The following is a 57671-nucleotide window of genomic DNA, read 5'->3' on the forward strand; positions in this document are numbered from 1 at the left end:
CAATATAATAATGACCTAATTAAATATAAAGATATAAAAGAAATTCCAAAGTTTATAGGAAAGGTAAAATATTCACAAAGCATTCCACAAGAAAAATACTACGAAATAGAAGAGATATTAAATAGCGATGAATTTGTTACCATTAAATTAAAAAATGACAAAATTTTAAAAATACCAATAACATACGATGGAAAAGAAATTGATAAATTAAATCTTTATTTTATAGGAAACATAAAAAGAAAAGGAGAACTTATTTTTCCAATAGGTAAAAATAGAAGTTTAATTCATGTAACAAAATTAGAAAAAGGAGATAGAATTAAACTTATGATTTAAAATTATTCTCTACTATATGGCTTACCAACTGATGCTGGAAATTCAATTTGTTTTTTGAATATCATCATAACAAGTAAAACAGAAATAAATGGGAGCATTAAGAAGAATTGATATGGAATTCTTTGAGAAATAACTTGTAATCTAAATGCAATAACCTCTATTGCTGCAAATAAAAATCCTCCGAGAATTGCTCTTTGAGGCTTCCAACTAGCAAATATTGCAATTCCAACAGCCATAAAACCTCTACCTGCTGAAATATCAGGAGTATAAGTTCCTGTAATAACAATTGGTAAATATGCACCTGAGATTCCAATTAAAATTGAACCAATAATTGTTGATAAAATTCTTCTTCTTGTAACATTTACTCCAACAACATCAGCTGCTTTTGGATTTTCACCAATTGCTCTTGTTTCAAGACCTATTTTTGTTTTGTAATAAAACCACCAAAAAATAATAATAATAAAATATAGAAAATAAACAACTACATCTTGATTTAAGAATGCTGAAACAATTGGTATTTTATTTAAAATTGGGATATTAATCCCGGGAGTTTTAGGTGCTCTTGGTGCAGTAAGTCTAACTCCAATTATTAATTTATAGAAAAGATCAGAAAGTCCTGTTCCTAAAATAACAAGTGATATACCAAGAACAAATTGGTTAACTTTAAATTTTTCATGAATTGTAGATAAAATTAGACCAAACAAACCTCCTAATATAGCACCAACTATAAATCCAAAAATAGCATTTTGCGATAAGTAACTTACAATAAAACCTAATGAAGCAGATGCAAGCATTATGCCTTCACCAGAAACATTAAAAATTCCAGCTCTTCCTGCAATTACTATTCCAAGACTTGTTAAAGTATAAACAACTGCATAAGTGATTGTTTGAGAAATAAATGAATTTATTGCATTTAACATTTATTTTTTCCTCCTTTCAAAAGCCTCTCTGAAAATTACAATAAAAAGAACAATTAATGCTTGAGCAACAAAAACCATTTCAACTGGAATCTGCATTGTTCTTTGAAGTGCATCAGCACCAACAAGTAAAACTGACATTAAAAAAGCAGCAATTGGAACACCAAGAGGATTTCCTGAAACAATTAGACTTGTTAAAATTCCAAAGATTCCATATTGTGCACCACTTGTTTGAGCAAAACCCTCAATTAATTTTTTATGTATATTAATAATTTCAAGAGTTCCGCCAAGACCAGCAAGAGCTCCTGAAATAAAGAATGTTATTAAAATAGTTTTGTGAAAATTTATACCAAAGGTTTGTGCTGAATCTAAATTATATCCAATTGCTTTTATTTCAAAACCAAGTCTAGTTTTTAAAATTAAAATATACACAAAAATTATTATAATAAATGCAAAAATTATTGAGTATGGAATTCCATAAAAAAATCCAAGTGTTCCAGATTTCGGAAGAGGAAGAGTTATAGGATGACCTTCATAAGGATCTCTATAAAGAGGATTAGTTGCAATAAAATTTAAAAATTGCATAGCTACAAAATTTAACATTATAGTTGAAATTATTGGATTTATATCAAATTTCGCTGTAAGATATCCTGCAATTAAAGCAAAAAAACCACCTGCTAGAATGCCTGACAAAACTAAAATTGGAATCATAATAAAAGAAGGCAAATTTAATCCAAATTGATTTGATAAAGTTAAACCAATAACCGAGGCAATAGTTCCACCAAAAAGCATTTGACCAAATGCACCAATATTGAAAAACTTTATCATAAAAGGGATCGTAAATGCATATGTAGTAAAAATTAAAGGTATTGTTTTTTTAATTGTTTCTTGAAAGCCAAACCAAGATCTAAATGATGTTGTTAAAAGAGTTCTCAAAACTCTTAAAACATTATATCTAAAAAGTAAAGCAATTAATGAAATAACTACAAATGCTAAAAAAATTGAAAGTAAATATATTATAAAAGTTCTTATAAATTTCTTTTTATCCCTCATACTTCTCCTCCTATCATAAGGAGTCCCATTTTGAATTTATCAAAATCTTTTCTTTCAAAAATTCCTTTAATTTCACCTTTATGCAAAACAAGTATTCTATCACAAAGAATAAGGAGTTCATCTAAATCTTCTCCAATCCAAAGGACTCCACTTCCATTTTCTCTTGTTTCTATAAGTTTTCTAAAAATAAATTCAACAGTTGAAAAATCGAGACCAGATGTTGGATTATGTGTTACAAGAACTTTAATTGGATTAACAAATGATCTTCCTATAATTACTTTTTGTATATTACCACCTGATAATCTTCTAATTTGTAATTCTTCTGTTGGAGTGTAAACATTAAATTTTGTAATTATATCTTTTGTAACTTTTCTTACTTCATCCCATTTAATTAAAAAATTTTTTTCAAGAAATCTTTCTTCAAAATGATGTCCTAACAAAATATTTTCAACTATTGTTCCATCTGGTAATATACCTTCTTTTATTCTATCTTCAGGAGTATAAAATAGACCTTTAGAAAAAACATCAATAGTTGTTAAATTTTTGATTGACTCACCATCAAGAATAATATCTCCACTTTTCATAAGTTTAGGATTAACAATAACCTGAGCAAGTTCTTTTTCTCCATTGCCAGAAACTGAAGCAACACCCAAAATTTCTCCCCTAAATAGTTCGAAAGAAATATTCTTTAGACCAACTGACTTTTCAGAAGGTTCAACAAAAAGATTTTTTACAATTAAAACTGGTTGTTCACTTCTTTTTTGTGGAGGTAATTCAACCTTTGGAAGTGCACTTTCAGTTACTTTAAGGTCTTTTTCCTGAAACATCAATTTTACTATAGCTTCAGTGGTCATCTCATTTCTATTTAATGTCCCTTGTACTTTACCTTTTCTTAAAATTGTTACCCTATCACATGCAAGCAAAACTTCTCTCATTTTGTGTGTTATGAAAATTATTGTTACACCTTTTTCAACAAGAGTTTTTAAAGTTTTTAAAAGTTGTTGGAATTCACTTTCAACAAGAGAAGTTGTTGGTTCATCTAAAATTAAAAGTTTTGCTCCTCTAAAAAGTGCTCTAACTATTTCTATTTTTTGTTTAATACCTGCTGAAAGATCTCTTACTTTTACATCGAGTGGAAATTCAAATCCGAGTTCTTTTGAAATTTTAATTATTTTTTCTTTTTCCTTTTCATAATCAAGTTTATATTTATCATATTCAGTTCCAAGTATAATATTTTCAAGGGATGTGAATTGAGGCACAAGTGTGGAAACTTGATGAACCATACCAATGCCAAGTTTTATTGAATCAAAAGGGGAAGAAATTTTAACTCTTTTACCTTCAATATAAATTTCTCCTTCATCTGGAGTATATAAACCATATAGAATATTCATTAAAGTTGATTTACCAGCACCATTTTCACCTAACAAACCATGAATTTCACCTTTATAAACAGAAAAATTAACATTATCTAAAGCAACAACTTCACCAAATACTTTTCTAATTTTTTTTAATTCAACAAAAATTTCCTTCATCTTATTAAAATAAAAATAGGGGAGGATAATTACCTCCCCCTTTTAAAAATTTATTAATTTTTATGGATTAATTGCATCAAGTTTTTCAATTACTTGTATTTTTCCTGATGCAACATCATCTGCAATCTGTTTAACCTTAGCATTAATTTCATCACTTACATTTTTGATTGGAAATTGAGTGTATCTTGCTTTACCAGGCCCATATTCAAGTTTTAAAAATCCTCCCTTTTCACCTTTTAAAACTCTACCGACAACTTCTCTTAAAGGAACTCTAAAATCAAAAAGATCTGCTGTTAGATAATTTTGAGGAGCTTGAGATGCTTTGTCTGTATATTTCACTGTAATATAAACTGGTCTTTTTGCTTCTGCAAGAGCGTTATAAATACCGTAATTTCCTAAGTTAACTGAACTTAAAATTACATCTACTCCTTTTGCAATTAAACTTTCAGCTGCTTGTCTTGCTTTTAGTGGGTCATTAAAATCACCAGCGTAAACATAATCAAGTGTTGCTTTTGAACCTAAATCTTTAATGGCTTGTTTTACTGCATTTATTTCTCCATATGTAAATGGCATTTCAAGACCACCAATATATCCAATCTTTCCTGTTTCAGTTTTAAGTGCTGCAAGTGCACCTAAAACATAAAAACCTGTATGAAAGTTTCTATGGAAGTACCAAACATTTGGTTTTTTATCTTTTGGTTCGGTATCTACTTCAACAATAAATGTTACATTTGTATTTTCATCAGCAAGCTTTAATGCTGCTGAATTGAATTGTCCTCCATGTACCCATATAATATTAAAACCATCTGCAATGTACTCTTTCATTACTCTTTCAACATCAGGAACTGCAACTTTTTCAGAATAAGCAATTTCAATATCATATTCTTTTCCAACTTCTTGAGTTGCAATATAACCTAATGTGTTATAATCAGCATCTTGAATTGAACCTGGCATAACAGTTGCAAGTTTAAAAACTGGCTTTTGTTCTTCTGCTTTTTTGCAAGCAGTCATAGGAAAAATAATTAATAAAGAGATTAATAATAATACTAATAAATAAAGTTTTTTCATAAATTAACCTCCTGTAGAAAATAAATTACAATTTTATTATAACATTTTATAATATTGACAAAAATTTCTAATAATATAAAATTTATATTAACCTGTTTCCTTTGGAGGTGAAAAGGTTGGTAAAGATAAAGTTAAGAAGGATGGGCAAAAAGAAAGAGCCATACTATAGGCTTATTGTAATTGATAGCAGAAAACAGCCCAAAAGTTCTTATATAGAAAGTTTGGGCAGTTATAATCCACGCTCCGAAGGAGAAGAATTAAATGTAAACTTGGAGCGGTTGGAGTATTGGTTGAGCAAAGGAGCTCAACCTACAGATTCAGTTAAAAACCTTATTAAAAAGTTGAAGGAGGTTAAACAATGAAGGATTTACTTGAGGAGATTGTAAAAGCATTGGTAGATCATCCAGAGGATGTTAAGGTACAAGCAGTAGAGGGTGAACAGGCTGTTGTTTATGAAGTAAAGGTTAGTGCAGAAGATATTGGTAAGGTTATTGGGAAACAGGGAAGAACAGCAAATGCTTTAAGAACATTAGTTAGAGCAGCAGCCAGCAAATCAGGTAAGAATGCTATGGTAAACATTCTCTCTTAATAAGAGAGATATTCTTTTTCAAAACCCCGGAGATAAATACTCCGGGGTCTTCAAATTATCAAAACAAATTTTAAAATGGAGGTAGACTATGGCAAATGCATCAAACGCTTCAAATCTTTTAGAGAAACTTGTAAAAATTATTGTTGATTATCCTGAAAAAGTTCAAGTTAAAAAAATTGAGGGTTCATCAACAGTTATTTATGAAGTAAAGGTTGGGCAAGAGGACATTGGAAAAGTTATTGGGAAACAGGGTAAAACTGCAGAAGCACTAAGAACTATTGTTCAAGCAATTTCAAGAAAATCTGGCAAAAGTACAATAGTTTCGATTCTTTCATAAGAATAAGGTAATCTAAAGTGTTAATTAAAAGACAGGTCCTTGTTAAATCCTTTGTAACAGAGGATTTAAAAAAGGATTTAATTGAAAGATTTAACAAATTAATTGAATTATCTGAAAAAAGAATTTCAGAAATCGTCTCTGAAGAAAAAAAATTATTACTTACAGCACCCACTCTTGAACCTACATATCTACAGGCAGTTAAAAATAAAATAAAAGAACAAAAAGAGGAAGAAGAGAGGATAAAAGAGAATCTTATTAGAGAAAGAGAAAATATTAAACTTCTTAAAGATGGAGAATTTTATCTTCATGGAATTGTAGAAGGTTTTGTTGATGTAAAAGAGGGAGACGATTTCTGGAAAAAAATTCAGGAAACTGAGATCATTTTAAGGGACGGGAAGGTTGTAGAAATAAAGAATGAGTAAATATATAACAATAGGGGAGATTGTTTCTTTATGGGGGGTCTCCCCATCTTTTGTTATAAAAAAAGAAACAAATAATATCGAGAGATTTAAAAATTTAGATAAAATTTTAGTTCAAATTGAAAACGAAGAACCAGAAATAATTCCTGTTTTAGAAGTGATTGATTATATAGATAGAGTAATAGTTAAACTTAAAAACCAACCAAAAGATCCTTTGGAAAATTACATTGGAAGATATATTGTAATAAATATCGAAGAACTTAAAAAATTAAAAGAGGATGAATATTACATTTTCCAACTTATGAATCTAGAGGTTTATGATTTAGAAGATAAATATATAGGAAAAGTTACAAATTTTATCTCGAATCCATCTGCTAATGATGCTATAGTTATAAAAAATGAAGAAGAAATAATTATTCCATTTATGAAAATTTTTATAAAAGAGGTTAATTTAGAAAAAAATTATATAAAATTAAATAAAAAATTTGATGAATTATAATGGAGTTCATTATAATATCGATTTTTCCTCAAATATTTGAATGTTATTTCTCTTTGAGTCTTCCAAAAAAAGCAATTGAAAAAGGAATAATTAAGATATTTTTAATAAATCCAAGAAATTTTTCTGATGATAGACATAAAAAGGTTGATGATTATACATATGGAGGCGGACCAGGTATGGTTCTTATGTTCCCTCCACTTAAAAAAAGTATTGATAAAGCAAAAGAAATTTCAAAAGATACTCATATTATTCTTCTTTCACCATCAGGAATAAAATTTACTCAAAAATTAGCAAAAACCCTAACTCAATATAACTCTATTACTTTTCTTTGTGGACACTATGAAGGAGTAGATGAAAGAATAAAAAATTATATAAATGAAGAAATATCAATTGGTGATATTATAACATCTGGAGGTGAAATACCAACTCTTATAATAATAGACACAATTTTAAGAATAATTCCTGGATTTTTAAAAAAAGAGGAAACAAAAATGATTGAAAGTTTTGAAGAAGGCATTCTTGAATATCCTCAGTATACAAGACCAAAAATTTATGAAAATTTTGAAGTACCCGAAGTTCTTTTGTCTGGGAATCATAAAGAAATAGAAAAATACAGAAAAAAAGAAGCATTAAAAAGAACTCTTCTTTTAAGACCAGATTTATTATTAAACAAATCTCTTACAGAGGAGGAAAAAAAGATTTTAAAGGAAATTTTTAATGAATTTTTTTCTATTGATAATAAACTAAATATAGAATGAGAATTTATATAGCATTAATACATTATCCAGTTTATGATATAAATAAGAAAATAATAGTATCATCAATAGTTCCTTATGATATTGTTGATATAAGTAGAGCTGGAAGAACTTTTGGTGTTAAAAAATATTTTATAGTCCATCCTTTCAAAGCACAAAGAGAAACTATTAAAAGAATTATTAATTTTTGGACAAAAGAAAGGGGTAGTTTTTATAATGAAGATAGAAAAGAAGCTCTTAAAATTGTAAGCATTAAAAGAAATTTAAATGAGGTAATAAAATATATTGAGAACGAAGAAAAAGAAAAACCAAAAATTATTTTAACAAGTGCAAGAAAATTTGATAATAATATTTCATATAGATTTTTAAAAGAAATCATAGTTCAATATCCTGTTCTTCTTGTTTTTGGAACAGGATGGGGTATTGTTGTTGATAAAGTTAAATATGATTATATTTTAGAACCGATATTTGGTTTTCCTAAAGAAAATAATTATAATCACTTGACAGTAAGATCTGCTTGTTCAATTATTCTTGATAGAATAACTCAATTATTTTCTTCTCAAAGCATAAATAAAAATTGGAGCTCCGATTAAAGAAGTTAAAATACCAATAGGAATTTCAGATGGAGTTAAAGTTCTTGCTATATTATCAATTAATAAAAGGTAAAATGAACCAAAAAAAATTGAAAAAGTAGTTAGTTTCCTAAAATCAGAACCTATTAAAAATCTCCCAATATGAGGTACAGCAAGACCAACCCAACCTATTATTCCTGAAATTGAAACCGAAGTTGCTGTTAAAATTGTTGTTAAAATAATAATTAAACCCTTTAATAATTTAGGATTTTCCCCAAGAGATATTGCTTCTTCATCTCCAAGAGAAACAATGTTTAATTTCCATCTTAATAAAAAAAGGAAAATTATACAAAACAAAAAAATTGGGAAAGTTGAATATAGTTCAATTTTTGAAATTGAATTAAATGAACCCATCAGCCAGAAAACAATAGTTGGTAGTTTCTGCATTGGATCAAGATAATATTTAATCAATGATAAAAGTGAAGAAAATATATTTCCAACAATAAATCCTGATAAAACTAAATTTATGTTTGAAGTAGTTCTAAAACTTCCACTTATATAATAAGTTAACAATACAGATAAGATTCCAAATATAAAGGATAAAATTTCAATATAGAAAAAATTTTTGCCAATTAAAACACCTAATGCAGCTCCAAATCCAGCACCACCAGATATTCCAAGAATATAAGGAGATACAAGTGGATTATTAAAGATCCCCTGCAGTGATAAACCACTAATTGAAAGAGATGAACCAACTAGCATTGATATAAGAATTCTTGGTAACCTAATATCAAAAACAATTAACTTTATATTAGGATCCAATTGATAGTCTTTTAGATTAAAAAAAGATAAAAAAAGTTTAATAATATCACTTATTTTAATTGAGTACCTTCCTATTGAAATTGAAAATAAAAATAAAATTAAATTTAATAAGATTAAAATAATAATTATAATTATAAAGGTATCTCTATAACTTTTCTTTTGGTATAATGAATTTTTTTCCATTAATATAAATTAAATCAACATCTATTGAATAAACTTTTTTTATATTTTCTTTTGTTAAAACAAAATCTGGTTTACCAAAAGAAACTATTTCTCTTTTGTTCATCAATAAAATCCTATCTGAAAAATTTATGGCTTCATTTGGGTCATGCATTGTAATTATTACTGTCAAATTTCTTTTTTCTCTAAGTTCTTTTATTTTTTCAAGAACAAAAAATCTATTTTTGAAATCAAGAAATGCAGTTGGTTCATCTAATAAAAGAACATCTGTCTCTTGTGCTATTGCTCTAGCTATTAACACAAGACGAAGTTCTCCACCACTTAAATTTATATACGGTCTATCTTTTAAATGAAATATGCCTAAATCTTTTAAAGATTTTTCAACAACTTCTTTATCTATTTCTCTTGGAACTGAGTAATTTCCAATATATGGGTTTCTTCCCATTAGCACAAAATCAAAAACAGTATAAGGAAATGCTGGAGTGTGAATTTGAGGTACATATGAAATTTCTTTACTTAAATCTTTATAACTTAATTCATTTATATCTTTACCTGAGATTATAATATTTCCTCCTTTTGGTAAAAGAATTTTTTGAATAAGTTTTAAAAGAGTTGTTTTTCCTGAACCATTAGGTCCTAAAATTGTTAAAATCTCACCGTTCTCAATTTCAAAAGAAAATTTATCAAAAATTTCAGAATCAAAAAAACCAAAGTTTAAATCTTTAATAATGATTTTTTTCATAGTTTAATCTTTTAAAATCTCCTCAATCTCTTTTTGATTTAAATTATAATCAAATATATTTTTATAAAAATCTCTAATCTCTTTTTCAATATCTAATTTTAATATTTCACCATTTATTTTTTCTGCAATCCAAATTATTCCTAATATTGATTCAACTGATGGAAGGTCATAAGAAAGAATAAATGATGGAAATTTATAAACTCTTTTCTCTTTTATTGCTTTAATTTCTTGAAGTTCTTTTTTATTTAAAATCTCCTCTTTTGTTCCAAGAAAGTATGGAGGTATAAATATATATTCTGGATTAAATCTTAATAAGTCCTCAAGTGAAATTTCTATTTTTCCACCTTTAATATTCTTTGTAACACTTTCTCCACCAGCAATATCAACCATAAAAGTTTGATAAAAATCGCTTCCAAAAGATTTCAATATTGTTTCTCCTGCAATATATACCTTTTTTTTCTCCAAACCTTTTAATTTCTTTTCAATATCTTCTTTTTTTATTTTGTAATATTCAATTAATTTATTTGCTTCATTTTTTTTATCCAGTGCATCTCCAAGAATTTCAATTGATTTTAAAAGATTATCTGGTGTTTCATGGTTTAATAGAATACATGGCAAATTAACTTCTTCAATTTTTTTTATGTTTGTATAGTGAGGAGAAATTACTATATCAGGTCTTAAAGAAATTAAAATTTCAACATTATAATCTTTAAAACTTCCTATTTCAGGTAATTTAATATAGTTAGGATAAATTTTTTTAATATTCTCATAATTTACAACTTTTTCTCCAGTAACTCTGCCAATTAGTTTATCTTGTTCTTTGAGTGAAAAAATAATAATAGTTGACATTGGATAAAGCGAGGCAATTCTATAAATTTTTTTTGGAATGATAACTTTTCTTCCATTTGAATCAATTACCTCTTTTATATCTCTATCTATAGTAATTTTAATTGTACTATCGTGAGAATTATAATCTACTTTTCCACCTAGATTTTCAATTATAAATCTTAGAGGAATATATGTTCTTGAATATAAAATAAATGGTTTAATATTGTCATCTATATCAATTTTTTTTACTTTTCCATTAATAAAAGCACTGTTTTTATCTACTGTTAAAATTATTAATTTGTCTTTAAATCTTATTTCAATCTCTTTTGTTTTATTTTTCCACAGAACTTCTCCTCCAATACTTTCAACAATTGATCTTAATGGAACAAATGTTCTTCCATGCTTTACAACAGGTTTTACATTTTTGTTTATATCAAAATAAATTTTATAATCATTAATATAAAAATAGTTTTTGTTTATTTCAAATATTATTTCTGCTGGAAATCTAAAATCTTCAGTCTTAACATTTTTTATTGAAAAAGTTGTAAATAAAATAAAAATAATTAGAGATAAAATCAAAACTTTTTTCATAAGTCCCTCCTCTTAATAGTTACAAAATCAATAACTTCTTTTAGGTTATTTATACTACCACCTTGTGAAATGATATTAAATAATTTCAAATCATTTTTAGAAACTACCCCGCCTATCATATCAACTCCATAATCGAATAAAACTTCTGAAAGAGGTGTAGTTGGGCCAAAAACAATTACATATTTTCCTTTAGCAAGTTCTAAAATTCTTTTAATTGACTTATTAATAAATGTTGAACCAGTTATTGCAATTATGTCTCCTTCAGGAATTAAATATTCTTGAAAAGTATCTAAATAGTCATTTTCTCTTGGTTTTCTTTCTATTATAATTATCTCTTTAGCAATTTTTTCAAGTTTTTTTATATCTTCAAAATGTCCAATAAAAACTATCTTTTTATCTTTTCCTTTATTTATCAAATAATCGAAAATATTAATAGTTTCATATTTTTCAGGAATTTTAATTAAAGAATTTAGAGTTGCTAAACCTAAAGAAATTTTTAATGTATCAAATGTTTTCAAATAATTCAAAAGTTCAATTACTGTTTTGCCTTCTAAATTTCCAGCATCTTCAATTCCAGATTTATGATCGTTATTATTATAAGTCATTGAAATTCCTACTCTATTAGAATATACAGCAGTCCATCTAACACCAACACATAGTTTGTTTATCTTTGTATTAAATTTATCTTTAACTGAAAAAATTAAATCATCATAAATATCCATAAAAAGCCTCCAAAATTATTTCTTGAATAATATTTTCTCTATTTTCTTTATTAATTTTAAAAATTTTTCCATATCTTATAATTTCTTCTAAAAATGGGGTTTTTCTTTCTTTTATAACAATAAAAGTTTTTTTATCAGATTTTAAAATTTCTATAACTTTACTCTTAAATTTATAAGATTCATCTTCTAAAAAGCCAAGCTCATCCATAATTATTAAATCTGAATTTTTATAACCGTTCTCAAGAGATCTAACTCCTAAATCATCAAAAACTTCTGGATAAATTATTAAATTTTTATCAATGTTATGTATCGCAATAACACCTTCATCATTTGTTATTAAATCTTTAATTTTGAAACCAATTCTCAAACCATTTTCAAAATATGGAAAAGTTATAAAACCACCATAATTTAAATTTAGCCCTTTTAATATGGTATTTAGAACAAAACTTTTACCTGATTTAATTTCTCCTTCAATAATAATATTCTTATGCATGGCAAAAATCTTACTATAATTATGAACATTTTTTTGCCAAATGTCAAGACAATTTATATTATTAATTAAATTTATTCTAAATAGTTATATAAATTTTCGTTACTCTTCTACTATAATTGTTACCTTCTTAATTGATCCGTCCCAATCAACTTTTGCTCCAAATGTTTCAGCAATAAATCTTATTGGAACAAAAGTTCTGCCTTTATTTATTTCTGCTTCAGCCTCTATAGTTATTTTTTGATTATCTATAATCGCTTCTTTTTTACCTATAAAAAGTGTAATTTTTTTGTTTTTAAAATAAATATAAACCTCTAAAACTTTTCCAACTTTTGGAAAATAATCTACAGTTGCTCCTAAACTTTCTGATACAAATCTTAATGGAACCATTGTTCTACCAGGAAATTTTATATATGGTTCAGCATCAAGTATATATAAATTTCCATTAATATAAGCCTCAACTTTTCCTATAAAAAGTTCTATGATATTTCTTTTAACTTTTGGTATAACATTTACTTTCACTTTAATCTCTTTTTCACCAAAATTTCCATTAATTTTTATTTTTCCTTCATTGATTCCACCTTTAAGACCTTCTGTATTTATATTTATTTCAATAAAACCAGCATTTCCCTCAAATGTTTTTGGTTCAACCGAAATCCAGTGATTAAGAGAAGTTGATGAAAAAGAAAGACTTCCTCTTCCAGAATTCCAAAATGAAATTTTTAGACTTTTAATCTCTCCTTCAATTAAAGAATCAAAATTAATTAAATCTTTTTCTAAAGATAACTCAGGTAAAATTAATTCATCAACCATTTTAAATGTATGTTCCTTAATATAAGGATTATCATTTAAAACTGAGGTCCAGAGTTCATCTTCAGTTATAATTAAAGGTTTTTCATTTGAACCTTTAAGATAAATTCTTAATATTTCATTACCATTTGGAACCAAAAAGATATAAAATAATTCTTTGTTTTTTGCTTCTCTTTCATAAGAAAAATTAACTGTTCCATCAAATGAGAGGACTTCAACTACAAGAATTTCTTCTTTTATTTCATTACCTTTTGCATCTAATAAATTAACTAATATACTTGCTTGAGGAATAAGTGGTTGATTTGGTCTTTCTTCAATTTTATTCCTTTTCTCATGTTTCCATCCCCCATCATACCACCAATAGTCAAGTTCGCATCTATATGTAACTCCTATCTTTTCATTAGTATCAAAAACCCCGTTAAAATTTTTATCTTGAAAAAATCCATGGTCTATAAATATTTTATCTATTTTATCTCTTGTGGAAGGATCTGTAAATTTTTCTCTAAGAGCCTCATAAAGTTCTTTTATATTTTTTATTTTTTTATCTTTCATTAAGCAAAACAGATCTTGCCAATTTGGTAAAGAAAAATTATCATCATCTTTTGAAGTAATTATCACATTATTTCGAATTTCTTCATACCATTTATAATCATCGAGTAAATCCAATAATAATCCAGCAACTCCAAATTCCTCCCTTGATAAAGAAGTAATTACAGGATATGTTTTGCCTCCTTGTTTATAAACTAATTTTCCACTTTCACAAGTAATATCTTCTCTCTTCAAATTTTTAAGTTTTCCATGATCATCAAAATATTCATAAACAGCTGTATCAGATCTTAATTTTTCATTTTCAAAATCATTTTCTCCATTACCCCATCTATATGTTCCATTCCATTGATTTGAAAAATCTGCACAACAAGTACCTTGTAATTTTAAAATCCTTAAAATCATCATAGATGTCATTTCAGCAAAACCCTCTATTAGTGAGTCACCTGTCGTATCATTCATAATACCTTCATGATTTTTTCTTCTATCTTTTCTTGTATCTTCATAAGTTGTAGTACCGACAAGTGAATGATGAAGAAAATGTCCAAACTCATGCCACTCTCTATTCATAGGTCTATCATTCGAAGTTAAATTGCTATCTGCTTTCTCTATATTAATTTTTCTTTCACTATATCTATAAAAAGTGCCGTTTTCATTACTATAAACACAAACATTTATTGGAAGCATTGATTTATCAATCATATCATTACCGTTACATTTTTCATTTCTAAAAACACAAAAAGTTTCATCCATATGACAGAAAATTTGAGCAACTGCCCTTGGATCAAAACCATTATCAATAAAATCTTTCGGAAAATTTATATCAGTATCTTTGCCAATAATTATTTCTCTTGAAAATATTATTTCAGGACATGGCTTTTTATCACTTTTTATATTAACTTTAAGGAAAAAGATTTTTTTACAATCGCTATAAGTTATTTTAAATTCTTTTGTTTCAAAAAGAACTGCAATTATATAATCATATTTGCAATCATTATCAAAAAATAGAAATCTGAATTTACCATCAGAATCAGTATAGGTTTCAATATAATATTTTTTATCTGGAAGATTTGTATTGAAAGAATCATCGAGAAGATAACCTGGTTGTTCTGATGATATTTGATCACTAAAATTTCCTTCTTTAAACTTAAAATCTTTGTGAACACTACATTTAGGTTCATAGTTTAAAAAAAGTAAAACTCTTGAACCTTTTAAAATACATTCTTTATTTTCAGCATTAAGAAATTTTAAAGTTCCATAAATATATCTTATATTATGGCATACTGAAATTTTTAATTTTTTAACAATTTCTTTAACACATGGAGGTGAAGGTGAAATTTCAAATTTTACATCATACCATAAATAAAAATCTAATTTTTTAGGATTCTCTTTTATTTCAAATGAAATATTAATTTCTCTTTCTTCATTTTTGGGTATGTCAAAAGATTCAGGGTAAATTTTAATTTCATATTTTTGCTCATCACCTGCAATTTTATTTGTTAATTCTAAAATCCCTTTAACAGTTAACTTTACATTACCAGTGTTTTTAATAAGAATTTTAATGCTCTTTGTGTTTTCTTTTTCAATATATTCTCCTCCGTATTTAATATCAGTACAGGTTGAACAAAAAATTATTTCATCTGGATCTTGTATATATATACCGCATTCAGGTTTTATTATCTCTATTGGGTAAATCCATTCATCGTCATAATATCCTTTTAAATTTATATACTCTCCTACTTTGTACTTTCCTAAATCTTCATCTCTAAGTATCACTTTATATCTTTTATTATCTTCTCCATAAATTTTCATATTCTTTTCTTTTTCATTTATTTCCTCAATAATACCTGAAATAGATATTTTTTCTGAAGCTTTAACTATTATTCTTATACTTCTACTTCCAATTGCTCCATAATAATGTGAATATCTAGTGTTGAAATTTATTTCTATAGTTTCTTCTCCAGTCGTAAAATTTTGAGTTTTAATTTTTATAGAAATAAGTCTTATCTCGTTAGGATTAAGTGTGATATTTTTTGAAAATATGGCACCAATAATTTTTTCTTCACTGTATTCTTTTGTTGAAAATAGAGTAAGAAAATTTTCGCATATTCCGTTTCTTATTTGAAAATCTAAAGTTTTTTCACTAAAAGGTAAAATTTTTATTGTTTTTTCTTTTGGTAAAACATCAAATTCAGGAAAAAGAACTTTTAATTTTATTGTTAAAACCTTTTCTGATGGTTGAATAGGTGGGTATGTTACCCAATCAAATCTTGCTTTTATATAACCTATATAATCCAATGGAATCATGTTTTTTGATGATATAATCACTTCTATTGTTTTGCTTTGGTTTGGTCCCAGAGGATATGGACCTGGTGATTTTATAATAATCCAAGTTTCTTGTGTTGAAAATGTAACATTTGCGCTTAAGTTTTGGGAAAGATTTTTTGCTGTTACTGTAATAGTTGTCTCTTTTTCAGGGCATAAGGTAATTTCAATTTGATCTCCATTTTCAAATTTAAAATTTTTATTATCTGAAATAGAATAAATGATTGGAGTATATGTTAAATATAAACATATTAAAATTATAAAAATAATTAATTTTTTCATCCCACTCCTCCTAAAAATATGTTAGAAATTAACTCACAATTAAAATAGATATGTGATATTATTTTAATTATGAGTCTTCAATTTAATTATAAATTAAAATTTATAAATTTTGGAGGTAATTATGAAAAAATTATTTAAATTTTTATGTATTTTTTTTATTGTTATATCATTTTCAATAACAAATGTATTTGCATGGTCAACTCATGGAAAAGTTACATATCAAATTATTTATGATATTGACTGGTTAAACAAATTGTCAAACATAACAATAACAGAATATACTTATAAAGATATCGAAACTGAACCATATAACCCTGAATTCGAAATAGAGTATAGAGATGGACCTATTGGAGGAACAACATCTGCTTTAAAAATTTTATCAATTTACACAGATGAGCCAGACTGGGAAATGGATCAAAATTTAAAACTTTCTCCATTTCAAAAAATCACAGGAGGATCATCAGGTTGGAGACATCAATATTTTATAACTCTTTTTGGTATTATAAGATTAGGAAAAGCACCTGATAGGGCACACTATTTTTATAATCTTGCATTAAAAGCTTTTGATAGAGGAGATCTTTATTGGGGGTTTCGATTTTTTGCAAGATCATTACATTATCTTGAAGATTTAACACAACCACTTCATTCTTTTCCTCTTCCATATTCATTTGTTTTAAAAAACATATTAAATTTCAATGGATTAATTAAAATTGGAGAAAATCACCACTATGCTTTAGAAGACTATCAAGAGGTTCAAATTGATATTTTAAGAAATGATTATCTTGAAAAATTATATACTAATGAAACATTTAATGTTCATACAATAAGAAGATTAGGAATTTTGAATGCTTTCAGAGCGAGAAGAGATAGTGGTAAATTTTTTAAAATTCAAGAAAAGTTTTTTGGAAAAGAGATAAATAACAAAAGTGGATTTACAATAAATAAAGATGATTACAGGAAATCAATTGAAAATGAATATCAAAAAGAATATGATGAGTTGATTAAAATACATTTAACCAATTTTGCAAAAACAGTAAATACTGCTTTTAAAATTTTACAAAATGACTTATTAAAAATGGGTATTTTAGATTAGTTTTTATAATATTCATTTACCTTTACAATAAAAATAAATTAATTTATAATTTTAGTTGCGGAGAGATGGCCGAGTGGCTGAAGGCACCTGCCTGCTAAGCAGGTGACGGGGTGAAAACCCCGTTCGCGGGTTCGAATCCCGCTCTCTCCGCCACTTTATTTTGCGCCCATAGCTCAATTGGATAGAGCGGCGGACTACGGATCCGCAGGTTGTGGGTTCAACTCCCGCTGGGCGCGCCATTCACATGAATAATAATTATATATTTGTTAAAGGTGCAAGAGTTCACAATTTAAAGAATATTGATATAAAAATTCCAAGAAATAAATTGGTAGTAATAACTGGATTATCTGGTTCTGGAAAATCTTCGCTTGCTTTTGATACAATTTATGCTGAAGGTCAAAGAAGATATGTAGAATCTTTATCTTCATATGCAAGGCAATTTCTTGAACTTATGGATAAACCTGATGTTGATTTTATTGAAGGCTTATCTCCTGCTATTGCAATAGATCAAAAAGCTACAACACATAATCCAAGATCAACAGTTGGAACAATGACAGAGATTTATGATTATCTAAGACTTCTTTTTGCAAGAATAGGTATACCTCATTGCCCAGAATGTGGTAGAGAAATAAAAAAACAAACACCACAAGAGATTGTTGATAAAATTCTCTCATTACCTAAAAACACAAAGATTATGGTTTTATCTCCAATTGTTGTTGGCAGAAAAGGAGAATATAGAAATCTCTTTGAAAAATTGAGAAAAGATGGTTTCGTAAGAGTTAGAGTTGATAATGTAATTTATACATTAGAAGAAGAAATTTCTCTTGATAAAAATAAAAAACACGATATTGATATTGTTATTGATAGAATAATAATCCAAGATGATATAAAAAATAGATTAACAGATTCAGTTGAACTTTCTTTAAAATACTCTGAAGGACTTGTAAAAATTATTAATGTTGAAAACAATGAAGAAATAATATTTTCATCAAGATTTGCATGTCCTCATTGTGGTATATCTCTTCCTGAAATAGAACCGAGATTGTTTTCTTTTAATTCTCCTTTTGGTGCCTGTGAAGAATGCCAAGGCTTAGGATTTAAAATGGTTGTTGACCCTGATTTAATAATACCAAATAAAAATTTATCAATAAGAGAAGGTGCAATTAAAGTAGCTGGTTTTCAGAGCGAAGATGGGTATACTATAAATATTTTAGATGAACTTCTATCTAACTATGGTTATGATGTGGATACAAAAATAAAAGATTTAGATGATGATATTTTAGATATATTATTATATGGTACAGAAAGTAGATTCTGGTCTTCAAGCAAATTAAGAAGGAGTTCATATAAACATTATATATATTGGGAAGGACTTGTACCAATAATTGAGAGAAGATATAGAGAAACAGAATCTTTTGAAATGAAAGAATATTATGAAAAATTTATGAGATTCTTACCTTGTCCAGTATGCAATGGCAAAAGATTAAAAAAAGAGGCACTTAATGTCAAAATCGGAAATAAAAATATTTCAGAAATTACTGAAATGAATATAGAAGATTGTCTAAATTTTTTTGAGAATCTTAATTTAAATGAAACTCAGAAATTAATCTCTAAACAAATTTTAAAAGAGATAAAAGCAAGACTCAAATTTTTAATTGATGTTGGTTTAAATTATTTAACACTAAACAGAGAATCAAGAACGCTTTCAGGAGGAGAGGCACAAAGAATTAGACTAGCTACTCAAATAGGATCTGGTTTAACTGGAGTACTTTATGTTCTTGATGAACCAACAATAGGTCTTCATTATAGAGATACGAGAAGGCTTCTTGATTCATTAAAGAGATTAAGAGATTTAGGTAACACTTTGATTATTGTTGAGCATGATGAACAAGTAATTAAAGAATCTGATTGGATAATAGATATGGGTCCTGGCGCTGGAGAAAATGGGGGGAAAGTTGTTTTTGAAGGAAGATATAATGAAATATTAAAAGATAACAATTCATTAACTGGCAAATATCTTTCTGGAAAACTGAAAATTGAGATACCGCCAAAAAGAAGAAAAGGAAATGGTAAATTTTTTGAAGTAATAGGAGCAAGTGAGCATAATTTAAAAAATATAAATGTAAAAATACCACTAAATACATTTACTTGTATAACAGGTGTTTCTGGATCAGGTAAATCAACTCTAATATATGATATTTTATTTAAAGGCCTTGTATCTATTTTTTATAATTCAAATGAAAAACCTGGTAAATTCAAAGAGTTTAAAGGAATTGAAAATATTGACAGAGTTGTTCTTGTTGATCAATCACCAATAGGAAGAACTCCAAGATCAAATCCTGCAACATATACAAATGTTTTTACTCCAATCAGAGAACTCTTTTCAAAAACAAGAGAGGCAAGGGAGAGAGGTTATACACCTGGTAGATTTTCTTTTAATGTAAGAGGCGGAAGATGTGAAGCGTGCGAAGGGGCAGGAATTAAAAAAATAGAAATGCAATTTCTTCCTGATGTATATGTTACTTGTGAAGTATGTCAAGGAAAGAGATATAATAGAGAAACCCTTGAAATAGAATGGAAGGGTAAGAACATTTCAGAAGTTTTAAATATGACAGTTGATGAAGCATATGAATTTTTTGAAAATATTGAATCAATAAGAAGAAAATTAAAACTTTTAAAGGATGTTGGACTTGGTTATATAAAACTTGGACAACCTGCACCAACTTTATCTGGTGGAGAAGCGCAGAGGGTTAAACTTGCCTATGAATTATCAAAAAGTTTTAAGGGTCATACCTTATATTTACTTGATGAACCTACAACAGGATTGCATTTTGATGATGTAAAAAAACTTCTTGGAGTTCTAAATAGATTAGTAGAAAAAGGGAACACTGTTATAGTTATAGAACATCATCCAGATGTAATAAAAAGCGCAGATTATATAATAGATCTTGGACCAGAGGGTGGCGATGAGGGTGGATTTATAGTTGGCGAAGGAAGCCCTGAAGAATTAGCAAAAAACAAAAAATCATATACAGGTGAACTATTAAGAAAAATTTTAAATTTATAAAATTAATTATTAAATCAATTTAAAGAAAAATATTGAAGTTGGAGAATTTTTTCTCTGTTCAGGGTTTAAAATTTTAAGAAATTCAAAGTATAAATTTTTTCTTAAAGTTAAAAATTCTCTTTCTAAAAGAATAGATTCGTTAATTAAATTTGATAGGGCTTCTTTATTTAAATTGTCACTTTTTAAAATCTCTCTTTGTTTTTTATTGTTTTCTCTAATTTTTACAAAAAGATCTTTCTCCTTCTCTTTTTGTTTTTCAAATAATTCTTTTAATTTCTTAAACTGTTCGTCTGTCAAATTTAATTTTTTTGAAAGAAATTTTAATTCAAAGTAATGAACAATTTTTATTTTTTTAGAAATATCATCTATTTTTTTATCAATGAAATTTAATTTTAAGATATTTTTTTCTGTTCTTATAAATTCATTAAAGGTTAAGAAGATTTTTCTCTGTTCATTTTTTAAAATTGATAAAATTTCTAAATAACCATCTTTATTTAGATTAAATATATCAATCACATTTTTAATCTGTGATTCAACTATAAGATTTAATTCGTTTTCATTGTAATTTTCTTTTGAAATTAATTCTTTTTCTTTATTATTTGTCTCTTTAATCTTATATAAAATCTCTTGGCTCTTCTCTCTTAAATCTTTAAGTATTTTTGCTATTTTCTCTTTTTGCTCTTGAGTTAAGTTAAGTTTTTTAAAATAAAGTGTTGGTAAATCCCTTTTTGGATTCTTAAATAAATTTGTAGCATAAACACCACTAAATACTAATAACCCTGAAAGTAGAATAATCAAAAAAATTATTAGAATTTTTTCTTTCATGATACCTCACCTCCACCTATTTATACTTTATAAATTTCAATTTTGTTACAACTATGGTGCCGGAGGTGGGAATCGAACCCACACGGACTCATCGTCCGAGGGATTTTAAGTCCCTTGCGTCTGCCTGTTCCGCCACTCCGGCACTGGAGGCGGCACCCGGATTTGAACCGGGGAATAACGGTTTTGCAGACCGTCGCCTTACCACTTGGCTATGCCGCCAACCACTAAGTTTATTTATATCAAACTTATACATTATTTCAAGTTATTTGATAAAATATAAAAATATGGACTATTTTTTTATAGATTCACATATACACCTGGATATGAAAATTTTTGATTCAGATAGAGAAGAAGTGATAAAAAAATCCTTTGAAAATAATGTTAAATATTTTTTGAATGTGGGTTATGATTTTAAATCTTCCATCAATTCAAATAGATTATCACAAATCAATAAATTCATCTTTGCTTCAATTGGTTTTCATCCACATGATGCAAAAGATTTTAAAGAAGAATATTTATTAAAATTTGAAAGATTAATCAAAGAAAATAAGAAAATTATCGCTATAGGAGAAATTGGTCTTGATTACTATAGAAATCTTTCACCAAAAGAAATTCAAATTGAGATTTTTAAAAAACAGATAGAATTTGCTATTGATTTGAATTTACCAATTATTATACATGAAAGAGATAGTTTTTGGGATACTATTGAAATTATAAATAATTATAAAGGAAGGATAAAAGGAGTATTTCATTGCTTTAGTGGCGATATCTCAAAAATAAAAGAAATTATTAAATTAGATTTTTATGTTGGTATAGGAGGTACAATTACTTATCCAAAAAATAATATTTTAAGAGAAACAATTAAAAGAGCGCCTCTTGAAAGAATATTACTTGAAACAGACGCTCCATATCTTCCTCCTCAAAATTTTAGAGGAAAAAGAAATGAACCTAAATTTTTAATATATACTGCCGAATATTTAGCAAAATTAATTAATATACCCTTAGAAAAATTATCTGAAATTACAAATAAAAACTTTTCAGAACTATTTAAAATTAATTTTTAACTCTCCAATAATTTGAATGCCAAAATTCTTGACAATGTAAAAAAATAAAATAATCTAATATTTATAAACCTTTTTAGGAGGTAAAGATGTTAAAGAAATTTTTATTAATTATTTTTATGATTTCTTTTATTGGAATTTTAATTAGTTGTAAATCTGAGAGTCAAACTACTCTCTCAGGTGTTTTAAAAGATGAAAATGGTTCACCTTTAAAAGGTGTAGCAATCAATTTAGACTCACTTTCAACAACTACTAACGATAGAGGTGAATTTGAATTTAAAAACTTAGAAGAGAAAGTTTATAGATTAAGTGTTAATCATGAAGGGTTTTATCCTTTAAATCAAAATATAAATATATCAAAAGGCACAAACAGTGTAAATTTAACACTAAAAATGACAACATTAACAAAAGCAAGAAATAGAGGTTACTTACTTGTTGGTTCAGATGTGACATATCCTCCATTTGAATATATGGAAAATGGAAAACCTGTTGGTTTTGATATTGATTTGATTAATTTAATTGCACAAGGAATGGGTCTTAATGGTGCTCAAATTATTGATACTGCATGGGATGGAATTTTTGCAGCATTAAAAACAGAAAAATTTGATATAATTATTTCTTCTGTAACTATAACTGAAGAAAGAAGAAAAGAGATGCTATTTTCAGATCCATATTATGATTCTGGTCAAATTATTGCTGTAAGAAGAGATGATAACAGAATAAAAAACGAAAATGATCTTATTGGAAAAGTTGTTGGAGTTCAAATAAATACAACAGGAGATTTTACTGCACAAAAACTTTCTGGAATTAAAGAAATTAAAAGATATGATGATATTCAACAAGCATTTCAAGATCTTGAACTTGGAAGAATTGATGCAGTTTTAAATGATTTACCTGTAAATGCCTGGTTTGCAAAAGAAAGAAAAAATGTAAAACTTGTTGGAAAACTTTTAACTATAGAACAATATGGAATTTGTGCTCGTCTTGAAGATCAAACTTTGATTGATGAGATAAATAAATCATTAAAAAATTTAAGGGATAGTGGTAAGTATAGAGAAGTTTATGTGAAGTGGTTTGGTGTTGAACCTCCTCAAAAGTAAGGTTAAAAATGACAGGCCTTGATTTTAGATTATCACTTTTAATTAACTCCATACCAATATTAATAAATGGAGCAAAATTTACTATTTTATTTTCTGTAATTTCAATATTTTTTGGTATAATTATTGGGCTTGGTGCCTCCTTACTTAAAATTTCAAAAAACCCTCTTTTAAAAACTATTGGGAGTACCTATATAGAAGTTATCAGGGGTACTCCCCTTTTACTTCATATTATGGTAGCTTATTATGGACTTGCAGCATTCAATATAAAACTTGATTATTTCACTGCAGGAGTTCTTGCTCTATCGATAAATTCAGGTGCTTATTGTGGAGAAATTTTTAGAGCAGGAATTGAATCGATTGAAAAAGGCCAAATGGAGGCAGCAAGATCTGTCGGAATGACATATGGTCAAGCAATGAGATATGTTATTCTTCCACAAGCATTTAAAAGAGTTATTCCACCTTTAACAAACGAATTTGTTGCAATGCTTAAAGATTCATCTTTACTTTCAATAATTGCAGTTCCAGAATTATTAAGAAATGCTAGACAACTTATGGGTACAAAAGCAAATGTTTGGACTCCACTTATTGGTGCTGCACTTATATATCTTGTATTAACTCTTCCACTGACTCGACTTGCATATATTTTAGAAAGGAGGATGGCAAAAGGTGGCATATAATAACAATAATGTTATTTTGAAGATAAGAAATTTATATAAGCATTTTGGTAAATTAGATGTTTTAAAAAATATTAATTTAGATTTACATAAACAGGAGGTTCTTGTAATCATTGGTCCATCAGGTGCAGGTAAATCTACACTTATCAGATGTATTAATAGATTAGAAGAACCAACCTCAGGAGATATATATTTTGATGGAGAAAAAATTGATAGAAACACAGATTATAATAAGTTAAGAGAAAGAATTGGAATGGTTTTTCAAAGATTTAATTTATTTTATCATCTAACTGCACTCGAAAATATAACACTACCTTTAAAAGTTGTAAAGAAGAAATCAGAAGAAGAAGCAAAAAAAATTGCATTTGAATATCTCGAAAAGGTAGGACTTAAAAATAGAGCAAATCACTATCCAATACAACTTTCAGGAGGAGAACAACAAAGAGTTGCAATTGCTAGAGCATTAGCACTTCAACCAGATATTATGCTTTTCGACGAACCAACTTCAGCAATTGATGTTGAGTTAATAAAAGATGTTCTTGATGTTATGAAGGTTCTTGCAAGAGATGGAATGACAATGATTGTTGTTTCACATGAAATGGGTTTCGCAAAAGAAGTAGGTGATAGAATAATATTTATGGATAAGGGCGAAATTGTAGAAGAGGGTGAACCTGAAGAATTTTTTAAAAATCCAAAAACAGAAAGAGCAAAACAATTCCTTTCCAGAATAATTAATATTTAACAAAACTAATTTCATTGTATAATTAAATTTGACTTCTTTTTTAAAGGAGAGATAAAATGTATCCAATATTTATTAGAATTGGAGATTTTGCAATTAGATGGTATGGAGTTATGATTGCTCTTTCAGTTATAATTGGAATTATTTACTCATATAGAGAGTTTAAAAAAATTGGTATTAATGATGATACTTTTTACGATTATGTCATATGGTTGATAATTTTTGGTGTTCTTGGAGCAAGATTATTTTATATTCTCTTTAACACACCTTTATATTATTTTAAAAACCCACTTAGAATATTTTATTTATGGGAAGGTGGTCTATCTTATTTAGGTATAGTAGTTATAGGTTATATTTTTTCATATTATTATTGGAAAAAAAGAGGAAATTTATTTTATAAAGTTGCTGATATAGCATCAATACCTCTTGCTTTAGGTTGGGGTATTGGAAGAATTGGTTGCACTCTTAATGGATGCTGTTATGGAAAACCCACTGGTCTACCTTTTCCATTTTCTATAACATTTACAAATCCAGAATCATTTGCTGCAATAGGAATATCAAGATATCCAACTCAACCTCTACTCTCAATTCTCGGTTTTATAACTTTTTTTGTTCTTTTAAAATTAAAAGGGAAAATTAAAATTGATGGTGCAATATTTAGCTTATTTTTGGTTTTTTATGGAGCTTCAACTTTTATAGTAGAGTTTTTAAGAGGAGATCACTTTCCTATATTTGGATTAACTCCTGCTCAATGGGGCGTTTTTCCTATACTTATATTTGCATATCTATTCTATAAATCTTCTCCCACCCTAAAACATGAAAAAGAAAAACATCAAACTGAAACTTTTTTAGAAACTCAGCTTGAGAATAAAGATGATGAGGTGAATTAAAGAAACAAACAAATGAAGAGCCACTTCCAGACATAACAACATTTATTGAAAAGTGTTTCAATAAAATTTCTTTTAATTCTTTTAATTCGGGTTTTATTTTAAAAGAATATTCTTCAAGATCATTTTTTAAATATTGAATAAAATCATTACCTAACAAAATTTTATCAAGAACTTTATCAGTTATAATATCTTTTTTTATAATTTTATCTATTGATCTATAAACATCTTTTGTTGAGACTCTAATTTTTGGATAAACAACCGAAAAGAAAAATTCTCTATCTTTAGCATATACAGGAAATACCTTTTCACCCTTCCCCTCAATTAGTAATAATTTTTCATCTCTTAAAAAAAGATTAACATCAGATCCTAATTCTTTCCCTATATCTAATAAAGTATCTTCATCAAGTGGACCTTTATAAATTTGATTTAAAGATTTTAAAACCCTAGCAGCATTAGAACTTCCTCCACCAAGACCGCTACCAATTGGTATATTTTTCCTAATTTTTATTATTATTTCATCCTTCAATTTTGTTTTTTCAAAAAATTTTTTCTTTGCTTTTTCAACAATATCGTTTTCTATAACTATATTTTCATAGATAACTTTATTTTCCCCAAACTCAAAATATATTTCATCATAAAGAGGAATTTTCAAAACAAGACTTTTAATTGAGTGATATCCATCAGGAAGTTTCGATAGAATATCAAGAGTTAAATTTATTTTAGCTTCTGATAAAAATTTCATATAAATTTAAAAAATCTTCTACTTTTAGATTTTCGGGTCTTAAATTTAAATCAATTGATAAATTTTCAGTTATTAACTTTGATATAACTTTATTTAATTTTTTTCTTCTTTTTGAAAATATCTCTTTTAAAAATTTCTCATAATGTTCGAAATCTTCTTCCCATAATTTTTTTCTTTTAAAATAAATAAAAATAGAATCAACATCAGGTCTCGGATAAAAATTATTTTTGCTAAAAATTTTTATTGCTTTCAAATCAAAAAAGGTCTGTAAAAATATTGATATAGCACCATAATTTTTTGAGTTTTCTTTTGCTGTAATTCTTTCTCCTAATTCTTTCTGAATCATAAAGTATCCATCTATTAAACCATTAATTTTTGAACATTTCTTTAAAATTTCAGTAGATATTGAATATGGAAGATTTGAGAAAAATCTAAATTTTTCTGGAAAATTTTCTTCTTTTAAAAAATCCATAAATTTAATTTCAATATTTTTATAAAAAATTATATTTTCATTTATTATATCTTTTAATCTTTCATCTATTTCGTAAGTAACTACTTTTTTAACTCTTTTTGCAATTTCTTTTGTTAAATCTCCTGTACCAGTTCCGACTTCAATTATTATGTCATCTTCACTAAAGTCTGTTAGATTTATTAATTCTTCACGTTTTCCAACAAAAAAATTTTGGCCTAAACTCTTCTTGAATTTAAATTTTTTAAAAAAATCTTTTTTGTTCAAATTTTAAACTCTTCAGAAATATCACCAATAATGGGGATTTTATAAAATTTTCCAAGAAGTGCTTCAATAAATGCATAAAGTGCTACTAAAAATATTATAACACCAATTATGTATTTAAAGATCCATCCAATCAAAGGAATTTTACCAAGAACCCAAATCACTACTTCAAAAATGAAAAGAACAAAACCTTGTTTTGCATGCGAATGTACAAATTGATCATCTTTAACAAGAACAAGAGGTATAATGAAAAGTAGTGGAATATAACTGATAGCTGAAATTATTCTTCTTTCATCTTCTTTATCTATTTTTATCTCCATTTCTCTTTCTCCTTTTATTTTTGCTTTCTTTTAATTTTTTAATCTCTTTCTCTAGTTCGTCTATCTTTCTTAAAAGATAATCATTCTTTTCTTCAAGAGTTGTATCAAGATAAAGATCTGGTACGATTGGTAAATTAAAATTTATTTCATCATCATATTCACTAATATCTTCATAGGGTATTGTATTTATATCTTGTATTATTTGTATCATTCTTCTTTCTTTTAATTCCTCTTCATCTTCAATATCTTTATTTATTTTGTTCAAGAGAACAGTTGGAACAAAAATTACTATTTTTCCGTCTTCAGTTTTACCAATTGTTCCATATCTCTCTTTGAAATCAAGAATAAATGAAGGTGAAACCATATAAACATCATTATCTTCATCAACAAAAACAACAGATGCCTTTATTGGTTTTTTCTTTTTCAATTCATCAAATTTTTTTATAAAATCTTTAATATAATCGCTTTCAATTATTACACATTTATCTCCGAAATGATAAGAATTGAAAAATTTAAAATGTTTATTCATTCCTTTTATTATAGAATGTGTTTTAAGTAATATAAAAAATGAATTAGAATTTACATAATAACTATTTCTATCAATTTTTACTATCTTTTCAATCTCATCTGAAAATGTTTCTTTTAAAGTTCTTTTTAGTAAAAGTTTTACATCTTCTTTTATCATAAGTTATATTTTACCACAATTAAAATGAAATAGTGTATTTTGTTTTTGGTAGAATTCCAAAAGGATCAAGTATAGGTTTTTTAATTTCTAATAATATTTCATATGGAATACCTGAATGATTTGTACCTATTACAATTAAATCGTAACTCTTCAATTTTGTCTTTGTAATTTTCTCACTTAATAAAATTTTATTTTTTATTTTTATCTTCTCAATAAATGGATCATAATATGAGACCATTATACCTTTGTTTAAAAGAATTTCTATAAATTTTATTGGTTGGGAATTTCTTATATCATTAACATCTTTCTTATAAGTAATACCTATTATAAAAACTTTTTTCTTTTTTAGATAATTTTTAATCTTTTCAAACCAAAAATATGGCATACTTTTATTTATTAAATTTGAATATTCGATAGAAGAAAATTTAAACCCAAACTTTTTTCCTCTTTCAAGAAGAAAAATTGGAACTGTTGGTATACAATCACCCCCAACTCCCCAATTTGGATAAAATGGAACAAATCCATATGGTTTTGTTTTAGCTCCTTCTATTATTTCAAATACATCAACACCATCCTTTGATGTAAGTTTTGCAAATTCATTTATGAATGAGATATTTACAAATCTAAAACTATTCTCAAGAAGTTTAATATATTCTGCAACTTTTGTTGATGAAACAGGTATAACTCTATAAAAAATGTGAGAATAAAAGAATGTGCCCAAAGCAAGAGAGTTTTCATCTATTCCACTTATAATTTTAGGGATTTCTTCAACTGGATAATCACTTCCTGGGTTAATTCTCTCAGGTGAAAAACATAAATAAAAATTTTTTCCACTTTTTTTGAGTTTTGGGTAAATTAACTCTTCTGTTGTTCCAGGTGGTAAAGTACTTTCAATAATAATAAGAGTTCCATCTTTTAGATTCTTTCTTATATCTCTTATTGCCTTTAAAACAAATTTTAATTCCGGTGATTCACTCTCGTTTAATGGAGTCGGAACTGATATTATAAATATATCAACATTTTCAAGATCTTTAATTTTATTTGTAGGTAAAAAACTATTATTCAAAAAAATTTGTATATCATCACTTTTTATATCAACTAAATATGATTTTCCTTTTTTTAATAAGTTTATCTTCTCAAGAGAAATATCATATCCAATTACTTTAAAACCTTTTTTTAAAATTGTTATAGCTAAAGTTAATCCAACATAACCTAAACCAATTACACCTATTGAGCTTTCCTTATTCTTAATTCTATTTTTTAATTCTAAGAAACTCTCTTCCATATTTTGCTTTATCCTTTAATTCATCTTCAATAGTTATTAATCTGTTATATTTTGCCACTCTTTCTCCTCTTGCGGGAGCACCAGTCTTAATCTGAAAACTTTGAGTTGCAACTGAAAAATCTGCAATAAAACTATCTATTGTTTCTCCAGACCTATGAGATATCATATAGTTATAACCATATTTTCTTGCTATATTTATAACTTCAAGTGTCTCTGTGAGTGTTCCAATTTGATTTAATTTAATAAGGATAGCATTTCCTATTCCATTTTCAATTCCAAAAAGGAATTTTTCTTTGTTAGTAACAAAAATATCATCACCAACAATTTGAATTTTGTTTTTTACCTCTTTTGTAAAATTTTTCCATGAATCGTAATCTTCCTCATCAAATGGATCTTCAATAGAAATTATTGGATACTTTTCAATCAATCTAAGATAATATTCTTTTAACTCTTCACCTTCTATTTCTTTACCTTCAAATATGTATTTTCCATTTTTATAAAAACTTGATGCTGCACAATCAAGAGCAATAAAAATTTCTTCACCTAATTTATATTTTGCATTATCAATTGCTTCAATAATTAGTCTAATTGCTTCTTCATTGTTTTTAAGAATTGGAGAAAAGCCACCCTCATCTCCAATGCCTGTTGAGAGTTCTTTTTTCTTTAAAACTTCTTTTAATTTCATATAAATTTCTGCACCTGCTCTAATTGCTTCTTTAAAAGAATTGAATCCATAAGGAACTATCATAAATTCCTGAATGTCAAGATTATTTTCCGCATGTTTACCACCATTTATGATATTTAAAAATGGAATTGGAAGAACATTCGCAAATAAACCTCCTATATATTTGTATAAAGGAATCCCTAAACACAAACTTCCAGTTCTTGCAACAGCTAAAGATACACCCAGAATAGCATTTGCCCCAATATTACTTTTATTTTTAGATTCATCAAGATTTATCATCCTCCTATCAATTTCCTCTTGATCTAAAACATCCATCCCAAGAATTTCAGGTGCAATAAATAGTTCTATGTTTTTAATTGCTTTTTGTACCCCCTTTCCAAAAAATCTCTCATCTTCATCTCTTAATTCAACTGCCTCATACTTCCCTTTAGAAGCACCAGATGGAACTTGAGCAATTCCCTTAAATCCAGAAATTGTTGTAACTTCAACTTCAAGAGTTGGATTTCCTCTTGAGTCTAAAATCTCTCTTCCCTTCACTTCAATAATCTCTTCCATAAATTCCCTCCTATTTATGATTCTATTGAATAAATTGCAGCTCCAATTGCGCCAATTATCTGAGGATTTTCAGGAACATTTATTTTTACCTTTAATAAATCCTCCAATGCTTTAACAACACCGCTATTTTTTGCAACTCCTCCTGTCATAGTTATTTCTTCTTCATAATTTACTCTTTTTAAAAGAGTAGCTGCTCTTTTTGCAACAGAATAGTTTAAGCCTCTAATTATATCTTCCTTATTTACTCCCTCATGAATTAAAGATATAATTTCAGATTCTGCAAAAACAGTACATATATTAGAAATTTCTATTAATTTTTTAGATTTCTCATGTAGAGTACCAAAATCTTTAAGGTCAATTTGAAGTGCATGAGACATAACTTCAAGAAATCTTCCGGTTCCTGCAGCACATTTATCATTCATTACAAAATCTAAAACATTTCCATTTTCTGCTAGTTTAATTGCTTTACTATCTTGTCCACCAATATCAATTATAGTTTTTGTTTTTGGAAACAAAAATTTTGCACCTTTTGCATGACAAGAGATTTCTGTTTTTGTTAAATTAGTAAAATCAACACTAATTCTTCCATAACCTGTTGCAAGTATTTTTTCAATATCTTTTCTTTCAATTTTATTTTCTTTTAAAATTTCTTCTAACAGTTTAATTGCGGTACTATTTCCATTTACACCAGTTGGTGCAATTTTGTAACTTATTATATTTAATTTACTATCTTTTTTTAAAATAACAACTTTTGTTGCAACAGAACCTATATCAATACCAACATAATAACTCATCCTAAAACCTCCAGAAAACCTTCAACCCTTGTTTTAATTTGTTCTTTTGGATAGTTTGTTTCATCAACTAAGTCTCCATCAATAATTATAGTTGGAATTCCAAAATTTATTAATTTTTTTCTTAATAAATATGAACTTCCTGCTCCTTGTCGACAACCCCATTGATTAAAAATTACAACCCCATCTATTTTATATTCTTCAATAAATTTTATAGCAGTTCTAAATCTTTCATCTAAATTAGAGAAAATTTTATAATTAATAAGTTTTTTTGCAATTGAAATAAATGGATCATGCTTATCAAACTCATCCCAATAAACATTACTAGTTTCTTCAAAAACAATATATGCTCCCTTATTATTAAGAAAATCAAAAAGGTCAACTTTAAAATATGGTCCTAGATGCATCCAAAAGATTCTTCTCTTTACTTTTATTTCATAACCTTCTTCATATAAAATTTTAAGTTTATCTCTTAGTAATTTAAAGAAATCTCTTCCATATTCTGAACCAAATGCAGAAAATATCATTCCAAGGTATCCTAAAAATTTTCTTCCATCAATTAATACTTTCCTTTTTCTTAAATCATTTATTTCAATAAGATATTTTCTTGCCTCATTTGAAAATTCAATTGCTTTCTCAAGATTTTTAATTGGATTTTTAACTTTAAATTCTTTAGCAAGATAAAAAAATAGATCTGATAGTTTTTTTGAAAGATAATTTATGCTTTCCTCACTATTATCTTCTGGTATATCAATAACAAAATATTCACCACCAAAAATTTTTGAAATAAGATAAAAAGAGTGAATGGCTGAATGGCAAGGTTTATCTGTTGAGACAATATAAGTAGGTTTTGGCAAAAATCCCATTTTTATAAGACCTATTAAATTTCTATGCACACTACAACTATCTTTTGAAAATAAAATTTCATCGCTCTCAAAAAGTGTAGAATTACTTATTCCAAAATTTGCACTAACTGCTGAAGCAACTTCTGGAAGAATTGGAAATGTATCTAAAGCAAAAAATAGTTCAGTAGGTGTAAAAACATTTGTCATTACAACTTTACTATTTTTACCAAAATTTTTCTTTAATAAATCTAAAGAAAATCTAATTGATATCTTTCCAATTTCATCTGGTCTCAATATTTGATTTAATACTCCATATATTAGTGAATAAATAAATTTTTTCTTCAAAATTTTTTGAAAAAACTCAGGGGATACTTTTGAAATTTCAATTTTCATTTTATCATCTCCATAAATGCTTCAATTCTTGTTCTGATTTGACCTTTTATATTCATAGAATAATCATCTTCAATTATAAGTAATGGAATTTTTTCTTTATTTAATTTATCTTTTATAAGAGGTAAATAAAATATTAAAGGATCACAATATTTTAAATTATAAACAATAACTCCATTCAAAGACAACTCTTTGCATCTTGTAACAATTTTCTCAATTTTATTATCTAAAACTCTTCTTCTAACACATCCTTCTCTTTTTAAATAATATTTTGCTAAAGAGTATAATGGGTCTTTTAAATAATCATTGATCAATTCTAAATTTTTATTACCAAAACATGAATCTTCATAGTAAATTTCGTATCCTAACGATTCAACATACTCAATAAAGTTCAATGGATAAATAGTTGAAAAAAGATAAAATTTTCCACTTTTAAGTTGTGAAACTATTTCTTTGAATTCAAAATCAAGTTTTAGAAATTCTTCGATATCGATTGTTTGGAAAATTAAATTTAAATATAAGGCATGTAGTGTCAAATTTTTACTTTTAAATTCATCCAATAATTTTTTAAGTTTATTTCTTCCCTCATTAAATAAATTAATAGAATGAATCAATTTATCTTTATCTATATTACCACTCAATTCTTTAAAAAGATTTTCAAATTGAAATTTAAGATATTTTATATCATTTTCATTTTCATTAAAAGGTACTTTTAGGTAAAAACTTCTATCTACAAATCCTAAATCCTTATAAACTTCATAAATTCTCCTTGAAGAATCACATCCATCTGTAAAAATAAAGTTCTTTTTATCTAAATTATTTCTTATAAAAAATTCGATTGTGCTCTTTAAATATGGACATATATATTTTGGAGAAACTTCATCTGAATATAAAAATTGAGTTGATTCAGTAATAAATCTTATTGGTTTAAAATTTGATGCTTTAATTATTTCAATTGGAACATAAGAACAGAAATAAAAAAAGGAATCTTTATCATTAAAATTTTTTTTAAAATTTTCAATAAAAAATGTTTTTATTTCACTTAATTCTTTAAAATTCATATTAAATATTATAACCTAATTTTTATGGTATATTTAAAAAGATAAAACTTAAAAAAATAAAAAGGAGGCAAGATGAAAGGAATAGTTGTTTTAAGACCATCAATGTCAAAAAGATTAATCGCAAAAGGTGTAAAAGAACTTTTAAATTCAATGGGTGTTTTAAATAAAGGAATAGTATTTATTGGATTAGGTTCAACAAATAGTTTTATTGTTGAAGAGATTCTTGAAAAAAATTTCGAAAAAGAAAAATATATGGCAGGATATATTGGAGATTGTAAACTTTCAGTTCTTGATAAAGATATTAGATTAAATCCAATAATTTTGGTAGATGGAAAACCATCTAATGAAAATCCAGATGAAGTTATAAAAAGAATGGGGAAAAATGATGTTTTTATTAAAGGAGCAAATGCAATTGACCCTGAAGGAAATATTGGTGTAATAGTTGCAGACAAAAATGGTGGAACAGTTGGGAGGTATATTGGAACAATTCTTGCAAGAGGAGTTAAGTGGATTGCGCCAGTAAGTTTAGGCAAACTTATACCAGATGTTATTGAAGCATCTTATTTTGCTAAAATAGAAGAAATTGATTTAAGTATGGGTCTACCTTCAGCAATATTTCCAATTGTCAATGCTCTACCATTTAATGAAATTGACGCATTTGAAATTCTTTTTGAAGTTGATGCAGTTCTACTTGCAAAAGGTGGACTTTGGGAAGATGAAGGTTCAATAGTAATTGGAATAGAAGGCGAAGAGAAAAATGTTAAAAAAGCATTTGAGTATATAGAATCAATTAAAGGGGAATCATTACCAAAAAATAAATAATATATTCAATTATTAATCTTTTGGATATGTTATAGTTATTGTCTTACTGTTTTGGTCCCATTCAACTTTACATCCAAGATTCTCTGCAACAAATCTTACTGGTAACATTGTTCTACCAGAAATAATTAAAGGAACAACCTTCGGGTTATTTGGATCAATAGGTGTCTCAACACCATTAACTCTTCCTTTATTTTTACCAATCCAGAGTTCAATAAATTTTTCTTTAAGAGAGATTGTTACTTTTCTCTCATTCTGATCCCAAGTAATTTCTCCTCCTAATGGTTCCAAAACATATCTTATTGAAAGATAGGTTCTTCCTTCAATAATTTGTGGTGCAACATCTATTTCTTTCTGAAAATCATTTATTTGTATTGTTTTACTACCAATTTGAAATTTAAGAATTTTTCTTTTTATGTAAGTTACTTTGTAGATTTCTTCTTTTTCATTGTTCAATTTATCAATTAGTTTAAATTTTAATTCATTAATACCTTCTTTTAAAAATAAAAAGGTCTCAAAATTTCCATTATTGTCAAATTTTAATTCAATGTTATTAAGAGATGCATATTTTACACCAATTCCTTCGTCAGATACTTTACCAGTAATTTTTAAATTTTCATCGTATGTATCTAAAGGAATTTTGGTTGTCAGTTTAGGTGGAGTTTTATCAAGAAAAACAACTAAACTTAAAGAGGATATATTTCCTCTATTATCTTCTGCAGTAATTATAAATTCGTTTTTACCTTCAACCAATTTATAATTTGCATCAAAAGATGAACAGCCACATTGATTTATTTTCACTCCATTAACAAGAAGGTTTTTAAGACCACTCATGTTGTCCCTGACACCAATCAAAATATACAAATTTTCGTCGTTAGTATAAAAATTATTTTGTTCTGGTTTAACAATTCTTAATTCAGGAGGTTTGTCATCAACAATTTTTATTGAGACAATATTAGAGGGCTCTGAATATTTACCATCTTTATCGACAGCTTTTACCATATAATAATAGGTTTTATCAAGAAAAATTGAATAATCAAGATAATACATTTGATCTTTGCTATATGTTCTGCCCAGAAAAGAGAGATTTTTTTCATTCTCACCTTTATATACTTCAAAATATTGAATTGTTTCATCAGATTTTTCAATTTCCCATGTTAATCTTATTTTGTAGTCTTCCTGAACTGCCCTTAGATTAACTGGTTTTGAGGGATAAGTTTTTGAGACTAAATTTTCTACTAATAAAATTGATATTACAAATATTAAAATAATAAAATTTTTCTTAATCATCTAAACCTCCAAATTTTTTAAATATGAACTCTTTAATTTTATCTCTTACTTCTCTAAATTTATTTAATTTTTCTTCTTTACTACCTTCAAATGAAGATGGATCTTCAAAACTATAATGAAGATATTCTTTAGCTCCTGGAAAAAAAGGGCAGTTCTCCTTAGCACTGTCACATACAGTAACAACATAATCAAATTTCTCTCCCTTAAATTCTAAAATGCTTTTTGATCTATAGTTTGAGATATCTATTCCAATTTCTTTCATAACTTCAATTGCCAAAGGGTTAACATTTGTTGGTTTAGTTCCAGCGCTGAAACCAATATATTTATTTTTTAAAAAATGATTTATTAATCCTTCAGCAATTTGAGATCTTGCTGAATTATGAGTACAAATGAATAAAACTCTTTTCTTATTTTTCTCCATCTTATTTTTATTATACCAACTTTTTTATTCTTAAAATGTTATAAATTATAAAATAAATAAACATCAAATTATATGTTCAATTAAAATTTTAACGCCTATTGAAATTAGAATTAATCCGCCCAAAATTTCTGCGCCTTTCCTAAATATTTTACCCAGGAAACAACCTGAATATACTGATATAAATGTTAATGTAAAAGTTGTTATACCTATAAAAATTGATGGAAAAAATATTTTAATTTTAAGAAGAGAGAGTGAAACGCCAACCGCAAATGCATCAATGCTTGTAGCAATAGATAAAAAAATAAGAGTTCTTAAATTTTCTGGATTTAGTTTTCTCTCTTTCTCTTTTTCAAAACTTTCGAAAATCATTTTAATTCCAACAAAAAATAAAATTAGAAAAGCTGCCCAGTGATCATAATCTTTTATTAAATTTAATAGATTAATTCCTATAAAATATCCAAGAAAGACCATTCCAAATTGAAAAAAGCCAAATGAAAAAGAGATTCTAAATGGGTAAATAAAATTAAAATTTCTCTTTACTATTCCACAAGAAAGTCCAACTGCAAAAGCATCCATAGATAGAGCAACTCCTATCAATAAAATTGAAATCAAATTCAAACTATCTCCATTTAGATTCATCACTCATACACCCATTATCTTTATAATTCACTTTATTATTATATAATTTTTAAAGGAGAGTTAATAATGAAAAAAATTATTGTATTTTTATTTATAATATCAATTTTTAGTCTTCCATCGTTTAAATTTTTAAATTCACAAGATTTAAATAATATTGAATTTCAATTAATTAAAGATGAGGAATATAAAATAATTAATGTTGGAAAGGGAGATTTTAGAGAATTCACCTTTAATTTTTTAAAAAAAGATGACCTTTATGAATTAAGAATTAAGGGAAGAGGAAATCTTTATTTTAAAATTATCTTTAAAAATATGTTAAAAATTTTTCCTAAAAAAGAGGGGATTTTTATTTCTCCTCTTTATATTTTGAAAAATAAAGAAGGGAAGTATTTTGTCTATTTAATTGATTCAAATGATTTACACTATTTCGAAGCAAATTCAAATGAAGAATATTTTGAGATAAAATATAATTTTTACATAATTAGAAAAGAATCTATTAAATTTAGAATAAGAGAGGTTGATTCAATTGTAGATGCTTTTAATATATATTATTTTCTTTATAGATTAAAAGAAAGGAAAACATCAATTGATGGTTTAATTTTACCTAATATATCTCTTACAACAATTATCAATAATATAGGAATAGAAAATTTAAAAATTGGTGCAAGAATAATTGATCCTCAAGAGCAATATGCTCCCGAAAGAATACTTGAAGGTACAAAGTATAAATTCAAAAACTTTATTATATTAGATCCAATCAAACTTAAGTTTGAGAATATAAGTTCTAAAAATATTCAACAAGAACTTTATTTCAATGAAAATCCATATTATAAATTAATGGGTATACAAATTTTAACTTCTTCTATAAAAAATAAAGATGGTAGTTTGGTAAAAATTGAAAAAAAGAGTGAACCAACTTATAAAATTGTTTCTGGTGAGAAAGTTCCTGATTATAAAGAAAATTCTATTGATACAATAATTTTTTTAAACCCTGAAGTTGATTATCTTAAAAATAAAGGCATTAGTTCTTTTGAAATCTTCTACTCAAGATACATATACCCATTGAATATCTCAATAACTATTTTAAATAGACAACTTGAAATAAAAGGAGAAAATGAAGCAAAATATTCAGGAATTGCTCTGGATTTTTCATATGTTAATGATTTTTTTAATTTTGATAAGAACCATTTTAACAAAAACCCAAAATCTTATTTAGATGGAAAGATTGCCCAATTTTATGCTTCTAATCTCTTTAACTTTTTAATTGATTTAGAGAAAAAAACTACCATACTTTCAATTAATCCAAAATATTTCCAACTTATTATGAACTCAGATATTCTTTATAAAGAAATCGATGATTTAAATTATTTAAATGATTTACCTTTAGAAAGAGTTCTTGTACCAAATAGACCCATTTTCTTTGCATATAAATTGAAAAATGAAGATATTAATGAGAAGATTTTAAATAAAATTTTTAAATATTCATTAATATATGGAATTTTTCCAACTTTTTCAAAACATCAAGATGAACCATTTTCAATTTGGGATAATGTAGAGAAATTAAGACTTTTAATTAACTATAAAAATTATTTTGACATAATAGGAAAAATTGAATCTAAAGATTTTAAAGTGAGTAATATTGCAACTATAGAAAATGGTGAAATTTACCAATTTGGAGATTTTCCAGATTTTTATTTAACAATTAATGGATACGGGAAAATAAAACTTGAAAAAAGTATCTTTAAATCAAACGAGAATATTTCAATATTAAACCCTTTGAATAATAAAAAAATAGAGTTTTATGAAGAAGATGGAAAATTAATAATCGATTCTTGGGGGTTAGATGTTATAAATATAAAATCAGAAATTAACGAAGTAATAAATGAAAATGAGAAATTATCTAAAATAACTAAGTTTGACAATAGAAACATTTCTTTATTATTAATTTTAATAATAATTTTTTTTACAATATTAAATATAATTCTTAGAAAAATAAACATTTATATTAAAATAAAACCATTTATAATAATATCTATATTGTTTTTTTTACTTATAACATTAAATTATTTTTTAGGTATCTCATCTCCCTTTTTTATTTTATTATCAATTGGAATTTATTTTCTTTTTACATCCTTATTCTCATTTTCATATAAACGAATATTTCTTTTAAATTTTTCTCTAGTTTTCATTATATCTTCTTTAATTTTTTATTTATTAAATGGAAATTTAATAATATTTTCACCACCATATTATCTTTTTAATAATACATATTTTATTTCAATAATAATAAGTTTATTAATTTTCATATTTTATCATTTTGATTGGAAAAAAATTTATGATTTAATAATTTTTTTATCAATTTTAACAATAATTCTTTTATCAAATCCAACAAAAAATCCATTTTATTCACCTCCCATTGATTATACATTTTTAATTTCAAGTTTAATATTAACTTTTTTTATTCTTTTATTATCAAAAAATTTAATAAAATTTATCTTATCTTTAGCTTTAATTACATTTAATTTTCTCTATGTTTTTGTTGATAAGATTTATTATATTCTACTTTCAAATAATATATTTCTTTCAGTAGATTTAATACAAAATTTAATTTTAATTTTCATCATTTCACTTCTTACTCTATATTTTTCAAAAGTACCTTTTAAAAATAGACCTAAAATTATACATAATAGTTTAATTTTATTCTTTATAATCATATCAATATACCTAAATAGAATTATGTTAACATCCCCACATATTTTTGGAATAATATCAAGCATAATTAAATTAATATTGTATATAATTTTAATAATTTATATAATATTCTTTTTTGAATCAACCTTTCAAAAAAAGGAGGAGTAATGGCAAAATTACTAATTGATGGAAATAGTTTAACAATTGAAGATCTTGTATCTGTTGCAAGATTTAGAAAGAGTGTTGAACTTTCACCTTATGCAATAGATAAAATAGATGATGCAAGAAGGGTATTAGAAAATTTTTCCAAAAAAGATGAGCCAATTTATGGAATTAATACTGGATTAGGTAAATTGTGCAATATTAAAATAAGTAAAGAAAATTTATTGAAATTACAGGAAAATATAGTTCGCTCTCACAACATAAATTTAAAACCTTTTTCTTCAAAAGAGATAGTCAGAGGTACTATGCTCATTAGAGCAAATTCTCTTGCAAAAGGATACTCTGGAATTAGAAGAGAAATAATTGAAAGAATAATTCTTTTTTTAAACGAGGATATTATTCCTTATATTACACAAAAAGGTTCTCTTGGAGCCTCAGGAGATCTTATTCCTCTTGCAGCAATTGCTTCATTTTTAATGGGAGAAGGTAAAGGAATTTATAAAGGGAAGGAATATAAATCAATTGATATTCATAAAAAATTAAACATTGAACCATTTGTTTTTTTTGAAAAAGAAGCATTATCTTTAATTAATGGAACCTCTTTTTCTCTTGCTATTGCTTGTATATCGACATATGATGCAAAACAAATTCTTAAAAATGCTATAATTTCTGGAGCATTAAGCATGGAGGCACTTCTTGCATCTAATTCTCCATTTAATCCATTAATACATAAGGCAAAACCTCAAACAGGACAAGGTGTAATTGCATATGGTATTAACCTTTTACTTGAAGGTAGCACATTAATTAATTCAATTAAAGAAAAAGTCCAAGATTCATATGTAATAAGATGTATACCACAAATTTATGGTTCTATCTATAACACTTTAAAATTTATAGAAAAAAATTTAACAATTGAGTTGAATTCAGCATCCGATAATCCACTTGTATTTCATGAAGAAAACATGATTCTTTCAGGAGGAAATTTTCATGGTTCATTTATATCAACTAATTGTGATTTTCTTTCAATTGAATTGACAATTTTAAGTAATAATATTGAAAGAAGAATAAATAGATTAATGAATCCAAATTTATCTTTTGGTCTTCCACCATTTTTAATTGAAAATAGCGGACTTAATACTGGATTAATGCTTTTACAATATCTGGCTGCTTCTCTTGTTAGTGAAAATAGAATTCTTTCTTATCCAGCATCTGTTACATCGATCTCTGTCTCTTGTGATCAAGAGGATGATACTAGCATGTCAAGCAATTCTGCAAGAAAATTGAGACAAATTGTTGATAATTTGTATACAATAATATCCCTTGAATTAATTTCAGCTATTCAAGCACTTTCATTTAGAAGTGGAAAACTTGGAAGAGGTACTTCAGTTGCTTATAAAATAATAAGAGATGTATATCAACCTATTTCAAGAGATGAGAATTTGACTAGTTATATAGAGAAAGTGAGAGAGTTAATTTATGATGGTAGTCTAATTAAAGAGGTTGAAAAAGAGATTGGAGAACTTTTCTAAATATATAGGAATAGATGAATCAGGAAAAGGAGATTTTTTTGGTAATCTTGTTATAGCTGGAGTAATTTTTGATAAGAAAAAAGAAGACATTTTAAAAAATTTAAATGTAAGAGACTCAAAAAAGATCGAAGATTCAAGAATTAAATTTCTTGCAAATGAAATCAAAAAAAATTTAAATTATGAAATTATATCTATTTCTCCAAAAAAATTTAATTTATTATACAAAAATTTCAAAAATATGAATATACTTCTATCATGGGCATACTCTAAAGTTATTTCAAATCTAATTAAAAAAGACAAAGTTTCATTAATACTTATTGATAAATTTACAAATAAAAATTATATTGATTCATTTTTAAAAGATGAAATAAAAAATATTGAAAGAGTTGAAATTATAAAAGGTGAAAAAGACATTGCAATAGCATGCGCATCTATAATTGCAAGAGATTCCTTTTTAAAATCAATATTAAATTTAGAAAAAAAATGGAATTTTTCTTTTCCAAAAGGAGCAGGAGACAATGTGATTATCAGTGGTATAGATTTTGCAAGAAAATTTGGAACACAAAGATTAAATGAAGTTGCAAAAATTAATTTTAAAAATTATAAAAAAATTTTAGAACTTCTAAGTAAAGAGAATTTATCTTTTGGAGGAGAAAATGTTTGATAAAAAAACTTTTATTGAAATTATAAAGTTAATGAGAGATAGAGAATTAATTGGGGGATATGGTGGTAATATCTCAATAAGAGCTAATGAATTAATTTTAATAACTCCCTCAGGGTTAAATAAAAGTTTTTTAAATGAAAATGATTTAATAGTTGTAAATTTTAATGGTGAGGTTGTTGAAGGGAAAGGTAAGCCCTCATCTGAAATTTTAATGCATTTAGAGATATATAAGAGTAGAGAAGATGTAACAGCAATTATTCACTCTCACCCCACTTATTCTGTATCAATTTGTATATTAGATATAGAGATTGTAAATGAAATTCTACCTGAAACAATTATTTATCTTGGAAAAATTGGCTTTGTGAACTACATTAAACCTGGCACCTTAGATCTTGCTAAGGCTGTAGCAGAAAGTTTATTAGAAGGCGATGCTTCTTATATGAGAAATCATGGAGTTGTTGTTGTTGGTAAAAATTTAATAGATGCTTATAGTAAAATAGAGTTACTTGAAGAGTTCTCGAAATCAATAGTTTATTCGAAACTTTTAGGCAAAATTAAAAAAATCCCTCAAGAAGATGTTAATTACTTTTTTGAAGTTTATAAATATTTAAGAAAAAAATAATTTATCACTTTGTTTCTTCCCATAAAGAATCAAGTTGACTTATATTTAACTCTTTTAAATTCAATTTTCTTTCTTTTGCTAATTTCTCCATTTTTTCTATTCTATCTTTAAATTTGTTAAAACTTTTATTTAAAGTATCAAATATATCCAAATTTAAAAATCTTGATAGATTAACAATGGTAATAATAATATCACCAAATTCTTCTTCTATATCTTCTTTATCATCTCTTTTTAATGCTTCTTTTAATTCCTTAATTTCTTCTTCAAGTTTATTTATAACACCAAAGACATTATCCCAATCAAAATTATATTCGCTTTTTAGATAATTTTGAAAATCTATTATATCCTTTACAATTTTTCTCTCTTTTTCCATTCTTCCCATCTATCTTCAACATCTTTTGAATTGTTAACAATTTCGTCTTTAAAAACATGAGGGTGTCTTGCAACAAGTTTTTTTATTACTTTTTTTAAAACATCATTTAATGTAAATTCTTGTTTTTCTTCTCCAATTATTATTTGAAAAAGAATTTCAAGCATAACATCTCCAAGTTCTTCAGATATATTCTGAAAATCATTATTAAATATTGCTGTTTTAAGTTCTTGAACTTCACTATCAATATACTTTACTAAAGATTCTCTTGTTTGTTCTCTATCCCATGGACACTCTTTTCTTAGTGTCTTTACTGTTTCATAAAATATTTTAAAATTCAACTCTTCTTCATTTGGAATTATCACAGGAAGAAGCTCATATAATTCATAAATAAAGCTCTCCTGTTTCAAATTTTCAATTCCAAAATTTCTTTTTGTTTTTAAAAGTTCAATGCTTTCTTTTGGTGTATAACCTTTCAAAAGAAAATAAATTGCTATAAAAGTTCCGGTTCTTCCAATTCCAGCATCGCAATGAATTAATGTTGAAACTTCCCATCTTTCCATTAAATTTATCCAATAAATGAATTTTTTAACTTGTTCAAGTGAAGGAACATCAAAATCTTTAACGGGAAGATAAAGGTGTCTAATTTTATATTTTTTAATTAAAAGATCTGGTAATTTTTTTTCAGAAAGTGTTATTATTGACTTTATATTATTTTCTTTTAAAAACTTAAATTTTTCTTCACTATCTGGATATTCAGAGGCAGCAAGAAAATTCTCAACAATCCATGAAAAATTATTAAATGGATTCTGCATATGATAATTATATCATTTCTCTTCATGTTATAATATTTTAAGAATGTTTTCTTTAGGAGGAATAGATGTTTGAGATAACATATAAAGAAGAGCTTTGTCCTACAATTTTTTTAATGAAAGTTAAAGCACCTTATGTTGCAAAAAATGCAAGACCAGGTCAATTTTTTATTTTAAGAGTATATGAAAAAGGCGAAAGAATTCCACTAACTATTGCAGATTATGAAAATGATGAAATCACAATGGTATTCCAAACTGTAGGACTTACAACTTATCTATTGTCATATAAAGAAGTAGGAGATAATATATATGATGTTGTTGGACCACTTGGTACACCTTCTGAATTACATAAATATGAAAATGGTTCAGTTGTTTTAATTGGCGGAGGAGTAGGAATCGCACCTATTTATCCAATTTTAAAAGGTTTCAAAGATATTGGTAATAAAGTAATATCAATTCTTGGAGCAAGAAGCAAAAATTTACTTTTCTGGGAAGAGAAATTTAGAAAAATTTCAGATGAAGTATTAATAACTACAGATGATGGAACATATGGGAAAAAGGGATTTGTAACAGATGCTCTAAAAGATTTAATTGATAAAGGTGAGAAAATTGCCCAAGTTACAGCAATTGGACCACCAATAATGATGAAAAATGTTTGTGAACTTACAAGGCCATATGGAATAAAAACAATTGTTAGTTTGAATTCAATTATGGTAGATGGAACTGGTATGTGTGGTGTCTGTAGAGTTGAAGTTGGTAATGAAACAAAGTTAACTTGTCAAGATGGTCCTGAATTTGATGGACATCTTGTAAATTTTCCTCTTCTATTCGAAAGATTAAAAATGTATAAAAACGAAGAGCAACTTGCAATGCAATATCTTGATGAAAAAAGGAGGATGATATATGGCTATAAATCCTAAAAAAACTCCAATGAAAGAACAGGATCCTAAAGAAAGAATTAAAAATTTTGATGAAGTGCCATATGGATATACAGAAGAAGAGGCAATATTAGAAGCAGAAAGATGTCTTCAGTGTAAAGTCCCGAAATGTGTAGAAGGTTGTCCAGTTTATGTTGATATACCTGGATTTATAAAAGCTATAAAAGAAAGAGATTTTGATAGAGCAATTAAGATAATGAAAAATACAAATTCTCTTCCGGCAATAACTGGAAGAGTTTGTCCTCAAGAAACCCAATGTGAAGAAAAATGTGTGTTAGGTAAAAAATATGAACCATGCGCAATTGGAAGGTTAGAAAGATTTATTGCAGATTGGGATGCAAAAAGAGGAATGGTTATTCCTGAAATAAATGAAAAGTATGATATTAAAGTTGCAGTTGTTGGTGCAGGACCTGCTGGCTTAACCTGTGCAGCTGATTTAGCAAAATTTGGATATGATGTAACAATATTTGAATCTCTTCATGCACCAGGTGGTGTCTTAATTTATGGCATTCCTGAATTCAGATTACCAAAATCAATTGTACAAAGAGAAGTTGAATATGTTAAAAAACTCGGTGTTAAAATTATTACAAATGTTCTTGTTGGAAGAACTTTTACCTTAAAAGACCTATTTAATGAAGGATATAAAGCAATATTTTTAGGTACTGGTGCTGGTGCACCTCAATTTATGAATATTCCTGGTGAAAATTTATTAGGAATACTTTCTGCAAATGAGTATTTAACTAGAATAAATTTAATGAAAGCATACAAATTTCCAGAATTTGATACACCTGTTAAAAAAGGTGGTGTTGTCGCAGTAATAGGCGCAGGGAACGTTGCAATGGATGCTGCAAGAAGTGCTTTAAGAATGGGTGCTGAAAGAGTTATGATTGTATATAGGAGAACAGAACAAGAGATGCCTGCAAGAGTTGAAGAATATCACCATGCAAAAGAAGAAGGAGTTGAATTTTTGTGGTTAACTTGTCCCACAAAATATTTTGGAGATGAAAATGGTTGGGTAAAAGAGATGGAAGTTATCAAAAATGAATTAGGAGAACCTGATGAATCTGGTAGAAGAAGACCAGTACCAATTAAAGGAAGTGAATACAGAATTAAAGTTGATTCAGTAATTGTTGCAATTGGAACAGTTCCAAATCCTCTTGTTGCAAGAACTAGTGGCTTAAAAACAGGTAGACATGGAATTGTAATAGCAGATGAAAATGGAAGAACATCCCTTGAAGGTGTATGGGCAGGTGGAGATATAGTAACTGGTGCTGCAACTGTAATTCTTGCAATGGGTGCTGGTAAAAAAGCAGCACAAGATATAGATAGATATTTAAAGGAAAAATATATTTATAAAAAGGAATTTGTTTGGGCTTCAATTTAAAGTTTGGAGGATTTATTGGATAACATTAAAGAAGCCCTATTATATGAAAAATTAGATAAAAAAAAAGTAAGATGTAATCTTTGTTATAAAAGATGTTTAATAAAAGAGAGTGAATTTGGCTTTTGTGGAGTAAGAAAAAATATTGATGGAACACTTTTTACAACAATATATGGTGTTATTTCCTCTATTGCTATTGATCCAATTGAAAAGAAACCTCTTTTTCATTTTTATCCTGGAAGTCAAACTTTATCGTTAGGGACATGGGGATGCAATTTAAGATGTGGACATTGTCAAAATTGGGAAATTTCGTATGAAAAATATCATGACAAACTTCTTTCTATGAGTAAATATTTAACTCCACAAGATTTAATAAAACTTGCAAAATCTTATAATTCAAAAGGTATTTCATTTACATATAACGAACCAACAATTTGGTTTGAATATACACTTGATGTTTTTAAACTTGCAAAAGAGGAAGATCTTTATACTGTTTATGTTACAAATGGAACAATAACTTCTGAAGGTTTAAATATAATTTCACAATATCTTGATGCATTTAGAGTTGATATTAAAGCGTTTTATGATTCAAGTTTTAAAAAAATAACTAATGTTAAAGGAGCAAATTTTATTCTTGAAAGAACAATAGAAGCAAAGAAACTGGGATTACATATTGAAGTTATTACAAATGTAATACCAACAGTTAATGATTCTATAAAAGAAATGGAAGAACTTGCAATTTGGATTAAAGAAAATCTTGGACCAAAAACACCTTGGCATATAACAAGATTTTATCCATATATGAACTTTTCACATCTAATGCCAACACCTATAAAAACTTTAGAAATGATAAAAGAAATCGGAGATAAAGTTGGTTTAAATTTTGTTTATATAGGAAATGTCTTTGGGCATCCATTTGAAAATACTTATTGTCCAAATTGTAAAAGTTTAGTAATAAAAAGAGCAGGTTTTGAGATTCTTGAATATAATGTAATTCATGGGAGATGTAAATTTTGTGGCTCAGATTTAAATATAAGAGAATAAAAACTCTCTTTTTAATCTTTTTATTAATTACTTCTATATCCTGTAATAAAAATCTTTACACAACAAAAGGTCTTTATATGGGAACCTTTTTAATTATAACTATTGATAATAACCATAAAAATATTATTAGTAAAATTAACGAAAAAGTAATAGAAATTGAAGATAAATTCTCACGATTTAAGGAATCATCATACACTTCAAAAATAAATAAAAATAAAGGAGAGTGGGTTGAAGTTGATGAAGAGTTTATATATGTACTTGAGAAAGCAATTTATTTTAATAAAATTTCAAACAATGCATTTAATCCATTAGTTGGAGATATTGTAAATGAATGGGGATTTTATGATGGTAATTATAAAATTCCAGATGAAAGTATTATAAATAAATTAATAAAAGAAGTTGACATAGAAAATATTTTAATTGATAAAGAAAAGAAAATGGTGAAAATTATTTCTGGTTCACTTGATTTTGGGGGAATAGTTAAAGGTTACACACTTGATAAAATAAAAGAGATTTTAGAAAAAAATAATGTTCAAGAAGCAATTGTAAATTTTGGTGGAAATATTTTAGTTTTAGGTAATAGAACTTTCAATATAGGAGTTAAAAATCCAAGAGGTAATGGAGTTATATACACATTTGAAGTTAAAAATGGAGCCACAGTTTCGACATCAGGTGATTATGAAAATTATTTTATAAAAGATAATAAAAGATATCACCATATAATAAATCCAGAAACTGGAAACCCATCTCAAAATGGTATTATCGAGGTAAGCGTTGTTTCAGAAAAAGGAATAGATGGAGATGCTCTTTCAACAACGCTTTTTGTATTAGGAAAAGAAAAAGGCAAAGAATTTATCAAAAATTACTTTAAAAACATTAAAGTGTTATTTGTAGATGAAAATTTAAATAAAGAGATAATCGATGAAAAAGATTGATAAATTTATTTTTTATTTATTAATACCACTATTAATTTTTTCAATTTTCTATTTATCATTTGATACACAAAATAAAACACTTGTTGTTTTAGACAAAAATGGAGAGAATGAATTTAATTTATTTCAAAAAAGAGTTATTTTTTGTGAAGGGAATAATGGAAAAGTTTTAGTTTTAATTGATAATGGAAAAGCGAGAGTAATAGAATCTAATTGTAAAGATAAAATATGTATTAGAAAAGGTTGGATTTCAAGTATTGGGGAGTATTCAATTTGTCTTCCTAATGAAGTTTTTATTATAATCAAAGGTAGAGGAAAAATAGATGGAATATCAGAATAGATTAAGAAATTTAATTATAGTTTCTCTTTTTTTAGCAGGCGGAATTGCATTAAATTTAATTGAACCACCTATTTTATTTTTTATTGCACCTGGTATAAAAATAGGCATAGCAAATATTGCAACATTAATAACTCTATATTATTTTAATTCAACATATGCACTTTTAGTTGGAATATTAAGACCAGTACTTGTTTCTTTATTTAAAGGAAATTTTTTAACGCTTGAATTTATTCTATCTTTCACAGGTTCAATTCTCGCAACAATTTTTATGATAATTTTTAAAAAAGTTTTTAAAGATAAAATCTCAATTATTGGTGTTAGTATGATTGGTGGAATAATTCATAATTTTGGACAATTTATAGTTGTATATTATATATCAAAAATTGAATACCTTTTTTATTATCTTCCAATTTTAATTGTTTTTGGTGGAATATCAGGTTTTATAATTGGTTATATTTCAAAATTTTTAATAAAAAGATTAAAAGATTATGAAGATGAGAAAAGAAAATCTCCCTGGTAAAATAAATCTAGTTTCAAATTCCAAAAGGAGATTTGATATTTTAAGAAAATTCTTTTATGTTGAGAAAATCATTCCAAAATCAATAGAATTAGATGAAGGAGATTTTATAAAACTAACTATTGAAAATTCAAAAAACAAAGTATTATCAGTAAAAAGAAATTTATACGAAACTTATGTTTCTGGAGATACAGTTGTTGTTATTGATAACAAAATTTTTGGAAAACCTAAAAACGAAGAAGATGCTTTTATTATGCTTAAAGAACTTTCAAATAAATGGCATATAGTTTGTTCAGGTTTTTATTTTATATCACAAAATATAGAAGGGGAAGGTTTTGATATTGCTAAAGTTAAATTCAAAGATTTAAAAAAAGATGAAATATTAAATTATATTAAAACCAATGAACCATTTGATAAAGCAGGGGGATATGCAATTCAAGGATTAGGAAGTTATCTTATAGAAAAATTTGAAGGTTGTTTTTATACTATTGTTGGATTTCCTGTGGTAAAATTTATAAAGAAATTAAAGGAGGTAATTTTTGAGAATTCCTAAAAATGCTGTTAATTTTAAGGGAACAAAAGATGGAATTGTTGCTTATATAGATCTTTCTTATTCTTTTAATACAATTTTAAAAGCACTTGAAAAGAAAATTTCTGAAAGAGAAGATTTTTTTAGAGGTGGTTCCATAAAATTTTTTCCTATAACTGGTAGTTTTTCAGATAGAGAAATTTTTGAAATTAAGAGTCTAATGGAAAATAAGTTTGATATAGATTGTGAATTTTTTGAAAAAGAGGAAGAAGTTCAATTATCGGCTGAAAAAGATAAAAAGATGATTTTGAGGGATTTTCTAGTAATTAAAAGAATATTAAGATCTGGGCAGATATTAAATTATAGTGGAAATATAATTTTGATTGGTGATGTAAACGAAGATGCTGAAATAATATCTGGTGGAAGTTTGTTTGTTTTTGGTTCCTTAAGAGGAAGCGTCATTGCTGGAAGAGATATAGGAGAAGATGCTATTGTAGTCGCTACAAACTTAAGACCAAAAAGATTACAAATTGGAGACATTGTACTTGATGATGATGTCTCAAAAAGAAGAAAAGAAGTTGCTTCAATTGCCTTAGTTGAAAATGGAAAAATAGTAATTTATCCATACAAAAACTTATTTGTTAGATAATTATGAAAAATTTATTTATAATAATTTTTCTAACAATTTTATGTTTTTCTTCATGTTTATCAAATAAAGGAACTCTTACAATAGATTCATACCCTAAAGAAGCAGAAGTTTATTTAAATGGTGAAAATATAGGAAATACGCCAATTTCTATAAAAATAAATGTGGGAAAATATAGTATAGAGGTAAAAAAAGAAGGATACAAAGATTATAAAAAAGAGGTAGAGATTAAAAAAGGAAGAGAAACTATTGTAATTGCAAATCTTGAGAGAAAAGTTGGAGGAATTTCAGTTAAAACAGAACCAGATGGAGCAACTGTCTATGTGGATGGAAAAAATTATGGATTAACTCCATTAGAAATTTATGACCTTGAAACAGGAAAACATGAAGTTCTCATTACAAAAGAGGGATATAAAAGCATAATTAAAGTTGTTGAAGTAAAAGAAGAGATAATCGAAATATCTGAGATTTTAATAAAGGGTGTAAGTAAAGCATATATAAATTCAAATCCAAGAGGAGCAACTGTAATTATTGATGGAAAAGAAATTGGAAAAACACCTCTAGAAATTAAAGAAATTTCTCTTGGTAGACATTTTATAACTTTAAAAGCACTTGGTTATGAAGAAATGACAAAGACAATTGATATTACAGAAAATATTAACACTTACACATTTAATTTAGTTCAATTAAATCACGCTTTAATTATTGAAACAGAACCTGAAGGCGCAACTGTATATATAGATGATTCAATTAAAGGTGTTACACCTATTGAAATTAAGAATTTAACTCCTTTAAAGAAATATAAAATAAGAATTGAACTATCAGGATATCTTCCATATTTAACTGAAGTTACTATGCCAAAAGATGGTTCAATATTTTTACCAAAAATAAAACTTATGAAAACTAGCGGATGATAAAAGTAGAAAAAGAAATTGTAAGTCCTTATAGAACAAATTGCTATTTTGTTTATAAAGATAAAGAAGGGATTATAATAGATCCTGGTGGTGATTGTTATAAAATAAAAAGAAAACTTGAGGAATTAAAAAATATAAAATTCGAGTATGTTTTAAACACACATGGACATGAAGATCATACATTTTGCGATAATTTTTTGAAAAAAAATTACAAAATGAAAATCTTTATTCATAAGAGTGATCTTCCTTTTATTTCTAATGGTGCAATAAATAAAAAATATTGGTCTAACTTTGAAGAAGTAGAAGTAGATTTTTTATTTGAAGATGGTTATGAATTAAATCTTTCTTCTTTTAATATAAAAGTGATTCATACTGAAGGACATACTCCAGGAAGTTCAATGTTTATAATTGATAATTTAATTTTTTCAGGAGATACAATTTTCAAAGGAACAATTGGAAGAACTGACTTTGAATATTCAAGTAGCATAAAAATGAAAAATTCTATAATAAAAATTTTAAATAAATTAAACGATAAAGATTATATAATTTATCCAGGTCATGGACCTTCAACAACTTTTAAAGAAGAAATTCAAAATTTAATTTATTTTCTTGAAATTTTATAATATAATTTTTTACATGAATAAAGAATACTTTGATATATTTATAAAAATTGTTGTTTCTATTATATTAGGTGGTTTAATTGGATTAGAAAGAGAAAGAAGAAATAGACCAGCTGGACTTAGAACACATATACTTGTATCACTTGGTTCTTGTCTTTTTACAATATCTTCAATTGAATTTTCAAAAATTTATGGAAGTGGAGTTGACCCATCAAGAGTTGCTGCAAATATTGTAACAGGGGTAGGTTTTTTAGGTGCAGGAACTATTATGAAAGAGGGTTTAACAATAAAAGGTTTGACTACTGCTGCAACAATTTGGCTTTCTTCAGCAATTGGACTCACATGTGGTTTAGGTTTCTATATTCCTGCAATTTTAACAACAATACTTGCGTTTTTAGTGTTAATTTTTGTAAGAGTTTTTGAATTTGAGAGACTTGGAAAATATGAAGGAAATTTAAAAATATTTAATATTAAAGTTACAGATAAACCAGGTCAACTTGGAAAAATTGGAACTATTTTTGGAAAATATGGAATTCATATTAAAAATGTAAAATTTGAAAGAGATGAAAAATCTTTAAACATTGAATTTATTGTATCAGTTCCTCAAAATATTGAAATAAAAGATGTTTGTAATGAATTATCAAAAGAAGATTTTGTTATAGAGGTCTCAACTGAATGAGAAGAGGTTTTGCAGATTTACCTCTTCATGGTGGCAAAGCACCAAAATGGCTTTTTGATAGAATGGTTAAACTATCAAGAGAAATATCTCTTTCAATTATTTATTTATATGGTACTCAAGAACTTTTAAATAGATTATCAGATCCATTTTGGTTTCAAGCATTTGGTTGCGTTCTAGGTTTTGATTGGCACTCCTCAGGAGTTACAACAACTGTAACTGGTGCTCTAAAAGAGGGTTTAAAAGATGAAGAGAAAAATATTGGTATATTTTTTGCAGGAGGCAAAGGAAAAAGAGCAGTAAAGACTCCAGAAGATATAAATATATGGATTGATAAAGGATATATCAATTTTGAAAAAGGAGAATTATTAAAAAAATATTCTAGATTAGTTGCTAAAGTTGATACAGTTGGACTTCAAGATAATTTTTCAATTTATCATCACTTTTTTATCTATTCAAAAGATGGTATTTGGGCTGTTATTGAGCAGGGAATGAATGAAGAAAAAAGAATTGCAAGAAGATATCATTGGTTTTCAAAAGAGATAAATAGTTTTGTTTCAGACCCACACAAGGGAATTGCTTCTGATCTAATTGTAAAACCTCTTAATCTTGTTGATTCTAAAATTGAAAAAACAAGAAATGAAATTTTAACGGTTTCAACTGAGATAAAAGAAGATGAGGCAATTAAAATTTTAGATAAAAGAAGGGTGAATTTTCCATTTCACCATCCTATTTTTTATGAAGATTATGAGGAAAAAAGGTTAAAAAAATTAATGAGTAAAATTAAAGATTATAAACCTAAAAGTTTTGAGGATCTTATTCTTATTGAAGGCCTAGGAGAAAAAACTATGAGAGCTCTTGCATTAATATCTCATCTTATATTTGGCTCAGAACTATCATTTAAAGATCCAGTCACATTTTCATTTGCACATGGTGGTAAAGATGGACACCCATATCCAGTTGACAGAAAAACTTATGATATCTCGATTGAAATTTTAAAAAATGCTGTTGAAAAAGCCAAATTAGGTGATTTAGAAAAAATTAAAATATTAAAAAACCTATCAAAATTTTAAATTACATAATAACCCTTATTGCTTTAAATTTTAAATTAATCTAATTCAGATGTACAATTTGGACATCTTTTTGCTTTTATTGGTATTTCAGTAAAACAAAAAGGACATATTTTTGTTGTTGGTTCTTTTGGAACTTCAACAGGTTTTCTTTTTAATTTATTTATCCCCTTTACAAGTAAAAATATGCTGAAAGCAATAATTAAAAAATCAACGACTGTTTGTAAAAATGCACCATATTTTATAACTGCATCACCAATTTTGAAAGATAATCCACTAATATTAATACCTCCAATTAATAAACCAATTACTGGCATTAAAACATCTCCTACAAGAGAAGAAACAATTTTTCCAAAAGCTGCACCAATTATTATACCAACTGCAAGGTCAATAACATTACCTTTCATTGCAAATTCTTTAAATTCTTTGAACATATTTTAGCCTCCTAATTTATAATTATTTATTTAATTTATTTTAGTCAAAAATTTAAAATTTGTAAAATATTCAACAAGATATCCTGAAATTATTGCAAATATAAAAATGAAAAAATTTAATGTGATAATATATCTTGCTCCTAATAAAGTGATTGCAAATGGAAGCCATTGAAGTTTTATAGCCCATGCCCCAATAGTTGTAGCAATTATATTAATTTTTGCTCCTTTTTCTAAAAGTTCTCTTAAAAATGGATAATAAATATATGCTGGTCCAACCATTAAAGTTCCAAATATAGCACCTATTAAAACTCCTTTAAATCCACTTTCTTTACCAATCAATTTTTTAACAATATTCTCATTAATTAATTCTGAAATTGTACCAGAAAGTAATGCTACTCCGATTATAACCAAAAAAAGATTTTTATATGTATTGATTGCATATATAAACCCAAGAGATGCTTTTTCTTTATTAAATAAAAGTAAAAATATTGCAATTGATGCAAATATAATTTCAAGATAAAATTCATTAAAAACAGTTCTAAATTTTTCTTTCATATGATTAGCCTCATCAAAATAGAAATAATTATTATAAAAATTAATGTTAATAAATTTCTTGATATTGCAAATTTTTTTCCAAATTCTTTGAATTCTATACTTATTGAAATAAATCCAATTAATACCCATGATAGAAGAAAAGCAGAAACAAGAGATATGTTTGCTCCATTTTCAAGTAAATATTTTGCAATTGGATAACCTGATGCTACAGGTCCCATCATTACAGCACCAGTTAGTTCACCAAAGATTATTCCTTTAAATCCATTAAATTTTAATAAAAAATTACCAACATTTTCTTTTGAAAGAAAACTTTGGAGCATTCCAATAATTAGAAAAATTGCAAATAATCTAATTGAATTTTTTATGAATTGTTTAATGCCTTTTTTAATAGATCTTTTGAGTTTTTTATTTTCATTTTTATTTACCAAAAGTGAATATAAAAATAAATTAAGAATAATTAAGATAAAACCAGTAATTATGTTTTGCATAACTCCTCCTATGTTAAAAAATTAAAAAATCTCCTGCCAAACACTCCATAACTTCACCTTTAAAAAGTTCCTTAAAAATCTTAATACTTTTATCACCAGTACAATGGCATGGTATTAATTTATTTATTTCAAAATTATTCAAATAATTAACAATTTTTATTAACTTCTCCTTAGAGGCGTTATAAAGATGAAATCCACCTAAAATAATATTTACTTTTTTATTAAAAATATTTACAGCATGATTAACAATATTAACAATTCCTCTATGAGCGCAACCTGTTATTAAAATCAAATCTTTATTATCAATAGCAAGATTAATCTCTTCTGTAAAATAATCTTTTTCTAAACCCTTTTCTGATTTTATCTTAAAATTTTTATCTATTGATTCAAAATTATTAGATATTGGAGAAGGTCCAAATATATAAATATGGGGCATTATTTCAAATAAATCTTCCTTAATAAATCTAAAATTTAAATTTTGTTTGATTTTGTCTTTTTCAATACCTGCAAATTTATCTTCTGAAAATTTAGGAATAAAAACTCCTTCTTTAGACCATATTGAAAAATTTTTATCTAATTTGCTTAACTCTCTTAATCCACCCATATGATCGTAGTGTCCATGACTTATTACTATATCATTAATTTCATTTATATTTTTATTAAATTTTAAAATATTTTTTAAAAATACATCTGTTGTTCCAGTATCAAAAATTAGTTTGTATCCATCTTTTTCAATTAATGCAGAAAATCCATGTTCTGAATAAAATTTTTCTTTTGCTTTATCATTACATAAAATTGAAATTTTTATCATATTTATATTATTTTTTTAACTCTTCTAATCTTTTCTTAATTTCTTCTAATTCCTCTTCAAGTTCTTTTTTTAATTCTTCAAGATATTCTATTTCTTCCTCTTTGCTCATATGGTACCACCAAGGTCCTAATCCAAAACCAAATCTACCATAGAATCCCCATGGTGGATAACCAAAATAAAACCAATGTTTTCTTTGCCATCTTTTCATAATTTATACCTCCTCATCCAAAGAAATTCTTCTTTATATATTATAATTTTTTAATCATTTTATAAAAAGAAAAGGTCTTTTTCCCTAGATTTAATTTAAATTCTTTTTCTATTACAAAGCCAAATTTTTTATAAATAACAATTGCGTTTATGTTCTCTTTTTCAACATCTAATGAAAGTTTTTTTAAATTTTTATCTTTTGCTATTTTTTCAACAAATATTAAAAGATCTTTTCCAATTCCTAATCCTCTAAATTTTGGATAAACAGCAATGTTGCTAATATAATATTCATCTTTATTAACAATATTCAATTTTGTAAATGATTTTATGAAGTTAACTAAATGTTTAAGAAAATCAAATTTCATTATTTTAAATAGGAGAAAACCAGTATTTAAAGATACTCTTTTTAAATCATCAAATGAATATGATAGAATCATGCCAACAATTTTATCTCCACATATTGCAAAATTTGTAAATTCATGACTAAATTGATTATTTTTCATAGAATAGAGTTTATTGAGTATCTCTTTGACATAATTTCCAAAAATTGAGTAAAATAAATCCTTTCCTGTATAAATGATTAAATTAACAAAATCTTCATGATCTTCAACATTGCCTTTTCTTATTGATATATTTTCCATTAATTTCATTATAAATGATATAATTTTTATTAGGGTGTGCTAGGCGGGGAGATAGCGGTGCCCTGTAACCCACAACCCGCTTAGTGGGGCTGAATTCCTTCTGAAGGTACATTCTTTTTCAGAAGGTCCTCAACAGGAAAAGATGAAGGAAGGAAGTGAGGAAATCCTGAAGTCACAAACCCCGCCAGGTCCGGAAGGAAGCAACGGTAAGTGATTCTCAGGATGTTCCCTCATAAATCTTTCTGGATTTTCTTGTTGAGGAAGACCTGAGGAAGAGTGTATCGTAGGAAGGTGCACACCCTATAATTTTTAAAGAGAATATATAATAGTTATTTTCTTTTCGACTCCATCCCACTGCACTTCTGCTCCAAAACTTTCAGCTATAAATCTTATTGGTACAAAAGTTCTTCCATCTTTTATTAATGGTGGAACATCTAATATAATTTTTTTATCATTAACATAAGATATTTTATTATCAATTTGAAGTATTATTTTAATATTTTTGGAAGAAAGGTATATTCTTACAGTTTTAGTTGAACCATCCCATTGAACTTCAGCTCCAAATGCTTCTGCTATAAATCTTATTGGTACAAGTGTCCTTCCATCTTTTATAAATGGGGGAGCATCAATTTCTTTTTGTAAACCATTCAATATAGCAACTTTTTTTCCTATAAAAAGTTCAATTGATACTTTACTAACAGTTTTAGAGAAAACAACTTTTCTTCTTATCTCTTTTGAATTTCCTGCATTATCAAATGCTTTAACTGTTATTATATTTTCTCCTTGTTTTAAATTTACTATCTTAGCAAAGAATCCGACACTTGATACAAGAACTTCTTCATTATTTATTGTTACTTTTGCATCTTTATTTGTTTTTCCTTTAACTAAAATAGACTCTTTGTCTGTAACTAAATTATCTGGAATATCAACTATTAATTGTATGGCATCTTCTGAAA

Annotated in this window: 64 protein-coding genes, 4 tRNA genes and 1 other RNA gene (2 of these 69 only partly in view); 35 read left to right on the plus strand and 34 right to left on the minus strand. The window is 26.4% G+C overall.

Annotated features, from left to right (window positions below):
- Positions 1 to 333: the 3' portion of a hypothetical protein gene (locus N3D74_00430; GenBank protein MCX8094649.1), read on the plus strand. Its footprint begins 1347 nt before the window's first position; the window shows 333 of its 1680 coding nt (coding positions 1348-1680); the start codon falls outside the window, past its left edge; its stop codon occupies positions 331 to 333.
- A gap of 2 nt (positions 334 to 335) precedes the next feature.
- Here the strand turns inward: N3D74_00430 and N3D74_00435 are convergent, their stop codons facing one another.
- The 4 genes from N3D74_00435 to N3D74_00450 are packed head-to-tail and all read right to left on the minus strand — an operon-like array spanning position 336 to position 4903.
- Entirely contained in the window at positions 336 to 1253 is a 918-nt protein-coding gene (locus N3D74_00435; protein MCX8094650.1) for an ABC transporter permease, read from the minus strand.
- The gene (locus N3D74_00440; GenBank protein ID MCX8094651.1) at positions 1254 to 2303 is read right to left on the minus strand and encodes an ABC transporter permease; all 1050 of its coding nucleotides are present in this window, start codon (positions 2301 to 2303) and stop codon (positions 1254 to 1256) included.
- Positions 2300 to 3835 (minus strand): ABC transporter ATP-binding protein, encoded by a 1536-nt coding sequence (locus tag N3D74_00445; GenBank protein MCX8094652.1) that lies wholly within the window; start codon positions 3833 to 3835, stop codon positions 2300 to 2302. The genes N3D74_00440 and N3D74_00445 overlap by 4 nt, the downstream gene beginning before the upstream one ends.
- Before the next feature lie 60 nt (positions 3836 to 3895).
- Positions 3896 to 4903: a BMP family protein gene (locus N3D74_00450; protein MCX8094653.1), complete on the minus strand. Its 1008-nt coding sequence runs from the start codon at positions 4901 to 4903 to the stop codon at positions 3896 to 3898.
- Positions 4904 to 5019: 116 nt separating this feature from the next.
- Between N3D74_00450 and rpsP the strand changes: the two genes are divergently transcribed.
- From rpsP to N3D74_00485, 7 genes are all read left to right on the plus strand, one after another.
- Positions 5020 to 5265, plus strand: a complete 246-nt coding sequence (gene rpsP, locus N3D74_00455) for a 30S ribosomal protein S16 (GenBank protein ID MCX8094654.1) — start codon at positions 5020 to 5022, stop codon at positions 5263 to 5265.
- Positions 5262 to 5492, plus strand: a complete 231-nt coding sequence (locus N3D74_00460; GenBank protein MCX8094655.1) for a KH domain-containing protein — start codon at positions 5262 to 5264, stop codon at positions 5490 to 5492. Before rpsP ends, N3D74_00460 begins: the two co-directional genes overlap by 4 nt.
- A gap of 88 nt (positions 5493 to 5580) precedes the next feature.
- Positions 5581 to 5829: a KH domain-containing protein gene (locus N3D74_00465; protein ID MCX8094656.1), complete on the plus strand. Its 249-nt coding sequence runs from the start codon at positions 5581 to 5583 to the stop codon at positions 5827 to 5829.
- A 17-nt stretch (positions 5830 to 5846) separates the two neighbouring features.
- The gene (locus N3D74_00470; protein ID MCX8094657.1) at positions 5847 to 6251 is read left to right on the plus strand and encodes a YlqD family protein; all 405 of its coding nucleotides are present in this window, start codon (positions 5847 to 5849) and stop codon (positions 6249 to 6251) included.
- Positions 6244 to 6747 carry a ribosome maturation factor RimM gene (rimM, locus tag N3D74_00475; protein MCX8094658.1) on the plus strand — a complete coding sequence of 168 codons (504 nt, stop codon included), beginning with the start codon at positions 6244 to 6246 and terminating at the stop codon, positions 6745 to 6747. The genes N3D74_00470 and rimM overlap by 8 nt, the downstream gene beginning before the upstream one ends.
- Entirely contained in the window at positions 6747 to 7505 is a 759-nt protein-coding gene (trmD, locus tag N3D74_00480) for a tRNA (guanosine(37)-N1)-methyltransferase TrmD (protein MCX8094659.1), read from the plus strand. Before rimM ends, trmD begins: the two co-directional genes overlap by 1 nt.
- Entirely contained in the window at positions 7502 to 8095 is a 594-nt protein-coding gene (locus N3D74_00485; protein ID MCX8094660.1) for an RNA methyltransferase, read from the plus strand. Before trmD ends, N3D74_00485 begins: the two co-directional genes overlap by 4 nt.
- Here N3D74_00485 and N3D74_00490 read toward each other — a convergent pair.
- The 6 genes from N3D74_00490 to N3D74_00515 form a co-directional block, all read right to left on the minus strand.
- Positions 8051 to 9079, minus strand: coding sequence for an iron ABC transporter permease (locus N3D74_00490; GenBank protein MCX8094661.1), 1029 nt, complete (start codon positions 9077 to 9079; stop codon positions 8051 to 8053). The two genes, N3D74_00485 and N3D74_00490, sit on opposite strands and share 45 nt — an antisense overlap.
- Positions 9042 to 9818, minus strand: a complete 777-nt coding sequence (locus N3D74_00495; GenBank protein MCX8094662.1) for an ABC transporter ATP-binding protein — start codon at positions 9816 to 9818, stop codon at positions 9042 to 9044. The genes N3D74_00490 and N3D74_00495 overlap by 38 nt, the downstream gene beginning before the upstream one ends.
- A 3-nt stretch (positions 9819 to 9821) precedes the next feature.
- On the minus strand, positions 9822 to 11237 hold the full coding sequence (locus tag N3D74_00500; GenBank protein ID MCX8094663.1) for a stalk domain-containing protein: 1416 nt from the start codon (positions 11235 to 11237) through the stop codon (positions 9822 to 9824).
- Positions 11234 to 11959 (minus strand): DUF364 domain-containing protein, encoded by a 726-nt coding sequence (locus N3D74_00505; protein MCX8094664.1) that lies wholly within the window; start codon positions 11957 to 11959, stop codon positions 11234 to 11236. The genes N3D74_00500 and N3D74_00505 overlap by 4 nt, the downstream gene beginning before the upstream one ends.
- A complete protein-coding gene (locus N3D74_00510; GenBank protein MCX8094665.1) occupies positions 11946 to 12452 on the minus strand; it encodes a nucleoside-triphosphatase in 507 nt (168 codons plus the stop codon). The genes N3D74_00505 and N3D74_00510 overlap by 14 nt, the downstream gene beginning before the upstream one ends.
- Positions 12453 to 12551: 99 nt before the next feature.
- On the minus strand, positions 12552 to 16412 hold the full coding sequence (locus tag N3D74_00515; GenBank protein MCX8094666.1) for a copper amine oxidase N-terminal domain-containing protein: 3861 nt from the start codon (positions 16410 to 16412) through the stop codon (positions 12552 to 12554).
- Positions 16413 to 16533: 121 nt separating this feature from the next.
- Here N3D74_00515 and N3D74_00520 point away from each other — a divergent pair, with 121 nt between their 5' ends.
- From N3D74_00520 to uvrA, 4 genes are all read left to right on the plus strand, one after another.
- Positions 16534 to 17505, plus strand: a complete 972-nt coding sequence (locus tag N3D74_00520) for a hypothetical protein (GenBank protein ID MCX8094667.1) — start codon at positions 16534 to 16536, stop codon at positions 17503 to 17505.
- 59 nt (positions 17506 to 17564) lie between these two features.
- Positions 17565 to 17658 (plus strand) — tRNA-Ser (locus N3D74_00525).
- A 9-nt stretch (positions 17659 to 17667) separates the two neighbouring features.
- Positions 17668 to 17744: transfer RNA gene (locus tag N3D74_00530), tRNA-Arg, on the plus strand.
- 5 nt (positions 17745 to 17749) lie between these two features.
- Complete coding sequence (gene uvrA / locus N3D74_00535) at positions 17750 to 20572, plus strand: excinuclease ABC subunit UvrA (GenBank protein MCX8094668.1); 2823 nt, start codon at positions 17750 to 17752, stop codon at positions 20570 to 20572.
- A 9-nt stretch (positions 20573 to 20581) separates the two neighbouring features.
- Here uvrA and N3D74_00540 read toward each other — a convergent pair whose 3' ends face one another.
- The 3 genes from N3D74_00540 to N3D74_00550 all read right to left on the minus strand — a co-directional run bounded on the left by N3D74_00540 (position 20582) and on the right by N3D74_00550 (position 21616).
- Entirely contained in the window at positions 20582 to 21397 is an 816-nt protein-coding gene (locus N3D74_00540; GenBank protein MCX8094669.1) for a Spy/CpxP family protein refolding chaperone, read from the minus strand.
- Between the two features lie 54 nt (positions 21398 to 21451).
- Positions 21452 to 21539: transfer RNA gene (locus N3D74_00545), tRNA-Leu, on the minus strand.
- A 2-nt stretch (positions 21540 to 21541) separates the two neighbouring features.
- Positions 21542 to 21616: transfer RNA gene (locus N3D74_00550), tRNA-Cys, on the minus strand.
- Between the two features lie 65 nt (positions 21617 to 21681).
- Between N3D74_00550 and N3D74_00555 the strand changes: the two genes are divergently transcribed.
- The 5 genes from N3D74_00555 to lgt all read left to right on the plus strand — a co-directional run bounded on the left by N3D74_00555 (position 21682) and on the right by lgt (position 25861).
- Entirely contained in the window at positions 21682 to 22461 is a 780-nt protein-coding gene (locus tag N3D74_00555) for a TatD family hydrolase (GenBank protein ID MCX8094670.1), read from the plus strand.
- An 86-nt stretch (positions 22462 to 22547) separates the two neighbouring features.
- Complete coding sequence (locus N3D74_00560; GenBank protein MCX8094671.1) at positions 22548 to 23558, plus strand: transporter substrate-binding domain-containing protein; 1011 nt, start codon at positions 22548 to 22550, stop codon at positions 23556 to 23558.
- 8 nt (positions 23559 to 23566) lie between these two features.
- Positions 23567 to 24235, plus strand: coding sequence for an amino acid ABC transporter permease (locus N3D74_00565; GenBank protein MCX8094672.1), 669 nt, complete (start codon positions 23567 to 23569; stop codon positions 24233 to 24235).
- A 13-nt stretch (positions 24236 to 24248) separates the two neighbouring features.
- Positions 24249 to 24974: an amino acid ABC transporter ATP-binding protein gene (locus N3D74_00570; protein MCX8094673.1), complete on the plus strand. Its 726-nt coding sequence runs from the start codon at positions 24249 to 24251 to the stop codon at positions 24972 to 24974.
- 56 nt (positions 24975 to 25030) lie between these two features.
- Positions 25031 to 25861 (plus strand): prolipoprotein diacylglyceryl transferase, encoded by an 831-nt coding sequence (gene lgt / locus N3D74_00575; GenBank protein ID MCX8094674.1) that lies wholly within the window; start codon positions 25031 to 25033, stop codon positions 25859 to 25861.
- On the opposite strand, the gene ispE is transcribed toward lgt, so the two are convergent.
- From ispE to N3D74_00620, 9 genes are read right to left on the minus strand one after another with little or no spacing between them, the layout of a single operon-like run.
- Complete coding sequence (gene ispE, locus N3D74_00580; protein ID MCX8094675.1) at positions 25743 to 26603, minus strand: 4-(cytidine 5'-diphospho)-2-C-methyl-D-erythritol kinase; 861 nt, start codon at positions 26601 to 26603, stop codon at positions 25743 to 25745. The two genes, lgt and ispE, sit on opposite strands and share 119 nt — an antisense overlap.
- Positions 26581 to 27339: a 16S rRNA (adenine(1518)-N(6)/adenine(1519)-N(6))-dimethyltransferase RsmA gene (rsmA, locus tag N3D74_00585; protein MCX8094676.1), complete on the minus strand. Its 759-nt coding sequence runs from the start codon at positions 27337 to 27339 to the stop codon at positions 26581 to 26583. The genes ispE and rsmA overlap by 23 nt, the downstream gene beginning before the upstream one ends.
- Complete coding sequence (locus N3D74_00590; GenBank protein MCX8094677.1) at positions 27336 to 27656, minus strand: hypothetical protein; 321 nt, start codon at positions 27654 to 27656, stop codon at positions 27336 to 27338. The genes rsmA and N3D74_00590 overlap by 4 nt, the downstream gene beginning before the upstream one ends.
- A complete protein-coding gene (locus tag N3D74_00595) occupies positions 27637 to 28341 on the minus strand; it encodes a hypothetical protein (protein MCX8094678.1) in 705 nt (234 codons plus the stop codon). The genes N3D74_00590 and N3D74_00595 overlap by 20 nt, the downstream gene beginning before the upstream one ends.
- 19 nt (positions 28342 to 28360) lie before the next feature.
- The gene (locus tag N3D74_00600; protein MCX8094679.1) at positions 28361 to 29626 is read right to left on the minus strand and encodes a nucleotide sugar dehydrogenase; all 1266 of its coding nucleotides are present in this window, start codon (positions 29624 to 29626) and stop codon (positions 28361 to 28363) included.
- Entirely contained in the window at positions 29595 to 30866 is a 1272-nt protein-coding gene (gene eno / locus N3D74_00605; protein ID MCX8094680.1) for a phosphopyruvate hydratase, read from the minus strand. The genes N3D74_00600 and eno overlap by 32 nt, the downstream gene beginning before the upstream one ends.
- Before the next feature lie 14 nt (positions 30867 to 30880).
- On the minus strand, positions 30881 to 31660 hold the full coding sequence (locus tag N3D74_00610) for an acyl-CoA dehydratase activase (protein ID MCX8094681.1): 780 nt from the start codon (positions 31658 to 31660) through the stop codon (positions 30881 to 30883).
- Positions 31657 to 32895 carry a 2-hydroxyacyl-CoA dehydratase family protein gene (locus tag N3D74_00615; protein ID MCX8094682.1) on the minus strand — a complete coding sequence of 413 codons (1239 nt, stop codon included), beginning with the start codon at positions 32893 to 32895 and terminating at the stop codon, positions 31657 to 31659. Before N3D74_00615 ends, N3D74_00610 begins: the two co-directional genes overlap by 4 nt.
- The gene (locus N3D74_00620) at positions 32892 to 33953 is read right to left on the minus strand and encodes a 2-hydroxyacyl-CoA dehydratase family protein (protein MCX8094683.1); all 1062 of its coding nucleotides are present in this window, start codon (positions 33951 to 33953) and stop codon (positions 32892 to 32894) included. The genes N3D74_00615 and N3D74_00620 overlap by 4 nt, the downstream gene beginning before the upstream one ends.
- Positions 33954 to 34025: 72 nt before the next feature.
- Here N3D74_00620 and N3D74_00625 point away from each other — a divergent pair, with 72 nt between their 5' ends.
- Positions 34026 to 34775, plus strand: a complete 750-nt coding sequence (locus N3D74_00625; protein ID MCX8094684.1) for a hypothetical protein — start codon at positions 34026 to 34028, stop codon at positions 34773 to 34775.
- Positions 34776 to 34787: 12 nt separating this feature from the next.
- Here the strand turns inward: N3D74_00625 and N3D74_00630 are convergent, their stop codons facing one another.
- From N3D74_00630 to N3D74_00640, 3 genes are all read right to left on the minus strand, one after another.
- Complete coding sequence (locus tag N3D74_00630) at positions 34788 to 36062, minus strand: stalk domain-containing protein (GenBank protein MCX8094685.1); 1275 nt, start codon at positions 36060 to 36062, stop codon at positions 34788 to 34790.
- Positions 36055 to 36483 carry an arsenate reductase ArsC gene (locus N3D74_00635; GenBank protein MCX8094686.1) on the minus strand — a complete coding sequence of 143 codons (429 nt, stop codon included), beginning with the start codon at positions 36481 to 36483 and terminating at the stop codon, positions 36055 to 36057. Before N3D74_00635 ends, N3D74_00630 begins: the two co-directional genes overlap by 8 nt.
- Before the next feature lie 63 nt (positions 36484 to 36546).
- Entirely contained in the window at positions 36547 to 37122 is a 576-nt protein-coding gene (locus tag N3D74_00640) for a manganese efflux pump MntP family protein (GenBank protein MCX8094687.1), read from the minus strand.
- 66 nt (positions 37123 to 37188) lie between these two features.
- Here N3D74_00640 and N3D74_00645 point away from each other — a divergent pair, with 66 nt between their 5' ends.
- From N3D74_00645 to N3D74_00660, 4 genes are read left to right on the plus strand one after another with little or no spacing between them, the layout of a single operon-like run.
- Positions 37189 to 39981 (plus strand): hypothetical protein, encoded by a 2793-nt coding sequence (locus tag N3D74_00645; protein ID MCX8094688.1) that lies wholly within the window; start codon positions 37189 to 37191, stop codon positions 39979 to 39981.
- Positions 39981 to 41504 carry a histidine ammonia-lyase gene (hutH, locus tag N3D74_00650; protein MCX8094689.1) on the plus strand — a complete coding sequence of 508 codons (1524 nt, stop codon included), beginning with the start codon at positions 39981 to 39983 and terminating at the stop codon, positions 41502 to 41504. Before N3D74_00645 ends, hutH begins: the two co-directional genes overlap by 1 nt.
- Positions 41476 to 42168, plus strand: a complete 693-nt coding sequence (rnhC, locus tag N3D74_00655; GenBank protein ID MCX8094690.1) for a ribonuclease HIII — start codon at positions 41476 to 41478, stop codon at positions 42166 to 42168. The genes hutH and rnhC overlap by 29 nt, the downstream gene beginning before the upstream one ends.
- Positions 42161 to 42790: a class II aldolase/adducin family protein gene (locus N3D74_00660; GenBank protein MCX8094691.1), complete on the plus strand. Its 630-nt coding sequence runs from the start codon at positions 42161 to 42163 to the stop codon at positions 42788 to 42790. Before rnhC ends, N3D74_00660 begins: the two co-directional genes overlap by 8 nt.
- A 4-nt stretch (positions 42791 to 42794) precedes the next feature.
- Here the strand turns inward: N3D74_00660 and N3D74_00665 are convergent, their stop codons facing one another.
- Positions 42795 to 43163: a hypothetical protein gene (locus tag N3D74_00665; protein ID MCX8094692.1), complete on the minus strand. Its 369-nt coding sequence runs from the start codon at positions 43161 to 43163 to the stop codon at positions 42795 to 42797.
- Positions 43139 to 43975, minus strand: coding sequence for a dual specificity protein phosphatase family protein (locus tag N3D74_00670; protein MCX8094693.1), 837 nt, complete (start codon positions 43973 to 43975; stop codon positions 43139 to 43141). The genes N3D74_00665 and N3D74_00670 overlap by 25 nt, the downstream gene beginning before the upstream one ends.
- Positions 43976 to 44040: 65 nt before the next feature.
- Between N3D74_00670 and N3D74_00675 the strand changes: the two genes are divergently transcribed.
- The 12 genes from N3D74_00675 to N3D74_00730 all read left to right on the plus strand — a co-directional run bounded on the left by N3D74_00675 (position 44041) and on the right by N3D74_00730 (position 53582).
- Positions 44041 to 44892: a sulfide/dihydroorotate dehydrogenase-like FAD/NAD-binding protein gene (locus N3D74_00675; protein MCX8094694.1), complete on the plus strand. Its 852-nt coding sequence runs from the start codon at positions 44041 to 44043 to the stop codon at positions 44890 to 44892.
- The gene (gltA, locus tag N3D74_00680; protein ID MCX8094695.1) at positions 44876 to 46294 is read left to right on the plus strand and encodes an NADPH-dependent glutamate synthase; all 1419 of its coding nucleotides are present in this window, start codon (positions 44876 to 44878) and stop codon (positions 46292 to 46294) included. Before N3D74_00675 ends, gltA begins: the two co-directional genes overlap by 17 nt.
- A gap of 15 nt (positions 46295 to 46309) precedes the next feature.
- Entirely contained in the window at positions 46310 to 47335 is a 1026-nt protein-coding gene (gene amrS / locus N3D74_00685) for an AmmeMemoRadiSam system radical SAM enzyme (GenBank protein ID MCX8094696.1), read from the plus strand.
- Between the two features lie 77 nt (positions 47336 to 47412).
- Complete coding sequence (locus N3D74_00690) at positions 47413 to 48270, plus strand: FAD:protein FMN transferase (protein MCX8094697.1); 858 nt, start codon at positions 47413 to 47415, stop codon at positions 48268 to 48270.
- Positions 48257 to 48607 (plus strand): NusG domain II-containing protein, encoded by a 351-nt coding sequence (locus tag N3D74_00695; protein ID MCX8094698.1) that lies wholly within the window; start codon positions 48257 to 48259, stop codon positions 48605 to 48607. The genes N3D74_00690 and N3D74_00695 overlap by 14 nt, the downstream gene beginning before the upstream one ends.
- Positions 48591 to 49127, plus strand: a complete 537-nt coding sequence (locus N3D74_00700) for a Gx transporter family protein (protein MCX8094699.1) — start codon at positions 48591 to 48593, stop codon at positions 49125 to 49127. Before N3D74_00695 ends, N3D74_00700 begins: the two co-directional genes overlap by 17 nt.
- On the plus strand, positions 49102 to 49677 hold the full coding sequence (locus N3D74_00705; GenBank protein ID MCX8094700.1) for a Maf family protein: 576 nt from the start codon (positions 49102 to 49104) through the stop codon (positions 49675 to 49677). The genes N3D74_00700 and N3D74_00705 overlap by 26 nt, the downstream gene beginning before the upstream one ends.
- Positions 49664 to 50302 carry a hypothetical protein gene (locus N3D74_00710; protein MCX8094701.1) on the plus strand — a complete coding sequence of 213 codons (639 nt, stop codon included), beginning with the start codon at positions 49664 to 49666 and terminating at the stop codon, positions 50300 to 50302. Before N3D74_00705 ends, N3D74_00710 begins: the two co-directional genes overlap by 14 nt.
- A 2-nt stretch (positions 50303 to 50304) precedes the next feature.
- Positions 50305 to 51213 (plus strand): PEGA domain-containing protein, encoded by a 909-nt coding sequence (locus tag N3D74_00715; GenBank protein ID MCX8094702.1) that lies wholly within the window; start codon positions 50305 to 50307, stop codon positions 51211 to 51213.
- Entirely contained in the window at positions 51210 to 51836 is a 627-nt protein-coding gene (locus N3D74_00720) for an MBL fold metallo-hydrolase (protein ID MCX8094703.1), read from the plus strand. Before N3D74_00715 ends, N3D74_00720 begins: the two co-directional genes overlap by 4 nt.
- A gap of 13 nt (positions 51837 to 51849) precedes the next feature.
- Positions 51850 to 52512, plus strand: coding sequence for an MgtC/SapB family protein (locus tag N3D74_00725; GenBank protein MCX8094704.1), 663 nt, complete (start codon positions 51850 to 51852; stop codon positions 52510 to 52512).
- Positions 52509 to 53582 (plus strand): DUF763 domain-containing protein, encoded by a 1074-nt coding sequence (locus N3D74_00730; protein ID MCX8094705.1) that lies wholly within the window; start codon positions 52509 to 52511, stop codon positions 53580 to 53582. The genes N3D74_00725 and N3D74_00730 overlap by 4 nt, the downstream gene beginning before the upstream one ends.
- A 35-nt stretch (positions 53583 to 53617) precedes the next feature.
- Here the strand turns inward: N3D74_00730 and mscL are convergent, their stop codons facing one another.
- Genes mscL through N3D74_00760 form a run of 6 tightly spaced genes read right to left on the minus strand, consistent with a single transcriptional unit; the run spans position 53618 to position 56715 of the window.
- Positions 53618 to 54013, minus strand: a complete 396-nt coding sequence (mscL, locus tag N3D74_00735; protein MCX8094706.1) for a large-conductance mechanosensitive channel protein MscL — start codon at positions 54011 to 54013, stop codon at positions 53618 to 53620.
- Positions 54014 to 54043: 30 nt separating this feature from the next.
- Entirely contained in the window at positions 54044 to 54568 is a 525-nt protein-coding gene (locus N3D74_00740) for a hypothetical protein (protein ID MCX8094707.1), read from the minus strand.
- Positions 54565 to 55056 (minus strand): hypothetical protein, encoded by a 492-nt coding sequence (locus N3D74_00745; protein ID MCX8094708.1) that lies wholly within the window; start codon positions 55054 to 55056, stop codon positions 54565 to 54567. Before N3D74_00745 ends, N3D74_00740 begins: the two co-directional genes overlap by 4 nt.
- A gap of 13 nt (positions 55057 to 55069) precedes the next feature.
- Positions 55070 to 55867, minus strand: coding sequence for an MBL fold metallo-hydrolase (locus N3D74_00750; GenBank protein ID MCX8094709.1), 798 nt, complete (start codon positions 55865 to 55867; stop codon positions 55070 to 55072).
- 7 nt (positions 55868 to 55874) lie between these two features.
- Positions 55875 to 56075: a hypothetical protein gene (locus N3D74_00755; GenBank protein MCX8094710.1), complete on the minus strand. Its 201-nt coding sequence runs from the start codon at positions 56073 to 56075 to the stop codon at positions 55875 to 55877.
- 40 nt (positions 56076 to 56115) lie between these two features.
- Entirely contained in the window at positions 56116 to 56715 is a 600-nt protein-coding gene (locus N3D74_00760; protein MCX8094711.1) for a GNAT family N-acetyltransferase, read from the minus strand.
- Positions 56716 to 56749: 34 nt separating this feature from the next.
- Here N3D74_00760 and ffs point away from each other — a divergent pair.
- An RNA gene (gene ffs / locus N3D74_00765) (signal recognition particle sRNA large type) lies at positions 56750 to 57014 on the plus strand.
- A 10-nt stretch (positions 57015 to 57024) separates the two neighbouring features.
- On the opposite strand, the gene N3D74_00770 is transcribed toward ffs, so the two are convergent.
- Positions 57025 to 57671, minus strand: partial view of a stalk domain-containing protein gene (locus N3D74_00770; protein MCX8094712.1) — the 3' portion only. It continues 3970 nt past the right edge of the window; 647 of the gene's 4617 nt are visible here — the last part of the coding sequence; its start codon lies off the right edge, out of view; the stop codon is at positions 57025 to 57027.

This window comes from Caldisericia bacterium, assembly GCA_026414995.1.
Taxonomy (GTDB): domain Bacteria; phylum Caldisericota; class Caldisericia; order B22-G15; family B22-G15; genus JAAYUH01.

Excerpts from the sequence above, each read along its gene's own strand:
- trmD (MCX8094659.1), top strand. The coding sequence starts at position 6,747 with ATGGAGTTCATTATAATATCGATTTTTCCTCAAATATTTGAATGTTAT.
- N3D74_00635 (MCX8094686.1), bottom strand. The coding sequence starts at position 36,483 with ATGGAGAAAAATAAGAAAAGAGTTTTATTCATTTGTACTCATAATTCA.
- N3D74_00590 (MCX8094677.1), bottom strand. The coding sequence starts at position 27,656 with ATGGAGATAAAAATAGATAAAGAAGATGAAAGAAGAATAATTTCAGCT.
- N3D74_00520 (MCX8094667.1), top strand. The coding sequence starts at position 16,534 with ATGAAAAAATTATTTAAATTTTTATGTATTTTTTTTATTGTTATATCA.
- N3D74_00600 (MCX8094679.1), bottom strand. The coding sequence starts at position 29,626 with ATGGAAGAGAGTTTCTTAGAATTAAAAAATAGAATTAAGAATAAGGAA.
- N3D74_00620 (MCX8094683.1), bottom strand. The coding sequence starts at position 33,953 with ATGAATTTTAAAGAATTAAGTGAAATAAAAACATTTTTTATTGAAAAT.
- N3D74_00640 (MCX8094687.1), bottom strand. The coding sequence starts at position 37,122 with ATGAATCTAAATGGAGATAGTTTGAATTTGATTTCAATTTTATTGATA.
- N3D74_00515 (MCX8094666.1), bottom strand. The coding sequence starts at position 16,412 with ATGAAAAAATTAATTATTTTTATAATTTTAATATGTTTATATTTAACA.
- N3D74_00645 (MCX8094688.1), top strand. The coding sequence starts at position 37,189 with ATGAAAAAAATTATTGTATTTTTATTTATAATATCAATTTTTAGTCTT.
- N3D74_00755 (MCX8094710.1), bottom strand. The coding sequence starts at position 56,075 with ATGAAAAGATGGCAAAGAAAACATTGGTTTTATTTTGGTTATCCACCA.
- N3D74_00440 (MCX8094651.1), bottom strand. The coding sequence starts at position 2,303 with ATGAGGGATAAAAAGAAATTTATAAGAACTTTTATAATATATTTACTT.
- N3D74_00615 (MCX8094682.1), bottom strand. The coding sequence starts at position 32,895 with ATGAAAATTGAAATTTCAAAAGTATCCCCTGAGTTTTTTCAAAAAATT.
- eno (MCX8094680.1), bottom strand. The coding sequence starts at position 30,866 with ATGGAAGAGATTATTGAAGTGAAGGGAAGAGAGATTTTAGACTCAAGA.
- N3D74_00745 (MCX8094708.1), bottom strand. The coding sequence starts at position 55,056 with ATGCAAAACATAATTACTGGTTTTATCTTAATTATTCTTAATTTATTT.
- N3D74_00510 (MCX8094665.1), bottom strand. The coding sequence starts at position 12,452 with ATGCATAAGAATATTATTATTGAAGGAGAAATTAAATCAGGTAAAAGT.
- ispE (MCX8094675.1), bottom strand. The coding sequence starts at position 26,603 with ATGAAATTTTTATCAGAAGCTAAAATAAATTTAACTCTTGATATTCTA.
- N3D74_00490 (MCX8094661.1), bottom strand. The coding sequence starts at position 9,079 with ATGGAAAAAAATTCATTATACCAAAAGAAAAGTTATAGAGATACCTTT.
- N3D74_00460 (MCX8094655.1), top strand. The coding sequence starts at position 5,262 with ATGAAGGATTTACTTGAGGAGATTGTAAAAGCATTGGTAGATCATCCA.
- N3D74_00695 (MCX8094698.1), top strand. The coding sequence starts at position 48,257 with ATGAAAAAGATTGATAAATTTATTTTTTATTTATTAATACCACTATTA.
- uvrA (MCX8094668.1), top strand. The coding sequence starts at position 17,750 with ATGAATAATAATTATATATTTGTTAAAGGTGCAAGAGTTCACAATTTA.
- N3D74_00555 (MCX8094670.1), top strand. The coding sequence starts at position 21,682 with ATGGACTATTTTTTTATAGATTCACATATACACCTGGATATGAAAATT.
- N3D74_00595 (MCX8094678.1), bottom strand. The coding sequence starts at position 28,341 with ATGATAAAAGAAGATGTAAAACTTTTACTAAAAAGAACTTTAAAAGAA.
- N3D74_00720 (MCX8094703.1), top strand. The coding sequence starts at position 51,210 with ATGATAAAAGTAGAAAAAGAAATTGTAAGTCCTTATAGAACAAATTGC.
- N3D74_00540 (MCX8094669.1), bottom strand. The coding sequence starts at position 21,397 with ATGAAAGAAAAAATTCTAATAATTTTTTTGATTATTCTACTTTCAGGG.
- N3D74_00465 (MCX8094656.1), top strand. The coding sequence starts at position 5,581 with ATGGCAAATGCATCAAACGCTTCAAATCTTTTAGAGAAACTTGTAAAA.
- N3D74_00610 (MCX8094681.1), bottom strand. The coding sequence starts at position 31,660 with ATGAGTTATTATGTTGGTATTGATATAGGTTCTGTTGCAACAAAAGTT.
- N3D74_00740 (MCX8094707.1), bottom strand. The coding sequence starts at position 54,568 with ATGAAAGAAAAATTTAGAACTGTTTTTAATGAATTTTATCTTGAAATT.
- N3D74_00565 (MCX8094672.1), top strand. The coding sequence starts at position 23,567 with ATGACAGGCCTTGATTTTAGATTATCACTTTTAATTAACTCCATACCA.
- N3D74_00485 (MCX8094660.1), top strand. The coding sequence starts at position 7,502 with ATGAGAATTTATATAGCATTAATACATTATCCAGTTTATGATATAAAT.
- N3D74_00660 (MCX8094691.1), top strand. The coding sequence starts at position 42,161 with ATGTTTGATAAAAAAACTTTTATTGAAATTATAAAGTTAATGAGAGAT.
- N3D74_00725 (MCX8094704.1), top strand. The coding sequence starts at position 51,850 with ATGAATAAAGAATACTTTGATATATTTATAAAAATTGTTGTTTCTATT.
- N3D74_00670 (MCX8094693.1), bottom strand. The coding sequence starts at position 43,975 with ATGCAGAATCCATTTAATAATTTTTCATGGATTGTTGAGAATTTTCTT.
- N3D74_00665 (MCX8094692.1), bottom strand. The coding sequence starts at position 43,163 with ATGGAAAAAGAGAGAAAAATTGTAAAGGATATAATAGATTTTCAAAAT.
- N3D74_00705 (MCX8094700.1), top strand. The coding sequence starts at position 49,102 with ATGAGAAAAGAAAATCTCCCTGGTAAAATAAATCTAGTTTCAAATTCC.
- rimM (MCX8094658.1), top strand. The coding sequence starts at position 6,244 with ATGAGTAAATATATAACAATAGGGGAGATTGTTTCTTTATGGGGGGTC.
- N3D74_00625 (MCX8094684.1), top strand. The coding sequence starts at position 34,026 with ATGAAAGGAATAGTTGTTTTAAGACCATCAATGTCAAAAAGATTAATC.
- N3D74_00760 (MCX8094711.1), bottom strand. The coding sequence starts at position 56,715 with ATGGAAAATATATCAATAAGAAAAGGCAATGTTGAAGATCATGAAGAT.
- N3D74_00715 (MCX8094702.1), top strand. The coding sequence starts at position 50,305 with ATGAAAAATTTATTTATAATAATTTTTCTAACAATTTTATGTTTTTCT.
- lgt (MCX8094674.1), top strand. The coding sequence starts at position 25,031 with ATGTATCCAATATTTATTAGAATTGGAGATTTTGCAATTAGATGGTAT.
- N3D74_00630 (MCX8094685.1), bottom strand. The coding sequence starts at position 36,062 with ATGATTAAGAAAAATTTTATTATTTTAATATTTGTAATATCAATTTTA.
- N3D74_00450 (MCX8094653.1), bottom strand. The coding sequence starts at position 4,903 with ATGAAAAAACTTTATTTATTAGTATTATTATTAATCTCTTTATTAATT.
- N3D74_00730 (MCX8094705.1), top strand. The coding sequence starts at position 52,509 with ATGAGAAGAGGTTTTGCAGATTTACCTCTTCATGGTGGCAAAGCACCA.
- N3D74_00675 (MCX8094694.1), top strand. The coding sequence starts at position 44,041 with ATGTTTGAGATAACATATAAAGAAGAGCTTTGTCCTACAATTTTTTTA.
- N3D74_00445 (MCX8094652.1), bottom strand. The coding sequence starts at position 3,835 with ATGAAGGAAATTTTTGTTGAATTAAAAAAAATTAGAAAAGTATTTGGT.
- N3D74_00700 (MCX8094699.1), top strand. The coding sequence starts at position 48,591 with ATGGAATATCAGAATAGATTAAGAAATTTAATTATAGTTTCTCTTTTT.
- N3D74_00495 (MCX8094662.1), bottom strand. The coding sequence starts at position 9,818 with ATGAAAAAAATCATTATTAAAGATTTAAACTTTGGTTTTTTTGATTCT.
- gltA (MCX8094695.1), top strand. The coding sequence starts at position 44,876 with ATGGCTATAAATCCTAAAAAAACTCCAATGAAAGAACAGGATCCTAAA.
- N3D74_00505 (MCX8094664.1), bottom strand. The coding sequence starts at position 11,959 with ATGGATATTTATGATGATTTAATTTTTTCAGTTAAAGATAAATTTAAT.
- N3D74_00560 (MCX8094671.1), top strand. The coding sequence starts at position 22,548 with ATGTTAAAGAAATTTTTATTAATTATTTTTATGATTTCTTTTATTGGA.
- N3D74_00690 (MCX8094697.1), top strand. The coding sequence starts at position 47,413 with ATGGGAACCTTTTTAATTATAACTATTGATAATAACCATAAAAATATT.
- N3D74_00500 (MCX8094663.1), bottom strand. The coding sequence starts at position 11,237 with ATGAAAAAAGTTTTGATTTTATCTCTAATTATTTTTATTTTATTTACA.
- mscL (MCX8094706.1), bottom strand. The coding sequence starts at position 54,013 with ATGTTCAAAGAATTTAAAGAATTTGCAATGAAAGGTAATGTTATTGAC.
- N3D74_00750 (MCX8094709.1), bottom strand. The coding sequence starts at position 55,867 with ATGATAAAAATTTCAATTTTATGTAATGATAAAGCAAAAGAAAAATTT.
- N3D74_00435 (MCX8094650.1), bottom strand. The coding sequence starts at position 1,253 with ATGTTAAATGCAATAAATTCATTTATTTCTCAAACAATCACTTATGCA.
- hutH (MCX8094689.1), top strand. The coding sequence starts at position 39,981 with ATGGCAAAATTACTAATTGATGGAAATAGTTTAACAATTGAAGATCTT.